Source organism: Kitasatospora sp. NPDC056731, assembly GCF_040687675.1.
Taxonomy (GTDB): Bacteria; Actinomycetota; Actinomycetes; order Streptomycetales; family Streptomycetaceae; genus Kitasatospora.
The window spans coordinates 1-57,671 of sequence record NZ_JBFBNR010000030.1; the positions used below are offsets into that span (position 1 = coordinate 1).

The following is a 57,671-nucleotide window of genomic DNA, read 5'->3' on the forward strand; positions in this document are numbered from 1 at the left end:
CCCATCCGCATATCGCATACCTACGGCATAGCGCGCAAATGACCGTCAGTCAGCTACACGAACAGGCCAATCACCCCGAAGCGCCGAAGTCAGTAACGTCATGCGGCGCCTGGTCGGGACCGCTGCTGCCCCTCAGCTGCCCGGCATGCGTGTGGAAGCGGGCATGGGCTACGAACTCTGGCGGCTGCGGCACCTTCCGACGGGAGCCCAGATGTATGTCAGTGAGCGCGACGTACTTCCACCTGAGCAGCAGCGAGGCCGACTCCGGGCCTTTCCGAGTCGGCAACTTGGGTTGGGCGACCCGCTTACTGCTGACGAGTCAGGCATGCTTGCGGCGGTTCCGGAGACTGGTCCCGCGATGAAGCGACTCCTGGCGGGGCTCTGTGTCCGCATGTCGCTTCGAGATCCTGGCAGGACATTTGATCTCGGATGCTGGTTTGCAGATCCACTTGATCGGACACCAGAGCGGGCTCGATGGAGTGCATCCTGTCGACTATGGGGGTCTGGGTCTAGGTGGGATCTTGAATGGTTTGGGTGTCCTTTCCCGGAGGATGTGGTTGCTGCTTTGACGCATCCCGTTGCTGGGATCAGCGGCGCGGAAGCGGTGCGCGTGTCGAAGTACAGCTGGGTGGTTCGGCTCGACGATGCCGAGCTTCACCTGCACGATCGAGAGGTATGAGGCGGTTCGGGAGATAGGCGCGCTGGTGACTCAGCAGGCGTTGAGTCACCGCTCGCGCCATACTTGATCATGTGACTAGGCAATCAGCGCGCGAATCGATGGTGCTTCGCACAGGCGAATCAGTTGTCGTCGGGCGCTTCGCTGCGGGTGACTCCATCGAGGAACTGACCAGCCTGCTGCACCGTGCCTACGCTGATCACGCTGTGGCTGGCCGGGTTTTCTTCGCCTCTTACCAGTCCTTTCAGGACACCGCGCATCGTCTCGGAAAGGGCGAGTGCTGGGTGGCCCTGCGCGGGAATCAGTTAGTGGGCACCGTGACCGTGGCTGTTCCGTTCGAGGTGCCACAGGGGTACCCGGCCCCGGCGGGGGCCGGTGCGTTCTGGCAGTTGGCAGTGGACCCATCGCTGCGGGGAACGGGGCTGGGGCAGCGGCTGCTGGTGCTGGCAGAGGAGCGGGTTGCTGCCCTGGGCGCGGCGCAGATCGTGATCGACACGTCGGCCGAGGCGGTCGAGCTGCTGGGCTGGTACTGCCGGCGGGGGTATCGGCCGGTCGGGACGTGGCGATGGGATGTGACGAACTACGAGAGCGTGGTGCTCGCGAAGGAGCTGTCGGCGGGCTGACGTAGATCTGGCAACGGCTTCTGGGGGAGTCCCCAAATTGGGGACTCCCCCAGAAGCCGTTGCGGGAGTTACTCGCCGAGAGTGCGTGCCGCCTCCTGGGCGGCGAGGGCGAGCGCTTCGTCGAGGGCGTCGAGTTGGCGTCCGCCAGCGCTGGCGATGGGGCCCTTGCCGCCGGCTCCGCCGCCTACGGCGCGTGCCGCCGCAGCGAGGATCTGGCTGGCCTGGGTGCCGGTGGCCTGCAGGTCGCGGGTGATGGCAGCGGCGAGAAGGGCCTTGTTGTCGTGCTCGGTGCCGAGGACGACGATGGCGGGGGCGTTGCCCAGGAGGTCGGCGGCGATGGCGGCGAGAGTACGGAGCTCGTCCGGCCCGAGGTCGGTGACCTTCTCGGTGACGATCCTGCTGCCGCGGCCTGCGAGCTGCTGGGCGCGGCTGCGCAGTTCGGCGTCGCGGAGGCGGCCGAGTTCCTGCTGGGCGGTGGTGAGCGCGTCGAGGCGCTTGCGGAGCGTGTCCGGCGCGTCCTGTGGGCGGGTGCCGAGCAGGCCGGAGAGTTCTTCGAGCAAGCGCCGCTCGGTGTCGTAGTAGGTGAGGGCGTCGCGGCCGGTGAGGGCTTCGATGCGGCGCAGGTTGGAGCCGATGGAGGCTTCGCCGAGGATGCGGACGGGGCCGGCGTTGGAGCCGTGGGCGACGTGGGTGCCTCCGCACAGTTCGCGGGAGAAGCCGCCGATGTCGACGATGCGGACGTGGTCGCCGTACTTCTCGCCGAACAGTGCGATCGCTCCGGCCGCCTCGGCCTCGGACCGGGTGGCGTGCCAGATCCGCACCTTGGGGTCATCGAGGAGGTGGTCGTTGACCATGGTCTCGATGGCGGCGAGCTGGGTGCGGTCGACGGCGGAGAAGTGGGCGAAGTCGAAGCGCAGGCGGCCCGCGTCGACCAGCGAGCCGTGCTGGCGGGCGTGGTCGCCCAGGGTGTGGCGCAGCATGGCGTGCAGCACGTGGGTGGCCGAGTGCGAGCGGGCGACGGCCTCGCGGCGCAGGCCGTTGACCAGCGCTTCGGCCTGCTCGCCGGAGCGGACCTCGCCTTCGAGGACCCGCACGGTGTGGACGTGGAAGCCCTCCAACCCGGGCTTGGTGTCCAGCACCTCCAGACGCGCGCCGCTGGCTGTGCTGATGGTGCCGGTGTCGCCGACCTGGCCTCCGGACTCGGCGTAGAACGGGCTGCGGTCCAGGACCAGTTCGACGGTGCTGCCCTGGTCGGCGCCGGGCACCACGGTGCCGTCGGCGATCAGGCCGAGGACGGTTCCTTCGGCGGCGATGTCGTCGTAGCCGACGAACTCGGTGCGGCCGTGGCGGGCGGACAGCTCGCGGTAGGCGTCCTGGCGGCGCAGGGCGTTGGCGGTCTTGGTCTTGCCGCCGGCCTTGGCGCGCTTCTGCTGCTCGGCGAGCAGGGCGGCGAACCGGTCCTCGTCGACAATGAGTCCGGCGTCGCGGGCGGCCTCCACGGTCAGCTCGATCGGGAAGCCGTAGGTGTCGTGCAGCTCGAAGGCGGTGTCGCCGGTCAGCACGGTGGGGTTGCGGGTGAGGGCGGCGTTCAGCAGGCGGGTGCCCTGGGCGAGGGTGCGGGTGAACGACTCCTCCTCGGCGGTGACGACCTGCTCGATGAGGGCGGCTTGGTCGGAGAGTTCGGTCCAGACGTCGCCGAGGTTGGCAATCACGCTGCTGGTGATCGGCGCGAGGATGTCCTGGTCGATGCCGAGCAGGCGGGCGTGGCGGATCGCGCGGCGCATGAGGCGTCGCAGGATGTAGCCGCGTCCGTCTTTGGCGGGCAGGACGCCGTCGGCGATGAGGAAGGCGATGGAGCGGGCGTGCTCGGTGACGACCTGGAAGGAGACCTTCTCCTCGCCGGTGCCGGGGTAGTCGCGGCCTGCGAGTTCCTGGACCGTCTTGAGGGTGGGCAGGAGCAGGTCGGTGGTGCAGACGTTCTCGACACCTTGGAGGATCGTAGCGAGGCGGTCGAGGCCGAGGCCGGTGTCGATGCTCTGCTGGGCGAGGTCGCCGAGGATCGGGAAGTTGCCCTTCTTGTCGCCCTCGCCGCGCTGGGACTGCATGAAGACGAGGTTCCAGATCTCCATGAAGCGCTCGCCGTCGACGGCGGGGCCGCCTTCGGGGCCGAAGGTGGGGCCTCGGTCGTAGTGAAGCTCGGAGGAGGGGCCGCAGGGGCCGGGGACGCCCATGGACCAGAAGTTGTCGTCCATGCCCAGGCGTTGGATGCGCTCGGCAGGGACGCCGATCTTGCGCCAAAGCTGCTCGGCCTCGTCGTCGTCCTGGTAGACGGTGACCCAGAGCCGGTCCTTCTCCAAGTTGTAGCCCTGGGTGAGAAGTTCCCAAGCGTAGGCGATGGCGTCAGCCTTGAAGTAGTCGCCGAAGGAAAAGTTGCCGAGCATCTCGAAGAAGGTGGCGTGCCGGTTGGTGCGGCCGACGTTGTCGATGTCGGAGGTCCGGGCGCACTTCTGGAGGCTGGTGGCGCGGGGGTACTCCGGGGTGACCTCGCCCAGGAAGTAGGGCTTGAACTGGTTCATGCCGGCGTTGGTCAGCAGCAGGGTCGGATCGGAGGGGATGAGCGGGCTGGACGGGACCTCGCGATGTCTGCGGGAGGCGAAGTAGTCCAGGAAGGTGGATCGGATCTGCGTCGAGCGCATGGCGGTATGGCCTCACGGAAGAGTCGTGGAGGGTGGGGGGAGATCACACGCCGAGCCGGGCCGAGAACAGGGACTGAGAGGTTCTCAGTTCTCCAGCTCGACGCAGATAGCTCGCGCCCCCACGGTGTAGACCATGACTCCAGATCCGTTGCTCACTGATGGTGCAGCGCACGTGACCGAATCTTCTGTGCGCCGCACCATCGAGCGTAGCTGATCTGGCGTCAAGATCGCTCGCTGTCGGCGTCGGATGACCCCGCCTGCAGCAGGGCGAGCAGCACGTCGGTGAGCTCGGCGGGGTCGAGCAGGACGAGGTCAGCTCCGAAGCTTGCGAGTGCCTGGGGATCGGTGAAGCCCCAGCCCGCACCCAGGGAGGTGACGCCCGCCGCTCTGGCGGCGTGGATGTCCGCGTCCATGTCCCCGACGAAGACGGCGGCGTTGGGTGGAACGCCGAGTCGGTCGAGGGCGAGGTGCAGTCCGTCGGGTGCGGGCTTGGGCGTCGCATCCTCGTAGCAGACGACGGTGTCCATCAAGTCAAGGATGTCCATCGGCAGCAGCCATCCCAGCCGGCGGTGGTCCCGCCGGGTGACGATGCCGGTGGCCAGGCCCTCGGCCCGGAGCACTTTCAAGGTATCCGCGACGTGCGGGAAGACGACGGCGTCGAGGCTGGCCGTGGAGGTGGCCGCATCCCAACCATCCTCGTTGATCGCTCCGTACAGACCCAGCTCGGCGAGCACCTGCGCTCGCGGGGTGGTCGCGGCCCACAACGGGAAGTCCGCGACGCTGACGCGGCGGCCGAGTGCGGAGGTCGCGAACCCTGCCAGGGCGGCGAGTTGGGCGGACTTGCTGTCGACGAGGACGCCGTCGACGTCGAAGAGCGCGGCTCGTCTCACGCTGCATCTCCGTTCCTGGGCGACAGGTCGGCCTGGGTGAGCAGGCTGTGCAGGGTGACCCGCTGGGCGCCCAACAGCGTGCGTCCGCCGAGCGGGCGCTCCAGTACGCACAGAGCATCGGCGACGGGGGCTCCGGCGATCCGCAGGATGCGGGCCATGTGGAGCAGTTGGCCGCCGGAGCGGACGACGTCGTCGACGAGGACGGTGCGTCGGCCGTCGATGGCGGCGCCTTCGATCTGGCGGTGGGAGCCGTAGCCCTTGGGCTGGCGGCGCAGGAAGACGGCGGGCAGGCCGGTGGCGGCGGACAGGGCGACGACGAGGGGGACGCCGCCGAGTTCGATGCCGGCTAGGACCTGGGCGTTGTCGGGGACGAGAGTGGTCATGGCGGCGGCAACGTCGCGCAGGAGTGTCGGGTCGGCGGCGAGACGGTACTCGTCGAAGTAGGCGTCGAGTTGGGTGCCGTCGGCGAGCTTGAACGGGGCGTTGACGTATGCGGTTTCGGTGAGCCTGGCGGCGAGGCCGGCCAGCGGTGTGTTGGTGGTCATGTCCCTCCGATCGGGGCTGTGGCGTGGGCGGTGAGGTGGGCGCGGAAAGCGTCTGCGGACTCGGCGGCGGCGAGGAAGCCGAGCGGTCGGGTGGACGTCTCGAAGAGCCACTTCTGCTCGCGCAGGAAAGCGAGTAGGCGAAGGGCGGTCGGCCCGGCGAGGTACACCGGCACGGGCCGGACGGTGGTCGCGTAGTAGAGGGCGGCGGTCAGCTCGTGCAGGGTGCCGACGCCGCCGCCCATCGCGACGACCAAGTCGGCGTGTTCCAGGTAGTGGTTGAGGCGGGCGCCGAGGTCGGGCAGGTGGACCGACGAGGTGGCGTGCGGGTTGAACGCTCCCCACTCGTCGTGCTTGCCGATCAGCGTGACCGCGGTGACGGCGGCTCCCTGGGAGGAGGCCCCGCGGGCGGCGGCCTCCATCAGCCCGTTGTAGCCGCCGTGGAGAAGGGAGTACCCGGCTTGGGCCAGGGCTCGGCCGATCTCCTCGGCCAGCTTCTCTTCCTCTTCGGAGGCGGGAACGACGCCTCCGAAGAAGACGGCGGTGAGGCCCTCTCGGGCCCGGCTGGTCGCCGGGCCCGAGAGGTGGAGCGCGTTCACACCAGCTCCAGGTAGGTGCGGTAGGCGGCGACGGCGTCGCGCAGTCCGTCGAGCGCTTCCGGGCAGGTGCGGTTCACCAGGGCGAGCATCCGCTCGATCGCCGAGTCGACGTCTGCGGCCAGCGGGATCGCCGGCCCGCTGATCGCCGCGTCCAGGGCGCCCAGGCAGGCCCGGCCGATCGGGGTGACGGCGATCTCCTCGCGCAGCTGGTACCAGCCCCAGTACCGGGAGGTCGGCGCGAGGGCGGTCTTGATGAGGTCCTTCGTCGCGGTGTGCAGCCGGTGCCACTCGGCGTAGGCGACGAACCGCTGGCCGCGCTTGATGCGCTTGTGGAGCAGTACGGCCAGCACCAGGTGCTCGATCAGCAGCTCGGTGCACGAGCGCGGCCGGGCGAGGAACTCGACGGCGAAGCGCTCGGCCAGCGCGACCTCCTCCGGTGCGGCGGGTGCGGGCCGGCGGTTGAGGAGCGTGGCGGTGGCGACCGCCGCCTGCAGGTGGGGGATGCGGGAGGCGGGCGCGAGGTAGAGGTCGATCTGGTGCAGCCTGCCCTCGTCCGGGATGAGGAAGACCGTCCCGACGCCGCCGAGGTCGGCGACGATCGTGTCGCGCCAGCCGGGCAGCAGGGCGCCGGCCTCGATGGCCATCAGGTCGTCCAATGCCTCGACGAAGGCGGGCAGCTGGGCGTCGTCGACGCCGACGACGAAATCGACGTCGGAGAGGCGGTCGGCAGTGCCGTGGGCCAGTGAGCCGCGGACCATCAGGTGGGTGACGGCCGGGGAGGTGGCCAGGATGTAGGCGAGCTTCGCCAGGAGCGGGAGCTGGGTCGGGCGGTTGGCCTGGGTGAGCTCGGCCAGTTGCAGGGTGGGCATGCGCGTCCTCCGTTCGGATTCCGGCGGGGATGGACAGTGCGGATGAGCGAGATGGTTAGGGCGTGAGGGCGAGGAGGCGCCGCTTGGCCACCGTCCAGCGCGTCGCGGCCTCCATGTCGCCGAGCGAGGTGTGCAGTTCGGCGATCAGGTCGTAGACCGTGCCCTCGGGCAGGGCGTAGGCGTAGAACAGCCGCAGCAGCATGCGTTCGGCCGCATCGCTGTAGCCCAGCGCTGCCATGCCGCGGGCGGCTTCCAGCCGTTCGGCGAGGGTCGTTTCGTCAGGAGTGGGCAGCGGTTCCGCAGCTGCCGGGTGGAGGGACGGGCGCCGTGCGAGCCGCCGGTAGACGTCGTCGGCGTACACGTCGGCGATCAGGTGGATGCGGTCGGGGCCGAGCAGGTTGCACACCCCGTGCGCGTAGGTCGGCGTCAGCCGCCAGATCCGGCCGCCGGTCATGTGCACCTTCGTGCCGCCGGTGACCAGGAACGCGGAGGAGTTGGTGTGCAGCGGGATGTGCAGCCGGTGCCGCTCGACCTGGTCGAGTTCGTCGTAGTCACGGTGTTCCCAGAGGAAGGCGTTGGCCTCCAGTCGGGCCAGGCGCACCCACATGTAGTTCAGGCCCAGTTCGGTCAGCAGCGCGGCGGTGGCGGGCATCTGTCCGAGGAGCTCGGTCGGTTGGGCGGTGCAGTCGCCGATCGTCACGTCGCCGGCGTCGCCGGAGGCGTTCATGAGCGAGGTCGTCCACCAGCCGCCGGACTGGTAGGCGCTGTACTCCGCCTTCCAGGGGGCCCGCGCGGTCAGGGCCTCGTGGCGAATCCGTTCGAGCTGTGCGGGATCCACCGCGTCCAGTTGGGCGATCTGCCCGGCCAGGGTGGTCAAGGTGTTGTCCATCAGTTCCCTCCCGTTGCCAGCCTGCCGCTCGGCAGGCAGGGTCCACGTGGTGCTCGCCGTGGGTGTTCTCGGGGGCTGCTGGTCTCAGCAGCTGATCTCACGCTTCGCTGTCAGAAGTGCACGGAAAGCGAAGGAGTGCTCAGGATGGCGGCGCGTCGAGGGGCTTCGATACGACGCTGCTGCCGTCTTCTGGCCGCCGTCGTTCGCGGGCGGAGCGAGAGGCTTGCGTCGTCGCGCGTCATGACCACCGTCATGAGCACCGCCATCTCGGCCGGGAGGCGCCTGAAGGGGTTTCCTGCCGAGCTGCCAGGGCTATCGTCAGAACAGACGAACGGGGATCGGAGAGGATCTGCTGTGGCTCAAGATCCAACGCTGTTAAGGGTGTTGACGCTACAGCGGCACTGGCAGGTGCACGAGACCTTCCGGCTCCGGTTCGAAGCGACGGCCAACCGGCTGGCGCAGGAGGACGACGACCCTCGATTGGAGGGGCTGTCGGTCTCCAAGCGTCAGTTCGAACGCTGGTACGGCGGCGCGGTCAAGACACGGCCGTATCCGGACCTGTGCCGGGTTCTTGAGGCCATGTTCGGAGTCAGCGTCGATCTTCTCCTGGCGCCTGCCCCGGAGAAATCGAGTCCGGAAGCCGTCGCGCCCTCGTTCTTCGTCCCACCACCACGGCCGGCCCCCGTCCTCCTCTCGTCCGAGCAGGCGCACGTGCTGCCTGCTGGTGGCCCGTTCAGCATCGAGACCCGCCTCGACGCGGGCACCAGGGAATTGGAAAGGCAGGTTGTGATGGCAGCTCGTCGTGCGCTTCGATTCACCGCGATGGCGGAAGGCAGCGGTGTCGGCCCGGAGACGCTGGGGCAGATCCATGACGAGGTGCGGCGGCTTACCGCCGCCTATCCCCGGCTCGCCCTCCCCACCCTCCTCGGTGACCTAGTCGAGGTCCAGGACCTCACCTTCCGGTTGCTGGAGCACGGCAGGGTCAAGCCCCTGCAGGCCCGCGACCTGTACCTCCTCGCCGGGATCACCTCGGGAATGCTCGCGAAAGCCAGCCACGACCTGGGCAACCCGAGCGCCGCGATGATGCAGGCCCGCACCGCCTACGTGTGCGCCGACAACGCTGACCACCACGCGATGCGCGCCTGGATCCGCTCCCTGCAGTCGCTCATCGCCTACTGGGCCGGCCGCCCCGGCGAAGCCGCCGACTACGCCGCGCTCGGACAGTCCGCTGCCGACAGCGTTCGTGGAACTACGAGCGTGTGGCTCGCCTGTTTGTCCGCTCGCGCGAACGCCCTGCTCGGCGACGCCGAGGCCACGCGTGCTGCCATCCAGCGAGCGGAGGACGCCCGCTCGTCGGTCCAGCTCGACGACCTCGACGGCTTCGGCGGCATCATGACCTTCCTGGTGCCCCGACAGCTCTACTACGTCGCTGAGGCCACCGTGCACCTGGGCGAGGACCCCGCGCTCGGCGAGAGGCAGTCGGAGGCTGCCGTCGCCGCGTACCGCGACGCCTCCGAGGACGAGTGGGCCTTCGGCGACGAGGCCGGCGCCCAGACCGATCTCGCGCTCGCCCGCATCGCCCGCGGCGAGTTCGAGGGCGCGGCCGAGGCTGTCCGCCCGGTGCTCGATCTCCCCGTCGAGCAACGGAACTTCGGTATCACCAGCAGTGCTCAGCGCGTCCACAACGCTTTGCAAGCCGACGGCCGCCGAGGTGGCGGAGCGGTCATCAACCTGCGCGAGGAGATCGAAGCCTTCACCGCCACCCCGACGTCGGTCCTCATCCGGTGACCACGCCGGTAGGCTCCGCAGCCATGACCTCAGTCCACCTGGCCGGCCCTCGCCTGGCACTGCGCGAAGTCGAACCCGGGGATGCCGACGCCCTTCTGGCCATCTACGGCGACCCGGAGGCCACTCGGCATCTCAGCTTCGAGCCGCGCACCCTGGACCAGGTCCAGCTGATCACCGACCGCTCAATCGCGTCGGCGAAGGACAACCCAAGGACGGAGTACTGCCTCGCCGTCACCCGACTCGGCCAGCACGACCTGATCGGCTACGCCCGCCTGGCGACCGAGCCCCAGCAGGCGGCCACCATCGGCTTCGCCCTGCACCCCGCCGTGTGGGGGCGGGGGCTGGGCACGGAGACCGTCCATCTGCTGTGCGCGCTGGCGTTCAACAGGCTTGGCCTGCACCGTGTCTGGGCCGCGCGATCACCGCTCAACGAGGCGTCGGCGCGAACCCTGCTCCGGGCCGGGATGACCGAGGACGGCCGTATCCGCGACCACGTCTTCGTCCGAGGCGCATGGCGCGACTCGATCACCTACTCGATCCTGGAACAGGAGTGGTCGCCGATCGACTGGGTGGAGACCGCCGCTGCCGACGGAAGCTGACCCCGGGGGGAACGTGTGCTTACGGACCTGGCAGTGCCCCACCAGGTGATACCCGGGATCGCCGACTTCGTCCGTGGCGGCCTGCCTGCTCCGGCCGCCACGGACGACGGCAACCACTGGGTCGACGGCTTCTGCTGGCTTTACTGCGGCCAGCAGTGGACACGCGTGCTGTGGATCGGCCCGGCGAGCGTGGCTGGCGCCCAGGCAGCGATGTACGCCTGCGGACCCTGCATCCAGGAACTCCAGGAGCGGGTCTGGCGATCGATCCTCCTCAACGACGAACCGGCCCGGGAAGCGCCACCCGGCGCTCCCGTCGAGGCGGCCTCGCCCCGTGGGCGCCGGGCCGGTCGTCATTGAGGCAGGAGCAAGCTCCTACGTCGGGCGTGAATCCGGTCTCGGTCGGAGAGACGCTGGTCGATCCCCCCGCAGTACGACATCCCTGGCCATGCGAGCCACCAACCCTGTGGGCCACCGTCAGAAGAGGGGGATGTTGTCGGGACCGCTCTCCATACGATCACTCCCGCCAAATCGGGCTGTCACGGCGCCGTCAGGTGCCGTGTCTCGAACCTACGCCGACACGTCCCCACTCGGCGAAGGTTGCGGTGCCTGGCGTCCGCTGCCCTCGTCAAGTTGGCGGAGCAGTCGTACCCCGAAGTGGCGTATTCGTGGGTGATGGCAACCGGCGGACCGTTTCAGCGCCGTAGAAGGCATCGAACCGACACCTCGGCCCTGCTGCGTGCGTGGGTCAGTCGCCCTGTTGGGTCTGGCTCGTGTCGGTTTCGCCTGCGATGAGCCGGGTGATGAGGGTGCGGTTGTCGGGGGTGAGGCCGTCGAGGGTCGCCCTCACTGTCGAAGAAGCCGCCCGTCGCCTCGGCGTTGGCCGGACGACCATGTACGCCTTGGTCGCCTCCGGCGAAGTCCCGTCCGTGACGATCGGTCGTCTCCGCCGAGTGCCCGCCGAGGCGCTCAAGGAGTACGTGGCCGCCCGTACGCAGGCGCCCGTTTCGACTGTCGCGCTCGCGGCCTGAGGGGGAGCGAATGGCGAACACCCGGAAGCCCAACGGCGACTCCTCTATCTACGAGGGCAGCGACGGGCGCTGGCACGGCCGCGTCACGGTCGGCGTCAAGGACGACGGCACTCCCGACCGCCGCCACGTCAGCGCCAAGACCCGCACCGAGGTCACGGCCAAGGTCCGCAAGCTGGAGAAGCTGCGCGACAGCGGCACCGTGCCCAAGGCCGGCCAGAAGTGGACGGTCGGCAAGTGGCTGACCCACTGGATCACCGAGATCGTCCCTGGCACCGTCGGCGAGAACACGTACGCCGGATACGAGGTCGCCGTCTGCGTGCACCTCGTCCCTGGCCTCGGCGCCCACCGACTGGACAAGTTGGAACCCGAGCACCTGGAGCGCTTCTACAAGAAGATGCAGGCCGCCGGCAGCGCCGCTGGCACCGCCCACCAGGCCCACCGCACCATTCGTATCGCCCTCGGCGAGGCCCTGCGGCGCGACCACCTCACCCGCAACGTGGCCACGATCGCCAAGGCCCCGAAGCTCGAAGAGGAGGAGGTCGAGCCGTTCGAGATCGAGGAGGTCCAGGCGCTCATGGAGACGGCGCGCAAGCGCCGCAACTCCGCCCGCTGGCTCTTCGCGCTTGCTCTTGGTCTGCGGCAGGGCGAGGTGCTCGGGCTCCAGTGGAAGGACATCGACTTCGCCCGCGACGTCGCCTGGGTCAAGCGCGGCCGGCTGCGGCCCAAGTACCGGCACGGCTGTGGCGACCGCTGCGGACGCAAGCCGGGCTTCTGCCTGCAGAAGGAGCCGATCCGCCGCGAGACCAAGGACACCAAGTCCCGGGCCGGGCGACGCGCGGTGCCACTGCCTGAGCAACTCGTCGTGATCCTCCGGCAGCACAAGGAGGAGCAGGACCGCGAGCGGGCCCTCGCCCGGGACCTCTGGGTGGAGAAGGGATACGTCTTTACCTCGGAGACCGGCGAGCCGCTCAACCCCAGCACCGACTACCACCACTGGAAGCGGCTCCTGCGCGAGGCCAGTATCCGCGACGGCCGCCTCCACGACGCCCGCCACACTGCCTCGACGGTCCTCCTCCTGCTCGGTGTGCCGGAGCGGATCGTCATGGCGATCATGGGTTGGTCGTCGACCTCGATGGCCCAGCGCTATCAGCACGTCACCGAGCCGATGCTGAACGATGTCGGCAGGAAGATCGGCGCGGCCCTGTGGGGCCAGCCGAGCCCGGACTGTCTGGGGCGCGACGGCTGATCTCGGGCTATGTCGGCCCCGCCATCATGGCGGGGCCGACATAGCCAGGACCGTTTGTCGGAGGCGGTCCCTACGCTGGCTGCTGTGACCGACATCCTCACCTTGACGTTCTCAGCGGCTGCTGTGCTGGTCAGCGTCGTGGCCGTTTTCTACAGTCGCAGCCAGACGCGGGTGGCCAACCAACAGCTTCAACTGGCACAGCAGATCCGTAGAGGTGCCGCCGAGCCGTACGTGCTGGTGGACATCGTTCCGTAGGTCGGGGGCTCGGGCCTGTTGATGTTCCGCATTGAGAACGCCGGGTCCACGTTGGTCCGTGACGTACGGCTGGCCATCTCTCCGCCACTACAGGGAGGGGAATCGGAGGCGTGGGATCAGAGGTTGGCCCGCGTCGTCGCGCGAACGATTCCTCTGCTACCTCCTGGCCGGCGTATTGAGTGGCACTTCGCCTTTGGGGGGAGGTTGTTCGCCAGCCCGGATCTGCCGCGGCAGTACACCGTGACGGTCAATGCCACAGGCCCCTTCGGGGCAACGGCGCCTCTGACCTACACCATCGACCTGGATGCCATCGATGCATCCGCGCTTGAGAGGGGAACGATCGAGGCGAGCCTGGCGAAGATCGCCGACCAGGCGCAGACCCTGAAGGACATCCCTCACGCCATCGGCTCTGTTGCGAAGGCGCTGAAAGCTTCCCCGGTCAGTGGGGAGCAGAGGCTGGCACGACCTGAAGGCACCAGCGCGCAGCAAGGGCCGCCTACAGAGCAGGAGTGAAAGGCCGGCTGTCCTAACGGGCTGAGGCGAGGACCAGGCCGAGAACGCGCGGTCGAGGATCAGCTCTCAGGCCACGAAGCGCGAATGAGACCAAAACTGAGACCAGAGCACGACGAAGGCCCCGACCGCTGGGCGGTCGGGGCCTTCGTTATGGCTGGTCAGCCATGGCGGAGGATACGAGATTCGAACTCGTGAGGGGGTGCTCCCCACACGCTTTCCACGCGTGTGGGGGGTGGGGTCAGGGGGTGGGGCGGAGGGTGGCGGTGGTGGTGCGGGCTAGCCAGACGCCTAGGAGGGCTTGGAGGAGGCTGATCAGGAGGGTGGCGGTGATCATCAGGGAGGCGAGGGGTGGGAGGCCGGCGAGGGCGGCGAGGGTGCGGGCGGTGCCGGCTACGGCTTCGCCGGTGGCGGTGCGCCAGAGGAGGGGGGCGGCCCAGCCGGCGAGGGCGGCTGTGGTGGCGGTGAGGACGGCGGTGCGGGCTCGTTGGCCGCGTAGGGCGGTGGTGGTGCCGAGGGCGAGGCCGCAGAGGAAGGGGAGGTGCCAGAGGGACCAGAGGGAGCCGAGGGCTATGACGGTGGTGGCGAGGAGAGTGGGGAGGAGGAGGGGGAGGAAGGGGGAGGGGGAGGGGTGTTGTTGCGTCATGGTGGTCAGGCTCCCGGTCGCAGGGTCCACACCTTGGTGGAGGCGGGTTGGTCGGCGGCCATCAGGAGCGGCGGGTTTCGGCCCTCCCACCAGTACGGGATGAAGTTCCGGTACCAGGGTGAGGCCGGGTTCTCGCTCTGGCCGCCGGGGTAGACGGCCTGCGCGGTGGCGGTGTCCGGGCTCTTCCAGTCGACGACCATGCGCCAGCTCGGGCCGAAGGTGGAGTTCATGCCGCCGTCGGCCGCGTTGACGGTCCAGCGGTCGCCCTCGGCGGGCTTGGGGCCGTAGCCGAGGGCTTCGGCGCCGGTGAGGGAGGGGATCTGCCGGGTGTGGACGCGGTCCCAGGTCCAGGTGGCGGGGTCGTTGCCGAGGTCCTGGGACAGTTCGGAGACGGCCTGGGTGAATGCTGTGCGCATGGCGTCCGTCGCGGTGCGGGTCGGGCCGCCGGGGGAGGTGAAGGCCGGGTTGGTCGGGTCGTGCAGGGTCCAGGCTTCGAGGTTCTCGTCGAGGCTGGGCAGTGCGCTGGAGACCTTGAGGTACAGGCGGTCGCGTTCGACCGGCACCTTGGCGTGGTCCCACCAGGGCTGGAAGGTGGTCTCCAGGTAGTCGTTCCAGAAGGTCCACCAGATCGGGCCGCCGGCGACGCCGGGTTTCATGGTGTGGTCCCAGCGGTTCAGGACGTCGAGGGCGGCCTGTTGGCGGGGGTCGAGCTGCTGGTCGGCCAGGGCGGTCTTCAGGTGCGGCAGGATGACGGTGGCGAGGTAGTCCGTGACGTCGTTCTGCAGCGTGGTGAAGTCCGCGCTGGTCATCGCCTGGTGGCTCTCCAGGTACTGGTAGATCCGGTTGGCCCGGTAGCCGTTGTCGAAGGCGTTGAGCGTGGTGCCGATGTAGTACGGGTAGTCGGCGGAGACGGGGCGCTGGTTGGCCGTCGCGACCACGTGGTTCGGCGGGTTGTGGACCTGCGGGGTGGCGTCGAAGGGGATGGCGCCGACCACGTCGTATTCGCCGGTGCCGGGCATCGGGAACCAGGGGTTGCCGCCCTTGGTGAGGGGGAAGTACCCGGCGGCGACCACGCCGATGTTGCCGCCGCCGTCGGCGTAGGCGAAGTTGAGTGTGGGGGCGTGCCAGTCGGCGAGCGCGGTGCGGAACTCCTGGTAGTCGCGGGCCTTGTTGACGGAGAGCAGGACGGCCAGGTCGGGGGAGGGGATGTTGCCCATCCAGCTGACCGAGGTGGTCTGTCCGGCCCGGGTCAGGACCGGCCCGTGCACGGTGAGGTCGACGGCGAGGTGTTCGGTGTCGCCGCCCCGGACCGGGATGGTGTACTCCACCCGCTGCATCGGGTGCCACGCGTTGTTCCAGAAGTACTGGCCGGGGTGGTCGGGGCTGGTCTGCTCGCTGTAGAAGACCGTCGACTGGTTCTGCCCGTCCGTCAGGGACCAGGAGATGTTGGCGTTGCGGCCGATCAGCACGCCGGGCATGCCGGCCATGCTGGCGCCGGTGACATTGGTCTCCGGCGAGGACAGCGCGATCTGGTACCAGTACGAGGGCAGGGTCATCGGCAGGTGCGGGTCGCCGGCGAGCATCGCGTTGCCGCCCGCCACGGCCGGGCCGTTCGCCGCCCAGGCGTTGCTGTCCGGGAAGGTGTGGACCTGGGTGGCCGGGAGTGCGCGGATGGTGTCCAGCAGGGCGTGGGCCGCGGTCGCCTCCCCGGCGGGGTCGGGCTTCCCGGTGGGGGCGACGGGCGCGGGGCGGGGCTCCGACCGGTTGGCGGCGGCTTGGCCGTCGGGCCCGGCGGTGTTGACGTTCGCGGGCAGCGGCGCGATGCCGAGGTCGCGGTACGGCCCGACGTCGTACGGCCGCTGGTCGTTGGGCGCGTGGACCGGGAACCAGTCCATGGTGCGCTCCTCGCCGAGGGACTCCCGGAAGATCGCGTAGTCCAGCGGGGTGCTGGTGAAGTCCATGCTCTGGGTGAGGAGTTCCTGGATGACCAGGCTGTCGACCGGCGTCCAGTCGGCCGGGTAGACCCCGGTGAGGGAGAAGATCGCCGGCCACTGCCCGTTGTGGCGCAGCTCGGAGATCCAGGCGTTGATTCCCCGGGTGTAGCTGGTGAGGGCGCGGCCCGCCGGGCTGTCGGGTGGGGTGGCGGCCCAGGTGGCCTCGGCGGTGCGCAGGAGTCCCATCTGGAGTTCGAAGCGGTCGGACTCGACGCTCCCGGGCCCGTTGAGTTCGGCCAGGCGTCCGCGCCCGGCGCGCCGCTCCAGGTCGAGCTGGGCGAGCCGGAAGCGGGCGTGCAGGTAGCCCTGGGCCTGGAACAGGTCGGTGTCGGAGGCGGCCTTGACGGCGGGGACGCCGTTGTCGTCGAAGGCGACCGTCACCGGCGCGTTCAGGCCCGCCAGGGTGAGGGTCTCGGTGTGCGGGAGTTCGGCGCCGGCGGCGGAGTCCCACGCCCCAGCCCCGGGGACGAGGGCGGTGCCGAGGGCCGGGATGGGCCCGATGCCCAGCGCGAGCAGCGCGAGGACCAGGGCGGAGACTACGGCTGCCACCGCCGCGTGGGTGGCTGTGCGTATGCGCCGCGGCAAGTTGACTCCAGGGGTGCGAGGTTGGGCGGGTGCGGTGGGGCAGGGGCGGGGCGAGGGCGGGGCGAGGGGGCCCGGGGTCGAGGCGGGGGCTCAGGGCGCCGTCAGGACCAGAAGTCGGCCATCGTGCGGTGGATGCCCTCGACGGTGGCCCGGAGCTCGGGGTGTCCGGGGGCGGAGCCGTAGACCGTGCCGATCAGCCACTCGGTGCCGGCCCGCCAGTCGGCCCGCCAGGACGGGTCGATCCGGGCGTCCACCAGGTCCACCCCGGGGAGGTGCTGGAGGCCGTCGAGCACCTGGGCGGGGCCGGGGGCGAGGCCGTCGGCGGGCGGGGAGAGGAAGTACTGGAACGCCACCTTCGGGCAGCCCGCGCCCAGGGCGAGCACCGGCTCGGGCGGGTCGAACGCGCCGAGTGCCAGCCGGAGGGCGAGGACGAGCAGGTCCGTCCCGGCCGAGCGCTTGAGGACGTCCGAGACGTGCCCGCCCAGGCGGCCGTTGACCTCGATCAGCCGCGGCCCGTCGGGGGTGAACTTGATCTCGGTGTGGGTGACGCCCTCGCGGATGCCGAGCGCCCGCAGCGCGCGCTGCTCCAGGGCCACGACCTCGTCGGCCAGGCCGGCGGGGAGCAGGGCCGGGGTGAAGTAGCCGGTCTCCCGGAACGGGGGAGCCAGTGGCAGCTTGCCGGTGACCGCGACGGTGCGGATCTCGCCGTCGCGGATCGCGGACTCGATCGAGACGTAGTCGCCCCAGAACTCCCCCACCACGGTGGGGTCGCTGACCAGGTACTCCTCCAGTACGAACACCGCCGGGCTTGCCACACCCTCGGTGAACTCGGCGTACCGGTCGGCCAGTTCGGCGGCGCTGCGGACCAGGCAGGTGTCCACGCTGCCGGCCCCCGAGCGGGGCTTGAGGACGGCGGGCAGCCCGGTCGCGGCGAGGGCCGGGCCGAGGTCGGCGGCGGAGTGGACCGTCCGGCAGGCGGTGGCCTGCACGCCCGCCGCCGCCAGGGCCTCGCGCTGGCGGAACTTGTCGACCAGGACCTCGACGGTGGCCCGGTCGTGGAACGGCAGGCCGCACCGCGCGGCCACGGCGGCCGCCGTCCGGAGCAGGTGGTCACTGAAGGTGATCACTCCGGCGGCGCCGAACTCGGCGGCCCGGTCGCAGAGTTGCTCCTCGGTCAGGCCGGCCGTGTCCACCACGGTGGCCGACTTCGGCAGCTGGGCCAGGTCGGCGGCCACCTTCGGGTCGCCGAGGTCGCCGAGGAAGACCGCCGTGCACAGCCGCCGCCCGGCGGTCAGGACCCCGCGCGCGGTGGCCGAGCCCCGGCCGTAGACGACCAGCAGCACCGGGGGAGAAAGGGACGCCGGGGACGAAGGGGGCGCCGGGTTCGAGCCGCCCATGTCAGCGCTCCTGCGGCTGGTTCGGGCTGAACGCCGCGCGCTCGGCGGCGACGGAGCGGTGCTCCCAGGCCTCCCGGTCGCGCAGGTAGAGCGGCCGGTCGGCGACGATGGCCCGGGTCTCGGCCGAGCCCGCCGAGAGCCGCCACCGCACCGAGCCGGTGACGGGCGCCGAGCAGACCTCGATGAACGCCTGGCTGGCCCGGCGCAGTTCGCCGAACCAGCGGCCCTCCAGCGCCTCGCGGACCCACAGCTGCTCCTGGTTCAGCTTCTCCCGCAGCAGCTCGGCGGAGAGGGTGGCCGTCTCCAGGTGGCGGCGCGAGCGCAGCAGCAGCCAGGCGGCGGGCATCTCGCGGATCTCCAGCACCTTCGGCCCGTGGCCCAGGTGTTCGAGCCCGCTGTACCGGCCGAGGCCGTGCGCGCCGACCAGGTGGTTGAGGGTGTCGATCAGCTCGGTCAGCGGCAGCCGCCGGCCGTCCACCGCGACCGGACGGCCGGCCTCGAAGGCGACCTCGACGGCCTCCGGGGCCTCGGCGGGGCGCAGCGCGCTCCACTGGTAGAGCCGCTCGGGCACGGCGTGGTCCTCGGGGTCGTCGAGGATCCCGGACTCGAACTCCCGGCACCACAGGTTGGAGTCGCCGCTGACCAGCCGCTCGCTCAGCTGCTCCAGGCCGGCTTCCTTGAGCTCGCGCATCTTCTGGTCCCGGTCCACCGGGTCCAGGTCGTACGGGCTGCCGTAGCGCCCGGCGAAGCCGAGCAGTTCGAGGGCGCCGTTGAGCCGGCGCAGGGTGTTCTGGGAGCGGTTGGCGGTGTGCAGCACGGTGGTGGCGCCGAGTTCGCGGGCGGTGTCGACGGCGACCTTGGCGATCAGCGGGCGGCTGAGCGAGGAGCTGACCGGGTGGGTGTCGAGGTAGACGGCGTGCGCGGCGATGGCCGGGCGGACGTAGTCCTCGGCGAACTCCTGCCGGCCGTCGACCAGGTGCAGCCGGATGCCGAGCCGGTCGGCGATGCGCTGCTTGTGCTCGCTGCTCTCGTCCTCGCCGAGATCGACGCTGACGGCGTGGACGTTGCGGGCGCCGGCCCGGGCCAGGCGGTGCAGCAGGTAGCTGCTGTCCAGCCCGCCGCTGAACAGGGTGACGACGGGGGCCGACGGATCGCGGGCGATCGCGTCGAGCTCGCCGAAGGAACGGACGACCTGGGGAGTCACCGCGATCCCTCCGTTCCCTGCTCGGCCAGGGCGGCGGTGAAGGCCGTCACCGTGGGCTCGTCGTACATCAGGTGCATCGGGACCTCGACGCCGAGCAGCGTCTCCAGCCTGCGGGTGGCGCGGACCACCTTGAAGGAGTCCCCGCCGATCTCGAAGAAGTCGTCGTCCGGGCCGATGGCGGGCAGTCCGAGGACCTCGCACCAGACCGTGGAGACGGTGGCGGCCACGCCGTCGCCGGGCGGTGCTTGCGGTTTGTCGGTGACGGTGGGCAGGACGGCCCCGGCCCGTTCGGTCAGCAGGGCGCGGTCCAGCTTGCCGTTGGCGGTCAGCGGCATCGAGTCGACGGCGGCCAGCGATGCCGGGACCATGTACGAGGGCAGGGCGCCGCGCAGCGTCTCGCGCACGGCGGCGGTGGCGCTCGCGGGCTCGGCGCCGGGGGCGAGCACCAGGAAGCCGACCAGCCGGGCGTCGCTGCCGCGGCCGTGGGCCACTACGGCGGCCTGCCGGACCTCGGGCACCCGCAGGGCGGCGGACTCGATCTCGCCCAGTTCGATCCGGTAGCCGCGGATCTTCACCTGGAGGTCGACCCGGCCCAGGAACTCCAGGCCGCCCACCGGGTGGGTACGGACGAGGTCGCCCGAGCGGTAGAGCGGGCCGGGGCCGTCGCCGAGGTGGTCCGGGACGAAGCGCTCCGCGGTGAGCTCGGGCCGGTTGAGGTAGCCGAGGGCGAGGCCCTCGCCGCCGATGTAGAGCTCGCCGGGCTCGCCGTCCGGTACGGGCTTGCCGTCCTCGTCGAGGATCCACAGGGTGGTGTCCTCGATGGCCGGGCCGATGTAGACGGTGTCCAGGCCGGGGTCGCGCGGGGGCACCCAGGCGGTGCAGTAGATGGTGCACTCGCTCGGCCCGTAGAGGTTGGTGAGCGGCGCGGTGGACTGGGCGTGGAAGCGGCGGACCAGTTCGGGCGCGAGCGGCTCGCCGCCGGTGAGGACGCGCCGCAGGCCGTCGAAGCGCTCCTCGGGCCCGCGGGCCAGCAGGAACAGCTCCAGCAGCGAGACCACGCAGTAGAAGATGGTGATGTCGGCCGCGCGGATGGTCTCGGCGAGGTAGTCGGCGTCGCGCTGGCGGCCGGGGGCGGCGATGACGATGGTGGTGCCGGTGATCAGCGGCCAGTACACCTCGATCAGGAACATGTCGAAGCTGCACGCGGTGTGGTGCAGCATCCGGTCGTCCGGGCCGAGTCCGTGGCTGCGCTGGAGCGCCCGCAGGCGGGTGGTCACCGCGCGGTGCGGGATCAGCGAGGCCTTGGGCCGGCCGGTGGAGCCGGAGGTGTAGATGACGACCGCGGGCTGCTCGGCGAGGTCGGCCGCCGGCTCGAACGGGACGGCCGGGCGGGCCGCCGTGCACTCGTCGACGGTGACGACCTCGGTGCCCGGCAACTCGGGGAAGCGGGAGCGCAGTTCGGGGGTGGTGATCAGCAGCCGGGGCGTGCAGTCGGCCAGCATGTCGAGGGTGCGGGCGACCGGGTCGTTGACGTCGAAGGCGACCTGGGCGGCGCCGGCCAGGATCACCCCGGCCACGGCGACCACGAAGTCGGCCGAGCGCTCCAGGTAGACCGCGACCCGCTCGCCCGGGCGCACCCCCCGCTCGCGCAGCAGCGAGGCGACCCGCACGGTGCGGTCCCTGAGCTCGCCCGCGAGCAGGACCCGGTCGCCGTCGACCACGGCGGGCTGCGCCGGATCGGCCTCCCAGCGGGAGAGCAGCAGGGTGTCGAGCCGTCGTTCGCCGTCGTCGAGAATCGTGGCCGTAGAGCTAGCCATGGAGGTTGTGTCCAATCGGTGTGGTCGGTGCAGGGGCGTCCCGGCGGCCGGGGCCGGCCGGGACGCCGGTTGGTTCACTGGTCGGCGTCGGAGCCCGAAGCGTCGGCGTCGGCGTCGGCGTCGGCGGCCAGGGCGGGGCCGATGGCCGCGGTGAGGTCGCGGACCGTGGAGGAGTCGAAGAGCAGCTCGATGTCGAGCGAGCAGCCGAGTTCCGCCTCCAGCCGGGAGACCAGTCGCAGGGCGCGCAGCGAGTCGCCGCCCAGCTCGAAGAAGTCGTCGTCCAAGCCGACCTCGGGCAGGGCCAGGACCTCGCGGAACAGCCGGGCCACCAGCGCCTCGTGGTCCGCCGTGCCGCTCGGCCCGCCGCTCGGCGCGGCCTCGTCGGCGAACCCGGCCGGGGTGGGCAGGGCGAGCAGGTCGGTCTTGCCGGCCGGGGTGAGCGGCAGTTCGGCGAGGACGGTGACCGCCTCGGGGACCATGTACGAGGGCAGCGAGCGCCGCAGCCCGGTCTGGACGCCGGGGGCGTCGAGCGCGGCGCCCCGGTCGGCGGGCACCACCCAGGCGACCAGGCGGCCCTCCCGGACGGCGACCGCGGCGGCCGCCACCTCGGGCAGGGCCAGCAGGACCTGCTCGATCTCGCCGGGCTCGATCCGGTAGCCGCGCAGCTTGAGCTGGCGGTCCATCCGGCCGAGCAGTTCGATCCGCCCGTCGGGCAGGCGGCGGGCGTGGTCGCCGGTGCGGTACATCCGGCCGCCCGTGAACGGGTCGGTGACGAACCGCTCGGCCGTCAGCTCGGGCCGCTGCCAGTAGCCCTGGGCGACGCCGTCGCCGCCGATGCACAGTTCGCCGACGCAGCCGACCGGCAGCAGTTCGCCGTCCACGGTGTCCAGCACGTGCAGCACGGTGTTGGCGATCGGGCGGCCGACGGTGACCCGGGTGGTGTCGGCGGTGATCCGCTCGACGCTGGAGTACACGGTGGTCTCGGTCGGCCCGTACATGTTCCACACCGACTCGCCGCGCTCGGCCAGCGGCGCCGCCAGGTCCGCGGGGAAGGCCTCGCCGCAGCTGTAGAGCCGGGGCCGGCCGGCGCCCTGCCAGTCGGAGTCCAGCAGCGCCCGGTAGCGGGACGGGGTGGCCTGGAGCGCGGTGATGCCGTGCTCGACGCTGTAGCGGTCGAGTTCGCGGCCGCTCAGCCCGAGCGCCTGGCCGCCCACGTGCACCGTCGCGCCGACGGCGAGCGGCACCAGCAGCTCGGCCAGCGAGGTGTCGAAGCTGAGCGTGGTGAGGGCGAGGAAGCGGGTGTCGCCGTCGAGGCCGGGGTGACGGCGGGCCAGGCTGTCCACCAGGTTCGCCAGCGCCCGGTGGCCGACGGCGACGCCCTTGGGGCGGCCGGTGGAGCCGGAGGTGAACATCAGGTAGGCGAGGCCGTCCGGGGCGGCGCCCGGCAGCTGGGCGGAGGTCTCCTGGAGCGTGAGGTCCAGGGAGGCCAGGTCGACGGCGGCGCCGTCCCAGCCGGCCAGCGCGGGCGCGCCGGTCGCGTCGGTGAGCACCACGGCCGGGGCCGCGTCCGCCAGGACGAGGCCGATCCGCTCCACCGGGTGGGCCGGGTCGAGCGGGACGAACGCGGCCCCGGCCCGGGCGACGGCCAGCATCGCGGTCACCAGGTCGGCGCTGCGGCCCAGGCAGACGCCCACCCGGTCCCCGGGCCGCACGCCGCGCGCGGCCAGCTGCCGGGCCAGGGCGTCGGCCCGCCGGTCGAGCTCGCGGTAGCTGTACCGGGTCTGCTGGTCGACCACCGCCGGGTGGTCCGGGCGGCTGCGGACCGCGTCGTCGATCAGCCCGGACAGCAGGGCCGACGGCTCGCCGCGGTCGATCTCGCTGCCGTTCCAGGTGTCGAGCTGGCGGGCGCGGGCCGCCTCGGGGACGGCCAGCAGCTCGCGGACCGGGCGGCCGGGCCGCGCGGCGATGCGGGTCAGCACCGCGACGACGTGGTCGAGCAGCGCGGCGGTCTCCTCCGGGGTGATCCGCCCGGCGTCCACCACCGCCTGGAGCTGCATCTCGGCGGCGGCCCGCACGACCAGGGTGACCGGGTAGTTGGTCCGGGTCTCGTAGCGGACGTCGCTGACCGTGACGGCGCCGTGGGAGAGCACCGCCTCGGTGCGGTCCGGGTAGTTCTCGACCACCACGACGGTGTCGAACAGTGGCACGCCGGGCGCGGTGTCGGCCCAGCGCTGGATGTCGGTCAGCGGGGTGTGCTGGTGGTCCAGCAGCGGGTGGCGGGTCGTGGCGTGGCGGGCGAGCCAGTCGTCGCCGGGCAGCTCCCGGTCGATCCGCACCCGTACCGGGACGGTGTTGATGAACATCCCGAGCATCTGGTCCGCCCGGTCCAGGTCGACGGGGCGGCCCGAGACGGTCACGCCGACCACCACGTCGTCGCGGCCGGAGTAGCGCGCGACCGTCCCGGCCCAGGCGGCCTCGACCAGGCTGCTGAGCGTGGTGGCCTTGCCGGCGGCCAGCCGCCGCAGCGCGGTGACGGTCTCGGCGGGCAGCTCGGCGCGCACCGTGCGGAAGTCGCCGGACGGCTTGGCGCCCGGGCGCACACCCGGCAGGCTCAGCGTCGCCGGCTCGCGGTAGCCCGCCAGGTAGCCGGTCCAGAACGCGCGGTCGCGCTCGGCCTCCTGACGGCCCAGCCAGGCGATGTACTCGCGGAAGGCGGGCGGCGCGGGCGCCTCGGCGGCGTCACCGGACAGTCCGGCGGTGACCTCGGCCAGCAGCAGCGCGGCGGACCAGCCGTCCAGCAGCAGGTGGTGGTACGTCCACACCACCAGGTGCTCGTCGGGCAGGCGCAGCACCAGCAGCCGCATCAGCGGCGGCCGGGCCAGGTCGAAGCGCTCGCGGGCGCGCTGCTCCAGCTCCTCGGCGACGGCGCGCTCCCGGGCCGGCTCGTCCAGCCCGGACAGGTCGCGGAACTCGATCGGCAGGTCCGCCTTGGGCAGCACCACCTGGTGCGGGGTGCGGATCCGCTCGCGGACGAAGGCCGTGCGCAGCACCGGGTGCCGGGCGATCGCCCGCTGCCAGGCGGCGCCCAGCTCGGCCAGGTCCAGTTCGCCGCGCACCCGGAAGGTGGTCAGCTCGACGTACAGGCCGTGCTCGGGGGAGGTGGTGCTGTGGAAGAGCATCCCCTCCTGGGTCGGCGAGAGCGGGTAGATGTCCTCGATGTCGTTCACTTGGTGTCCTCTCCTGACCGGAACAGGGCGAATACCCGGGCCAGGTCGTCTTCGCTGAGGTCCGCGTCCGAGAACGCCTCGCCCGACCCCTTCGCGGGGGCCGGATCGGGCTCGGTGGGAGCGGTGGGCGGGGCGGGGGCGTCGGACGCGGGTGCGGCGGCGGGCGCGCGGTCCGCGCGCAGCCGGGCGGCGAGCTGTCCGACGGTGGGGTGGGCGAAGAGGTCGCCGGGGGAGACGGTCAGGCCCTGCCGCTGGAGTTCGGCGGTGATCTGGACGATCAGCAGGGAGTCGCCGCCGAGTTCGAAGATGCTGTCCTCGGGGCCGATCCGGGGGACGCCCAGCAGCCGGGACCAGACCGCGGTGATCTGCTCCTCCAGCCCCTCGGGGCCGGTCGCCGGGGCGGCCTGCGGCGCGGGCGGCGCGGCCTGCGATGCGGGCGGGACGGGCGTGGCCGGCCCGGCCGCGCGGGGGCTGACCAGCACGTGCGGGAGGTGACGGTTGGCCAGGATCCGGTCGAAGGCCAGCAGGCCCTCCCGGGTCGGGATGCCGCCCTGCTCGGGCCCGGCGGCTGCGGCGTGCCCCGCGTCCGGGCCAGGAGCGTTCGGGCCGGGGGCGGCCGGGGCCGGGCGCAGCACGAAGCCCTCGACGAGCACGGCCGCAGTGCCGTCCGGCCCGGCGACGACCACGTCGACGACCAGCGTGTCGCCCGCCCCGGCGTCACCGGAGCGGCGGTCGACCCGCACCACGGCCTCGGGGCCGAGCGGGCCGAGCACCACCAGGCGGCGGTAGGCGACCGGCAGGTGGCTGCCGGTGCGGGCGGTGACGGCGCCGGTGGCGGTGTCCAGCAGCGCGGGGTGCAGCGGGTGCGCGGCCAGGTCGCCGTGGAACGCCTCGGGCAGGCGCAGCCGCAGCATCGCCTCGCCGCTGCCGTCCTCGCGGACCTCGGTGACGCTCTCCCAGCGCGGCCCGGTGCGCAGGCCGCTGGCGCCGCCGGGCTGCTCCCTGGCGGCGGAGGGCACTGTGACCTGCGGCACCGGGGCGCAGCGGGCCGCGAGGCCGTCGAGGTCCAGGCGCTCGGGGGAGTCGCCCCCGTACGGTGCGATCCGGCCCTGGGCGTGCGGCCTGGACGGCACGGCGGTGGAGTGCACCTCCCACAGGTGCCCGCCGTCGGGCGCCGGACGCAGCCGCAGGGTGACCTCGGGTGGGGCGTCGGCGGGCATCCGCAGCGGGTGGGTGAAGACCGCGTCCAGCTCGACCGGCCCGTCCCCGACCGCCAACCGGTGCCCGGCGACGGCGAGTTCGAGCAGCGCGGTGCCGGGCAGGACGGGGACGTCGCCGATCCGGTGCTCCTCGGCCGGCCAGATGCTCTGCTCGGTGCGGCGCAGCCGCAGCTCCACCGTCCCGTCCGGCTCCGCCCGGCGGGCGTCGAACAGGGCGTGGTCGAGCACCTCGCCGCCGTCGAGCCAGTCGCGCCGGCCGGACCGCAGCGCCATGCCGGTCTGCGACCACCGGTCCCAGCCGATCGACACGGCGGCCCGGGAGCCGGCGGCGAAGCTGTCCAGGAAGGCGTTGGCGCCGGTGTAGTCGGCCTGGCCGACCGCGCCGGTGACCGCCAGCACCGAGGAGCAGAGCACCAGTACCGGCCGGTCCACGGCCGTCAGCCGCTCCAGCAGGACGGTGCCGAGTACCTTGGGGGCGAGCACCCGCGCCATCTCCCCGGCGCTGCGCAGCGCGGTGACGCCGCCGCCGGGCACCCCGGCGGCGTGGACCACCCCGGCGATCGGGCCGTACGCGGCCCGGACCCGGTCGAGCGCGGCGCCGAGCGCGGCCTCGTCGGTGACGTCCGCCTGGACGAGGCAGAGTCGGGCGCCGTGCGCCGTCAGCCCGGCGAGGGCCTCGGCCAGCTCCGGCGGGCAGCTCGCGGCGGGCGCCGCGCCCTCGGGGCGCAGGCTCCGCCAGCCGGCGCCGTCGGGGACGGCGCGGCGGGTGAGCAGGACGAGCGTCCGGTCGGCGTCCTCGGCGAGGTGGCCGGCCACGGCCAGACCGATCCCGCCCAGGCCGCCGGTGACCAGCCACACGCCGGACGGCGCGGCGGGCTGCGGCCCGGCCGGGTCGGTGAGGACGGGCCGCTCCGGAGCCGGCACCAGGTGCGCCCGGCCGCGGACGGCGGTCAGCGGCGCCGCGGCGTGCCCGGCGCGCAGCTGCGCCACCACGGTCTGCGCCGCCAGGGCCAGTTCCTCGGGCTCCCGGGTCGGGCAGTCCAGGTCGAGGGCCTGGACGGTGACGCCGGGCAGCTCCTGCGGCAGCACCCGCACCGCACCCAGCCCGGCGGCGGCCTGCGGGGTGCGGGCGGGCTGCCCGTGCACCCCGTGGGCGGCATCGGTGACCAGCAGCATCCGCAGCGGCCGGCCGGGGAACGCCTCGCCCAGGGCCCGGGCCAGCTGGACCGGGACGGTGAGGGCGCGCAGCGCGCCGTCGGCCGCCTCGCCCGGGGTGGCCCGGTGCAGCGGCGGGGTGTCCAGGGCCCAGCAGGAGAGGACGGCGTCCGGTGCGGTGCCGCGCGCGGCCAGGGCGGCGGCCAGCGCGGGGAAGGCGGCGGGGTCGTCGGCGTCGAGCGTGAAGGGGGTGTCGAGCGTGAGCCCGGTGGGCGCCCCGGCCCCTGCGCGGACCAGGCTGACCTTGGCACCGGCGGCGGCGAGCTCTCCGGCGACGGCCTCGGCGAGGCCGGACTCGTCGGCGAGCAGGAGCACCGACGACGGGAGCGGCCCGGTGCCGGACGGCGGCAGGGCCTGCGTCCAGGACACGACGTGCAGCCAGTCGTCCACGCCGCTCGCACCGTCGGAAACCTGCGCGGGCTCGGCGGAGCCCGGGAGGGTGACGGCGGTGGGCTCGGCGGCGGTGGGCTCGAACCAGTGCCGGGTGGGCTCGAACGGGTAGCCCGGCAGCGAGACGTGCCGGCGCCCGGCCCGCTCGCCGAGGGCGGACCAGTCGACCTCAGCGCCCCGCTCCCACAGCCGGGCCAGCGCGGTGAGCCGGGCCGGCGGCTGGTCCGGGGCGGGCGCGGCGCCGCCGAGAGCGGGCAGCGCGGGGCGCCCGGCGCCCAGGGTCCGTACGGCGAAGCCGCTCAGGCCCCGGCCGGGGCCGAGCTCCAGCAGCGGGCCGTCGCCCGGCAGCGCGGCGAGCGCGTCGGCGAAGCGGACGGTGTGCCGCAGCTGGCGCGCCCAGTACTGCGGCGACGCGGCCTCCTCGGCGGTGAGCTCACGCCCGGTCAGGCCGGAGACGAGCGGCACGGCGGGCGCCTGGACGGGCACGGTGGCGACCAGCCGGGCGAACTCCTCCAGCAGCGGTTCGGCGTCCCGGGAGTGGAAGGCGTGCCGCACGGCCAGCTGCCGGGCGGCCACGCCGCGCGCGGCCAGCCGCTCGGCGAGCCGCGCCACCGCCTCGGGGGCGCCGGCCACCACGCAGCGGTCGGGCGCGTTGACGGCGGCCAGCTCCGGCCCGGCCGGGTCGTCCAGCAGGGCGCGCAGCTCCGGCTCGGGCAGCGGGACGCTCAGCATCGCGCCGGGCGCCATGGTGCCCATCAGCCGGCCGCGTTCGGCCACCAGCCGGGCGGCGCCGGGCAGGTCGAAGACCCCGGCGGCGCAGGCGGCCGCGAACTCGCCGACGCTGTGCCCGGCGACTGCGACCGGCCGGATGCCGAGCCCCGTCCACCACGCGGTGAGCGCGTACTCCACCGCGAACAAGGCCGGCTGGGCGGTCTCGGTCCGGTCGAACAGGTCCGGGTGGGCCGGGTCGAGCAGCAGCTCGCGCAGCGGCGCCGTGGTCCACGGCCGCAGGGCCTCCAGGCAGCGGTCGAGCGCGGCGCGGAAGAGCGGCTCGGCGCGGTACGGCTCGGCCGCCATGCCGGGGTGGCCGGCCCCCTGCCCGGGGTAGAGGAAGGCGACCTTCTGACCGGTCGCGACGGCCTGGACGGCCTGGACGGCCTGGGTGGCGGGGGACGCCTCGCCCGAACGCCCGGACAGGACGGCGCGCCGCCACGGGTGCTGGCGCCGCCTGGTCTGGAGGGTGAACGCGGCGTCGCCCGCGTCGGGCGCACCGGGGCCGGCCAGCGCCGCGCCGATCCGCTCGGCGGCCCGGTCGAGCGCCCGCTCGCTGCGGGCGGACAACGGCAGCAGCTCCCACCGCGCGGGCTCGGCGGCGGGCGCGGCGGGCAGCGGCGGCGCGTCCTGGAGGATCAGGTGGGCGTTGGTGCCGCCGATGCCGAAGGAGCTGACGCCCGCGATCCGGGCGCCGTCGCGGCCGGACCACGGCTCGGCCTCGGTCAGCACCCGGAACAGGCCCGGGGCCAGCTCGGGGCTGGGGCTCTCGAAGTGCACGGTCGGCAGCAGCGTGCGGTGCTGGAGCGCGAGCACCGTCTTGATCAGCCCGGCCATCCCGGCGCAGGTGTCCAGGTGGCCGACGTTCGACTTGACCGCGCCGAGTACCCGGCGGGAGTCCGGGGCGTCCGCGAACACCCGGCCCAGCGCGGCAAGTTCGATCCGGTCGCCGAGCGCGGTGCCGGTGCCGTGCGCCTCGATGCAGGAGACCTCGCCGGGCGTGACGCCGGCCACGGACTGGGCCGCCGAGACGACCCGGACCTGTCCGTCCAGGCTCGGCGCGGTGAAGCCGACCTTGCGGTTCCCGTCGTTGTTGACCGCCGAGCCGAGCAGCACGGCCCGCACGGTGTCGCCGTCGGCGACCGCGTCGGCCAGCCGCTTCAGCACCACCACGCCGACGCCGCTGCCGAAGACCGTGCCGGTCGCGTCGGCGTCGAAGGGGCGGCAGTGCCCGTCGGCGGAGAGGATCCCGCCCTCGGCGTGCAGGTAGCCGAGCCCCTGGCCGATCCCGGCGGAGACGGCGCCGGCCAGCGCCACGTCGCACTCGCCGCTGAGCAGCGCCTCGGCGGCCAGGTGGACCGCGAGCAGGGCGGAGGAGCAGGCGCTCTGCACGCTCAGGCTCGGGCCGGTCAGGCCCAGCCGGTAGGAGGTCTGGGTGGCGAGGTAGTCCTTGTCCCCGGCGGCCAGCCACTGGACGTCGGCCCGGTCGGCCAGGTGGGCCGCGTTGGGCAGCAGGTGGTGCGTCAGGTAGGAGTTGAAGCCGGCCGAGGCGTAGACGCCCACGCCGCCCTCGACGCCGTCGGTCAGCTGCCCGGCGTCCTCCAGCGCGGTGACCGCGCACTGCAGGAACAGCCGGTGCTGGGGGTCCATCAGCTCGGCGTCGCGGGGCGGGATGCCGAAGTACTCGGCATCGAACTCCGCGAGGCCCTCCAGTACGCCGCCTGCCCCGACGAACCGGGGGTCGGCCAGCCGTTCGGCGGGGACGCCCAGGGCCGCCAGCTCCTCGGGGCTCCGGAAGGTGACGCTCTCGCGGCCCGCGACCAGGTTGGCCCAGAAGGCCCCGGCGTCGGGAGCTCCGGGGAACCGGCAGGCGAGGCCGGTCACGGCGATCGCGTCCGGCAGGTCCGACGGTGCGGCGGCCGGGCCCCCGGGGGCGTGGGTGGTCATCGGGCTTTCTCCTCATGGGTGGTGATGCGACGCGGCTCGCGGGGGTCCGGCGGCCGACACCCGGCACGGGGTGCGGAGTGTCGGCCGCCGGCCGTCGGGGTCAGCCGGTCGGGCCGGTGCCGGAGCCGCCTCGGCGGGCGGCGCGGCGCCGTTCGTGGTGCTGCCGGCGGTCGCCGCCGGCGGGCTGTGCGGTGTCGGATGCAGCGGTGCCGGGTGCGGCGGTGTCCGAGGCGGGCTCGGGTGCCGGTGCCGCTGGTGCAGCCGGTACCGCCTGCGGCGCCGGGGCGGCGGCCGGCCGGTCCAGCAGCTCGGCCAGGTGACGGATGGTCGGACGGTCGAACATCTCGACCACCGAGAGCTCCTGCCCGAAGTCCTCGGCGATCCGCCGCTGGACCCGGACCAGGTGGATGGAGTTGGCACCGGCCTCGAAGAAGTTGGTGTCGACGCCGACCTCCGCCCCGTCCATCACCTCCCGCCACAGCTCGGTGAGCCGCTCCATCGCGCCGAGCGCGCCCGGCCGGTGCGCCGCCGGTGAAGCCGGTGCCGCCGCGACGGCGGGGGCGGGGACGGCGGAGACGACGGCGGGGGCGGGGGCGGGCACCGCGGCGCCCAGCCGGGCGAGCGCCGCCCGGTCGACCTTGCCGTTGGCGGACAGCGGCAGCGCCTCGACCGCCCGCACCCGCTGCGGAACCATGTAGCCGGGCAGCCGCTCGGCGAGCGCGTCGCGCAGCGCGGCCGTCCAGTCGGTGCCGGAGCCGGGCTCCTCGGCGACCGCGTTCAGCGGCCGGCCGCCGACGAGCGTGTGCAACACGCGCTGGCCGTCCTCCAGCCGCAGCGCCTCGCGCAGCGGCTCCGGGAAGACGTCGCCGATCGGGCAGAGCGCCACCGCGCAGTCGGCGGCGCGGTGGCGCAGCAGCTGCGCCATCGCCCCGGCCTCCAACAGGCAGAAGCGGTCGGCGAGTTCGCCGTACACCGGGGCGATCGCGGCGGTCCGGGAGACCAGGAAGACGGCGAAGCCGGCCTGGTCGAGCAGCGGCCCGTTGGCCTCGCTGTAGAGCGCCCGGTCCAGGGCCCGGGCCGAGCCCGGTGCGCCGTCGAGGGCGACCAGCGCCGGCCCGGCCGGGTCGACGTAGTAGGTGCCGGCCGGCAGGCCCGCCACCTTGCCGGGGGCGACGGCCAGGTAGGTCTGCACCGGGTACAGGCCGCCGGCCGAGCCGTAGGCGTACCGGGGCACGCCGTCCTCGTCCTGGCGGGCGAGCACGGTCAGCAGCGCGTGCAGGTCGGCCAGCCGCACGGGGGCGTCGGCGAATCCGGTGGCGGCGCCGCGCAGGGCGGCGGCCCGGCGCAGGTCCAGGGTGTCGGTCGGCAGGGCGAAGGGCAGCACCTCGCGGCCCGCCAGGTCGGCGCGGCGGCCGGGCTGGCGCAGGCGCGCCTCCAGCCGGCGGACCCGCTCGGCGTCCAGGGCCGGGGCCGGCGCGGGGGCGGGGGCGGCGGGCTGCGGCCGGGCGGCCTCGCGGACCACGAAGGCCGCGAGTCGGGCGCCGAGCCCGTTGCCCTCGACCAGCGCCGCCGCCTCCCGGACGCCGTCCATCCGGACCAGCGCCGACTCGATCTCGCCCAGCTCGATGCGCATGCCGCGCACCTTGACCTGGCAGTCCTCCCGGCCGAGGAACTCCAGCTCGCCGTCGGGCAGCAGCCGGGCGAGGTCGCCGGTGCGGTACAGGCGCTCCCCGGTGACCGGGTGGGTCGGGAACGCCCGGGCGGTGAGCTCGGGGGCGTTGCGGTACCCGACGGCCAGGCCCGCGCCGGTGATGAACAGGGCGCCGGCGACGCCGACCGGGCGCGGCCGGAAGGCCTCGTCCAGGACGACCATGCCCTGGTTCCGCATCGGCCGCCCGTACGGGATGCTCGGGCGGCCCGGCTCGACCGCGCCGATCGGGTGCAGCACGGACCAGATCGACGCCTCGGTGGCGCCGCCCAGGCTGATCACCTCGGCCTTGGGCGACAGCGCGCGGACGTGGTCGGGCATGCCGACGGGGATCCAGTCGCCGCTGAGCATGACCAGGCGCAGCGACTCCAGGTCGGCGGCCGGGTTGCCGCCGGCGTACGCGAGCAGCATCTCCATCAGCGCGGGGACGGAGTTCCAGACGGTGACGCCGTGCTCGGCGACCAGCCGGGACCAGCGCGCGGGGTCGCGCTCCTCCCCGGGCCCGACCAGCACCAGCGCGGCGCCGGCGGCGAGGGTGCCGAACAGGTCGTACACCGAGAGGTCGAAGCCGAGCGAGGAGAGGCCCAGCACGCGGTCGGCGGGGCCGACCCGGAAGCGGTCGTTGACGTCCACCACGGTGTTGAGCGCGCCGCGGTGGTCGATCATCACGCCCTTGGGGTCACCGGTGGAGCCCGAGGTGTAGATGACGTACGCGAGGTCCGCCGGGGTGGTGGGCGCCGGGGCCGGCTCGGTGTCGGCCGGGGTGGCCAGCGCCTGGTCGAAGCCCAGCAGGGTGACGCCGGCCGGCACCGCGCCGGCCGCGTCCCAGGACTCCCGGGCGAGCAGCGCGGTGGCGCCGGCGTGTTCGAGCGAGCGGGCGACGCGGGCGGCCGGCAGTCCGGCGTCCAGCGGCAGGTAGGCGCCGCCGGCCCGGATCACGCCGATCGCGGCCGCGACCTGCTCCCAGCCCCGGTCGGCGCGCACGCCGACCAGGTCGCCGGGGCCGACACCGGCGCCGCGCAGCGCGTGGGCCACGGCGGCGGAGGCACGCTCCAGCTCGCCGTAGGTCACGGTGCCGGTGGCGGAGACCACGGCGGTCCGCTCGGGGGCGGTGCGTGCCTGGGCGAGGAACGGCTCGTGCAGCAGCCCGTCGGGCCGCGGGCCGTCCGTGGCGTTGAGCGCGCGGTAGGCCTCGGCGTGGGCGGCGGGCAGGGCGGCCAGGTGAAGGTCCGTCCAGGCGTCGGGCCGCTCGGCGAGGGCGGTGAGCAGGCCGGTGTAGGCCTCGAACATCGCGTCGAGCAGGCCCTCGGGGAAGAGCTCCTCGACGGCGTCCCAGGTCAGCCGCAGCCGGCCCTCGTCCTCGGAGATCTGGTGGTCCAGCCAGACCTGGGGGGTCTGGGTGATGGTGTGGGCGACCTTGGCGCCGAGCTCCCGCAGGACCCGGCTGCCGCCGACCTCGCCGGCGCCGAGCTCGCTGGTGAAGACGACCGGCATGGCGGCGTCGGCCACCCCGCGCCGGCGGGCCAGGTCGCCGCCGACCCGCACGCCGCTGACCAGCTGGTGGTCCAGGTCCTCCCAGAGCCGGTCCTGGAGGCGGCGGGCCCGGTCGGCGAAGGAACCGGCCGTGGCGCCGTCCACCTCGAACAGGCTGAGCGCGGTGAAGTCGCCGACCATGGCGGCCAGGTCGGGGTGCTCGCCGACGCGGTTGAACAGGGTGAGGTTGAGGGTGAAGCGGTCGGCCGCCGCCCAGGTGCCGAGCACGGTGGCGTAGGCGGCCAGGGCGAGCGCCGAGGGCGTGACCCGGCCGGCGGCGGCCCGGCTCTTCAGCCGCTCCCACAGCTCGGCCGGCAGGTGCGCCTCGCGGCGGTGGAACCTGGTCTGCGTCAGCTCCTCGGGGCGCCGCGCCAGCGGCAGCGCGGGGGCGGGCGGCAGGGTCTCCAGGCGGCCGTGCCAGTAGTCGAGGTCGCGCTGCAGCGCGGGGCCCTCGCGGCGGGTCTGCTCGGCCAGCACGTAGTCGCGGAACGAGAGCTCCATCGGGCGCGGGTCGAGCGAGCCCTGGTAGATCGCCAGCAGCTCGCGCAGCAGGATCTGCACGCTGCCGCCGTCGGCGATCAGGGTGTCGATGCTCAGGTGCAGCCGGGCGTCGGTGCCCTCGGTCCGGCTGGCGTGCAGCTCGAACAGCGGCCAGGTGTCGGCGGGCAGCACCTGGTGCGACATCCGGGCGCGGGTCCCGGCGAGGGCGTCGGCCCGCTCGGGCTCCGGCAGCCCGCGCAGGTCCTCGACGGCCAGCTGGTAGGCGGGCACCTCGGGCAGGATGCGCTGGGTGCCGTCCTCGGCGAAGACCAGGCGCAGCGCGTCGTGCCGCCGCACCAGGGCCTGCCAGGCGTCCTGGAGGCGCAGCGGGTCGACGTCGGCGACGTCCACTTCGAGGTAGAGGTGGCAGGCGACGTCGCCGCCGACGGCGCCGCTGCGGCCGATCCAGTACGCGCGCTGCACGTCCGTCAGCGGGAAGGGCTCGTGGCGGCGGGCCGGGTCGGGCAGCAGCTCGACCGGTTCGGCGGGCGCCTCGGTGGCCCCGCCGGCGCCCAGCGCGTCCACGGCCCGGGCGAGGGCGGCGACGGTCGGCGAGTCGAACAGGGTGCGCAGCGGCAGCTGGACGTCCAGGTCGCGGCGGATCCCGGCGACCATGCGGGCGGCCAGCAGGGAGTGGCCGCCGAGCTCGAAGAAGTCCTCCTCGGTGCCGACCTCGTCGAGGGTCAGGGCCTCGCGCCAGATCGCGGCGATCCGCTCCTCGGTCGGCGTGGCGGGCGCGGTGCGGTCGCGGCCGGCGGCGGGGACGGTCTCGGGGGCGGGCAGCGCCGCGCGGTCGACCTTGCCGTTGCTCGTGAGCGGCAGCGCGTCGAGCGGGATGAACCGGGACGGGATCAGGAAGCCCGGCAGCTGCCCGGCCAGGGCGGCCCGCAGCTCGGCCGGGGCGGGCGGCGCGGCCGGGTCCTCGGGCACCAGGTAGGCGGCCAGGGCGGCCCGGGCGGTGCCCAGGCCGTAGGCGGTGACCACGCACTGGCGGATGCCGGGCAGCGCGGTGAGCGCGGCCTCCACCTCGCCGGTCTCGATCCGGAAGCCGCGGATCTTGACCTGGTGGTCGTTGCGGGAGAGGTACTGGAGGCGGCCGTCGGGCAGGGTGCGGACGAGGTCGCCGGTGCGGTACAGCCGGGCGGCCGACTCACGGCTTGCCGTCTCGGGGTCGGTCGTCTCGGGGCCGGCCGACTCGGGGTCGGCGACGAAGCGTTCGTCGGTGAGCCGGGGCAGCCCGAGGTAGCCGGCCGTCACCCCGGCGCCGCCGATCAGGAGTTCGCCCGGCACGCCGACGGGCACGCGGCGCCCGTACGGGTCGAGGACGCGCACGGTGGTGCCGGCGATCGGGCCGCCGATGGTGACCAGGCCCTCGGCCGGGTCGACCTCGGAGGTGGTGGACCAGACGGTCGTCTCGGTCGGCCCGTACATGTTGCGGATCGGGCCGCCGAGGTGTTCGGCCAGCCGGCGCACCAGCTCGGCGTCGAGGGCCTCGCCGCCGAGCAGCAGCTGCCGCAGGCCGCGCAGGGCCTGCGGGTCGGCCTCGTCGAGCAGGGTGCGGGCCCGCGAGGGGGTGCACTGCAGGTGGGTGACGCCGTGGGCGCGCACCAGCGCCGTCAGCTCGGTGTCGGCCGCGACCGCGAGGGCGGCCGGGGCGGGGGCCGGTGCGGCGGCCGCGGTGCGGCGCAGCTCGGCCAGCCGGGGCAGGGCGGCCAGCGCGACGTCGGTGTCGACGCCGAAGTCGACCAGGCAGCCGATCTCGTCCACGCCGGCGGCGGCCAGCCGGTGCACCAGCGGCAGGCACTCCTCGGCGGTGCCGATCAGCGAGCTGTGGCCCAGGTAGCGGGCGCAGGCGTGGTCGAGCAGGGCCTCCTGGTCCTCCGGGGTGAAGTCGCTGCTGCGCACGTCCATGCCGAGGCTGCGGGCCAGGTTCTCGATCAGGCCGACCGAGCTGCGCAGGTAGTCGCGGAACGGCTGCCAGGCGTGCGCCCGGACGTCGGCGTCGTCGGTGCCGACGTAGCTGTGCAGCATCAGGGTCACGTGCGGCTCGCCCGGGTGGCCGGCCTCGTGCCAGGCCTCCCGGTAGAGGGCGATCTTCTCGCCGAGTTCCTCGACGCTCTGGCCCAGCAGGTGGGTCAGCAGCCGGGCGCCGACCCGGCCGGCCGTGCGGCAGGTCTCGGGGTTGCCCGAGGAGGTGAGCCAGTACGGCAGCTCGGCCTGGACGGGGCGGGGCAGCACCTGGACGTCGACGGTGCGGCCGCCGGGCCCCTCGAAGGGGAGCCGCTCGCCGCGCCACAGCCGGCGCACCTGCTCGATGCCGCTGACGGTGAGCGCCTGGCGGTCCTGGTAGGCGTCCTTGGCGAGGACGAAGTCGTCCGCGTGCCAGCCCGAGGCGAAGGACAGCCCGACCCGCCCGCCGGACAGGTTGTCGACGACCGACCACTCCTCGGCGACCCGGACGGGGTGGTGCAGCGGCAGCACCACGCTGCCGGCCCGGATCCCGATCCGCTCGGTGGCCTGGGCGATCGCGGCGGCCAGCACCGAGGGGGCCGGGAACGGCCCGCCGAAGGCGTGGAAGTGCCGCTCGGGCAGCCAGACGGCCGAGAAGCCGTTGGTGTCGGCGAAGCGGGCGCCGTCCAGCAGCAGCCGGTACTGGTCGGGGCCGGGTTCGGCGCCGGCGGTGTCGCTGGCGAAGTAGAAGAGGCTGAACTCGGGGACGGCCGGGGCGTCTTGCGAGGCCGCGGCGTTCCGAGTGGAGGGGGCCGGGGCGGGGGCCGCCGTGCCGGGGTCGGGGTTGACCACGACACGGTGGCCCCGGCTGAGCGTCCAGAGCAGTTCCAGGACGGAGATGTCGAAGGAGACGCTGGTGACGGCCAGCCAGGTGGCGGGCTCCCCGTCGTCCGCCAGTACGCGGTCCATCGCCGCCAGGAAGGCGGTGAGGTTGCGGCGCAGCACGACGACGCCCTTGGGGCGGCCGGTCGAGCCGGAGGTGTGGATGACGTACGCGGGGGCGTCCGGGTCCAAAGGAACAGGCGCGGGCGGGGCGGACTCGGCCGGGGCGTCGAGGTCGAGCAGTGGGGCGCCGGCGGGCGCGGCGTCCTGGGTCGCGGCGTGCACCACGACCACGGCGGGCTCGGCGTCCTCGACCACGTGGCGCAGCCGGGCCGCCGGGTAGTCCGGGTCGAGCGGCAGGTAGGCGGCGCCGGCCCGGAGCACGGCGAGCATGGCGGCGGGCAGGTCGGTGCCGCGGCGCAGGCACAGGCCGACCCGGTCGCCGGGGCGCACCCCGGCGGCCTGGAGTCGGGCGAGCAACTCGTCGACCCGGGCGTCCAGTTGGGCGAAGGTGAGGGCCTGGTCCGGGCGGCCGCCGGGCAGCACGGCCTCGGCGTCCGGGCGGGTGCGCACGGCCTCGGCGAAGGCCGTCACGACGTCCGGCGCGTCCTCGGGCAGCGCCGGGCCGTCGCCGGCCACGGCCAGCAGGGCCTGCTCGACGGGGGTGAGCGCGAGCAGGTCGGAGAGCCGCAGGCCGGGGTCGGCGGCGCCGCGGGCGAGCACCCGCTGAAGGGCCTCCGTCAGCGTGCGCACGGTGTCGTCGTCGAACAGGTCGCCGCTGAACTCGCAGACGCCTGCCGTGAGTTCGCCGTCGCGGGCGAGTTCCAGGCTCAGGTCGGTGCGACACAGGCCGTTGTCCAGCTCGACCAGCTCGACCGTGACGCCGGGCAGGGCGATGTCGGGGGCGGGGACGTTGCGGTAGCCGAACTGCACCTGGTAGAGCGGGGCGTGGCTGAGGTCGCGGTCCGGGCGCAGCTCGCGGACCAGGCGCTCGAAGGGCACCTGGGTGTGGGCCAGCGCGCCGAGCGAGGTCTCCCGCACCCGGTCGAGCAGTTCGCCGAAGGACGGGTCGCCGGAGAGGTCCGAGCGCAGCACCAGGCTGTTGACGAACATGCCGACGAGTCCGGCGAGTTCGGGCCGGTCGCGGCCCGCGGTGGGCACGCCGACGACGACGTCCTGCTGGCCGGAGTGGCGCATCAGGACGGCCTGCCAGGCGGCCAGCGTGACCATGAACGGGGTGGCCCGGGCCGCCCGGGCCGCGGCCTCCACGGCCTCGGTGGTGGCGGCGTCCAGGGTGAAGTGCACCCGGCCGCCCCGGTGGCTGGGCACGGCCGGCCGGGGCCGGTCGGTGGTCAGCTCCAGGACGTGCGGGGCGCCCTCCAGCCGCTCGCGCCAGTAGCCGAGCGGCTCGGCCAGCGCGGTGTCGGTGAGCTCGCGGCGCTGCCACTGCGCCCAGTCGGCGTACTGCACGGCGAGCGGCTCGGGGGCCGGGCCGCCCTCGCGGAAGGCCCGGTAGCGGGCGCAGAGCTCCTCCACCAGCACCGCGCGGGACCAGGCGTCGCCGACCAGGTGGTGGTTGACCACGACCAGCAGGGCGCGTTCGGGCGCGGAGCGGATCAGCAGGGCGCGCAGCAGCGGGCCGTGCTCCAGGTCGAACGGCAGGGCCGCCTCCCGCTCGGCCAGCGCGCGCTCCTCGGCCTCGCTCCAGCCGCCCTCGCCGTCGGCCGGCTCGGCCACCCGCAGCACCGGGGCGGTGCGCTCCAGCACCCGCTGCACCGGGCCGTCCTGGCCGGCGGCGATGACGGTGCGCAGCGCCTCGTGCCGCTCCACCAGGCCGTCCAGCGCGGCCTCCAGCGCGGCGACGTCCAGCGGGCCGCTCAGGCGCAGGCCCACGTACTCGTTGAACACCCCGAGCCCGGGGGTGAGCTGCTCCAGGAACCAGAGCCGCTCCTGGCCGAAGGACAGCGGCGCCGGCAGCGCCGGGTCGCGCGGCGGCACGGCCGGGGCCGTGGCGGCGGGGCCGGCCGTGGTGGCCGGGGCGGTGCCTGCGCGGCCCCGGGCGCGCGCCTCGAAGGCGGCGCGCTGCTCGGGGGTGAGCCGGGCGAGGCGGTCCTCGCGGCGGCCTGCGGGGTTGGTCACTGGTTCTCCAGGTCGGCGAGGATGCGGTCTTCGATCTCGGTGGCGAGGTCGGCGACGCGGCCGCCCTCGAAGAAGACCCGGGCGGGGACGTCGACCTCGAACTCGGCCCGCAGCCGGGCCGCGATCTGGGCGGCCAGCAGCGAGTGGCCGCCGAGCTCCAGGAAGTCGTCGTCCACCCCGACCCGGTCGAGGCCGAGCAGTTCGGCGTAGATCTCGGCCAGGCGCTCCTCGGTCGGGGTGGCCGGGGCGGTGTACGGCGTGGCGAGCTCGGGGCGGGGCAGGGCCGCCGTCCGGGGTGCCTCGGCGGCCGGGGCGGCGGAGGTGCGCAGCGTGCCGTCCGCGATCGCGGCGCCGGCCCGGGCCACCACGGCCCGTCCGGGCGGGCCCTCCAGCAGGGCGGCGAAGGCGCGGGCGCCCTGCTCGGGGGTGAGCGCGCCGGCCAGCATGTCGGCCTGGAAGGCCCGCAGGGCCTCGGGGACCTCGGCCCGGCTGGCCATGCCGACGCCGGCCCACATGTCCCAGTCGACCGCCACCGCGTGGCGCTCGCCGCGCGCGGCCTCGGCCTCCGCGACGGCGGCGAGGTAGGCGTTGGCGGCCGCGTAGTCGGCCTGGCCGTAGGTCGGGATCAGGGTGGCGAGCGAGGAGCAGAGCACCAGCACCTCGGCCTCCCCGGGCCGCAGCGCGGCGAGCAGGTGGCGCAGGCCGGCGGTCTTGGGGGCGAGGACGGTGCGCATGCTGTCGTCGGAGCGCAGCTCGACGGAGCCGCCGCCGGGCACGCCGGCCGCGTGGACGACGCCGTCGATCCGGCCGAAGGCCGCACGGGCCTGCTCCAGCGCCCGGTCCAGCGCTGCGGCGTCGGTGACGTCGGCCTGGACGGCCAGCACCTCGGCGCCGCTCTCGCGCACCGCGGCGAGCGTGGCCTCGTCGGCGGCGCCGCGGCCGAGCAGGACGAGCCGGGCGGCGCCGGCCCGGGCCAGGGCCCGGGCGAGGGTCAGGCCGATCCCGCCGAGGCCGCCGGTGAGCAGCCAGGTGCTGCCGGCGCGCACCCGGGCCGGGGCGGTCGGGACGGGGCGCTCGGCGGGCTCGACGGTGCGGGTGAGCAGGGCGCCCTCGCGCAGGGCGAGCAGCCGGGCCGGGCCGGTGAGCACGGCGCGCACCACCGCGTCGGCGGCGGCCTCGTCGAGCGCGGCGCCGACGGCGAGGTCGACCTGGGTGCAGCGCAGGTTGCGGTACTCCTCGCCGAGCACCTGGACCGGGCCGCTGAGCAGGGCGGCGGCGGGCCGGGGCTGCTCGCCGGGGGCGGCCGGGAAGGCCCCGGCGGTCACGACGCCGAGCCGGACCTCGTTCAGCACGCTCTCGGCGGACATCGCCCGGGCGAGGTGGACCAGGCCGAAGTAGCCGGCGGTCTCGTCCGGCGTCTCGTCCAGGCCCCAGGCGTACAGGACGGCGGTGGGCGTGCGGACCAGGCCGCGCAGGTCGGCCAGCAGCTTCGCGTACTGGGCCGGGTCGGCGGGGTCGAGCTCGTAGACGCCGCGGCGCACCCGGCGGTAGGCCGGGCCGGGCTGGACGGTGGTGACGATCTGGCCGCGGGCCGTCAGCAGCTCGACCAGGGGCTGGGCGGCGCCGGCTCGGTCCAGCAGGACCAGCCAGGTCTGGCGGCGGCCGGCCAGCGGGTCGTCCCCGGCGCTCTCGGCGAGCGGGCGCCAGTTGACGGTCGCGTGGACGGCGTCGAGGTCCGCGGCGGGCAGCGCGGTGGCGGGCGCCCGGCCGGGGACGGCGGGCTCGATCCAGTGCGGGAGCCGCTCGAAGGGGTAGCCGGGCAGGTCGGCGGGGCGGGCGCCGGCGTCGACGGGCTCCCAGTCGACGGCGGCGCCGTGCGCCCACAGGCTGCCGAGCGCGAGGACGGCGCTGCCGGGTTCGTCCTCGGCGCCGCGCCGCCCGCGGGTGGGCAGCGGCGGCAGGGCGAGCCGCGGCCCGGCGCTGCCCTCGGCGGCCGCGCGGGCCAGGTCGGTCAGCACGCTGCCGGGGCCGGTCTCCACCAGCACCATCCGCTCGTCGAGCGCCGCCAGGCGGGTCAGCCCGTCGTGGAAGCGCACCGGGGAGAGCATCTGGCGCACCCAGTAGCCGGGGTCGGTGGCCTGCTCCGGGGTGATCCAGTCGCCGGTGAGGTTGGACAGGAACGGCACGGTGGGCTCGTGCAGCGTGACCTTGGCGAGCTCGGCCGCGAACTGCTCGGCGGCGGGCGCGCACAGGGCGCTGTGGAACGCCCGCTCCACCGGCAGGCGCAGGGCGCGCAGGCCCCGCTCGCCCAGCTCGGCGGCGGCCCGCTCGACGGCCTCGGCGGTGCCGGACAGCACCGAGGCGCCCGGTCCGTTGACGGCGGCGAGGTCCAGGCCGTGCGCGGCGGCGAGGTCGGCCGCGGCCGCCTCGTCCAGCGGGACGGCCAGCATCGCGCCGGGCGCGGTCTGCTCCATCAGCCGGCCGCGGGCGGCGACCAGGGCGAGCGCCTCGGGCAGGTCGAGGACGCCGGAGAGCAGCGCCGCGGTGTACTCGCCGAGGCTGTGGCCCAGCAGCGCCGCCGGGCGCACGCCCCAGTGCCGCCACAGTGCGGCCGTGGCGTGGCCGACCGCCAGGACGGCGGGCTGGGTGACGGAGCTGCGGCGCAGCAGGTCGGCGTCGCCGCCGCGCAGCAGCTCGACCAGGTCGAGGCCCAGGTGCGGGCGCAGCAGGTCGGCGGCCTCGTCCAGGGCGGCGCGGAACACCGGGTGCGCCCGGTGCAGGCCCAGGGCCATGCCCGGGTACTGGGCGCCCTGGCCGGGCAGCAGGAAGGCGACGGGGGCTGCGCCCTGCCCGGCGCGGGCCCGGACCGACTCCCGGCGGCCGGCGCCGCGCAGCGCGGCCACGGCGGCGGCGGTGTCGTCGGCGACCACGACGCGGCGCTGGACCAGCTGGCGCCGACCGGTGCGCAGGGTGCGGGCGACGTCGGCCAGCGGGCGGTCCGGGTGGGCGGCGAGGTCGTCGGCGAGCCGCTCGGCGGCGGCGTCCAGCGCGGCGGCGGTGCGGGCCGACAGCGGCAGGGCGACGGGGACGGCGCCCGGTGCGGCGGCCTCGCGCGGGGCCGGCTCGGGGGCCTGCTCCAGGACCACGTGCGCGTTGGTGCCGCCGATGCCGAAGGCGCTGACGGCGGCCCGGCGCGGGCCGTCGGCGACCGGCCAGTCGGTGAGGCCGGCCGGGACGAAGAACGGGCTGTCGGCGAGGCCGAGTTCGGGGTTGACGGCCTCGGCGTGCAGGCTCGCCGGGATGCGGCCGCCGCGCACCGTCAGGATGGCCTTGATCAGGCCGGTGACGCCGGCGGCGGTGTCCAGGTGGCCGAGGTTGGACTTGACCGAGCCCAGGCCGCACCAGCCGGTGGCGGACCTGTCGTCGGCGTCCTGCTCGGCGCGGAAGGCGGCGGTGAGCGCCTCGACCTCGATCGGGTCGCCGATCGGGGTGCCGGTGCCGTGCGCCTCGACGTAGCCGATGCTGTCCGGGGCGACGCCCGCGACGGACAGCGCCTCGCGGATCACGGCGGTCTGGCCGGCGACCCCGGGGGCGGTGTAACCCGCCTTGTTCGCACCGTCGTTGTTGACGGCCGAGCCGAGGATGACGGCGTGCACCCGGTCGCCGTCGGCGAGCGCGTCGGCGAGGCGCTTGAGCACCACGACGCCCGCGCCGTTGCCGAAGACCGTGCCGGCCGCCTCGGCGCCGAAGGGCCGGCAGTGCCCGTCCGGCGACTCGATGCCGCCGGGCACCGGCAGGTAGCCGGAGCGGTGCGGCACGGTGACGGTGACGCCGCCGGCGAGCGCGAGGTCGCACTCCTCGGACAGCAGGCTCTGCACCGCGAGGTGCACCGCGACCAGCGAGGTCGAGCAGGCGGTCTGCACGCTGACCGCCGGGCCGCGCAGGTTGAGCTTGTACGCGGCGCGGGGGGCCAGCTGGTCGGGCTGGTTGCCCTGGAAGAGCATCGGCACGCCGAGGGAGTCCCGCAGGTCGGTGCGCGGCAGCAGGTTGTGGATCAGGTAGGTGCTCAGCAGCGACCCGGCGTAGACCGCGATCGGCCCGGGCGCCCGGTCGGGGTCGCAGCCGGCGTCCTCCAGCGCCTCCCAGGCGCATTCGAGGAAGATCCGCTGCTGCGGGTCGATGACCGAGGCCTCCAGCGCGTTGTAGCCGAACAGCTGGGAGTCGAAGCCGGCGACGTCCGCCAGCACGCCCTTGGCGGCCACGTACCCGGGCCTGCCGGCCTCGCCGTCCGGCACCCCGGCGGCCCGCAGCTCCTCGGGGCCGAACCGGCTGATCGCCTCGGTGCCGGAGGCCAGCAGCTCCCACAGCGCGTCGACGGAATCGGCTCCGGGGAAGCGGCCCGCGAGGCCGACGACGGCGACCCGGCCGTCGGTCTCGGCCTCGTCGGGAATGACCGGCTGTGCGTTCAAGGTGTTCTCCGTGGGTGAGGTGGGCTCCGCACGCGGCGGGGCGGGCAGGACCGGGTACGCGGCCGGGGCTCAGACCGCCATGGGGTTCAGGACTGCCGTGGGGATCAGGGCCGCCGGGCGGCTCAGACCGCCATGAGGTAGCGCTGGAAACGGGGCATCAGGAACTCCAGGGCCCGGACCTCGACGGGCGTCAGCTCCGGGTGCCAGACGTCCCAGAGCAGGACGGCGCGCTGCTGGGTGCCCTTGTTCCAGGCCTCGTGGATGAAGCTGTCGTCGAAGAGGATCACCTTGCCCTCCTCCCAGCCCCGCTCGTCGTCGCCGACCTTGATGGCGCAGCCGGGCGGCACGATCAGCGGCAGGTGCGCGGTCAGCAGCAGGTTCACGCCGCCGGTGTGCGGGGTGATGTGCACGCCGGGGTTGAGGATGGTGAACATGCCGTCGCGCGGCCCGTGCGGGCTCGCCGAGACGGCGGCGTGGGTCTCGGGGCAGCGCTCCAGGACCTCGTCCCGCCAGCTGCCGTTGCGGTACAGCTGGTAGGTGTCCCAGCCCTGCCAGCCGAGCTCCTTGGTGTACAGGTCCTCGTACGGGGCGAAGCGGGCCTGCTCGGCGCGCAGCTCCAGGAACTCGGCCTTGATCCGGTCGTACGCCTCCTCCAGCCGGGCCACCCAGGGCAGTTCGGCGGTGTCGTGCCAGGGCAGGGCGCTGATCCCGGGGAAGAACAGCCGGGTCGGCTCCTGGTCGTCGTGCAGGTACTCCGGGGCCTGCTCGCCGGTGAGGATGCGCAGGCACTCCTCGACCCGCTCCAGCCCCTCGGTGCCGAGGATGCCGTGCAGCTCCGTCATCACGCCCTGAACGTCCATGTCAGTCCCTCCCTGTCGGTGCGGTCCGGGTCGTCGGCCCGGCCGGTGTGTGCTGGTCGGCGGCCGGGCCCTCGGCCCGGTCCCGGGCCTCGCGGCGGGCCCTGGCGCGGGCCCGGACGGCGCTCTGGCGGCGTTCGCCGCGCGGTTCGGCGGTCTCGGCGGCGGCCCGGCCGTCCGGGGCGGCGCCCTCGGTGAGGCCGGCCGCGAACTCGGCGATGGTGGGCCGGCCGAAGATGTCCACCAGCCGGACCGGCCGCTCCAGGCGGCGGGCCAGCTCCAGCTGGAGCCGGGCGGCCAGCAGCGAGTCGCCGCCGGCCTCGAAGAAGTTGGTGTGCCGGCCGACCGGGCCGCCGCCCAGCAACTGGCGCCAGGCGTCGGCGACGAGCTGCTCGACCCCGGCCAGCGGGGCGGCGTCGGCGGGCCGGGCGGCGGCCCCGGGCAGCGGCAGCCGGGCCCGGTCCCGCTTGTTGGTGCGCGTCCTGGGCAGCGCGTCCAGCAGCAGCACGGTGTCCGGCACGACCGCCGCCGGGAGCCGCTCGGCCAGGTGCGCGCGCAGCTCGGCGCCGGTGACCCCGGGCGCGGCGACCGCGTAGCCGACCAGCCGGCGGGCACCGCCCTGGCCGTGCGCGGCGGCGGCCGCCTCGCGGACCCCGGGGTGCAGCTCCAGCAGCGCCTCGATCTCCTCCAGCTCGATCCGGTTGCCGCGGATCTTCAGCTGGCTGCCGATCCGGCCGACGAACGCCAGCTCGCCGTCCGGGAGGCGGCGGCCCAGGTCCCCGGTGCGGTACAGCCGGCCGCCGGCCTGCCAGGGGTCGGCGACGTACGCCCGGGCGCTCTCCTCGGGCCTGCGGTGGTACGAGCCGGCCAGGAAGTCGCTGCGCAGGTGGATCTCGCCGACCACCCCGACCGGGCAGAGCCGGCCCTGGCGGTCCAGGACCACGGCCTCGCGGCCCGGGATCGGGCTGCCGATCGGCACCCCGGCCGGGAACTCCTCGCCCGGCGCCAGCTCGCGGTGCGTCGCCAGCACGCACTCGGTGGGCCCGTAGAGGTTGTGCAGCCGCGGCCGGTCGGGGCGGTGCGCCCAGGCGGCGGCCAGCGCCACCGGGAGCACCTCGCCGGCCATCAGCACGTGGGCGAGGTCCGGCAGGTGCGAGCCGGTGGCGTCCAGCGCCTCGGTGACCAGCTGGAAGAAGGCCGGGACGGTCTGGATCTGGGTGATCCGCTCGGCCCGCAGCCACCCGGCCACCGCGAGCGGGTCGCGGCGCAGCCCCTGCGGCGGCAGGCAGAGCACCGCGCCCGAGCAGAGCGCGGCGAACACCTCGGTGTACGCGGCGTCGTAGGTGAACGGGGCCCACTGGGCGATCCGGCTGTCCGGCCGGATGCCGAAGTGCTCGCGCTGCCAGTGGGCGAACTGGGCGAGCGCCGCGTGCGGCAGGGCGATGCCCTTGGGCGTGCCGGTGGAGCCGGAGGTGTAGACCAGGCAGAGTGGGTCGCCGGGGCCGGCGGGGGAGGCGGCCGGGGCGGGGCCCGCGGGCTCGTCGGCGGCCGGCACCCGCGGGTCGACGACCTCGACCGGGATCCCGGCGAAGTGCCCGTCACCCTCGCGCAGTTCGGGGTGAAGGGCGAGCGTGCTCTCGGCGGCCAGCAGGCACACCGGTTCGGCGTCGGCCAGCAGCGCGGTCAGGCGGGCGGCCGGGTCGGCCGGGTCGAGCACCGCGAAGGCGGCCCCGGTCTTGGCGACGCCGAGGATCGCGGCGCTCTGCACCGGGCCGGCGGGCAGCAGCACCGAGACGAACCGGCCGGGGGCCGCGCCGCGCTCCAGCAGCCGGGCCGCGATCCGGTCGCTCCAGGCGTCGAGCTGCCGGTAGCCGACCGTCACGCCCTCGGCCCGGATCGCGGGGGCGTCCGGACGGGCCGCGGCCCGGGCCCGGAACAGCTCGGACACCGACACGGCGTGCTCGGCGCGCGCCTCGCCCGCGGGGCGGGCCGGGCGCGGGGCGGGCAGCGCGGGGTCGGTGAGCTCGACGGCGTCGAGGGGGGCCTGCGGCGAGGCCAGGGCGGCGCGCAGCAGGGCGTGGAAGTGCCGGGCGAAGCGGTCCGCGAACTGCGGTCCGAAGCGGTCCGTGGCGTACTCCAGGGCGCCGGCGATCCGGTCGGCGCGCTCGTCCAGGGCCAGGGTCAGGTCGTACTTGGCCGCCCCGGTGGGGACCTGGCGCAGCACGCCGGCGGTCGCGCCCAGCCGGACGTCGGCCGGCGGCGCGTCCTGGAACACCAGCGAGGCCTGGACCAGGGTCGGCCGGCCCGGCTCGCGGGGCAGGCCGAGGCCGGCCACCAGCCGGTCGAAGGCGACCAGCGGACGGCCGAGGTCGCCCGCCAGCGCCCGCCCGGTGCGGGCGGCGAGTTCGGCGAAGGACGGCGCCCCGGCCAGGTCCACGCGCACCGGCAGGGTGTTGGCCAACGAGCCGACCAGCGACTCCAGTTCGGGCCGGTCGCGGTTGGCGACGGGCACGCCCACCAGGACGTCGTCGCTGCCCGCGTAGCGGCCCAGCAGCGCCGCGTACACGGCGAGCAGCAGGGTGAAGGGCGTGGTGCGCAGCCGGGCGGCGCCCTCGCGCAGCGCGGCCGTCAGCTCCGGGTCGAGCGCCACCGGCAGGGTCTCGCCGGCTCCCGTCGGCCGCGTCCGGGTCGGTGCGTCGGCGGGCAGGTCGAGCACCCCGGGGTGCCCGTCGAGCCGCTTCAGCCAGTACTCCAGGTGCTCCTGACGCAGCGTCAGGCCAGCCTCGTCGGCGCAGTCGGCCGCGTAGCCGGCGAAGTCCAGGTCGAGCGCGGGCGGCGGCTCGGCCAGCCCGAGGCGGGCGGCGTACAGCGCGGCCAGCTCGCGCACGGCCACGCCGATCGACCAGCCGTCGACCGCGAGGTGGTGCGCGGTGCACAGCAGCACCGAGCGCTCGGGGCCGGTGCGCACCAGGGTGAGCCGCAGCGGCGGCTCGCCGGCCAGGTCGAACGGGCGCACGGCCTCCGCCCGGGCCAGCTCGGGCACCTCCTCGGGCGCCGCGTCCAGGACGGTCAGGGCCGGTGCGGCGGGCGGCGTGAGGACCAGCACCGGGCCGTCCTCGCGCAGCTCGCAGCGGGCGGCGAGCACCGGGTGCCGGGCGGTCAGGTCGGCGAGCGCCCCGGTCAGGGCCGCCTCGTGCACCGGGCCGGTCAGGTCGAGCGCGGCGGGCAGGTGGTAGGCGGGCGAGTCGGGGGCCAGGCGGTGCAGCAGCCACAGCTGGCGCTGCTGGTCGGTCATCGGGACGGCGTCCGGGGCCGGCCCCGCCGTCCGGGCGGCGGGCGCCGGGGCGGCGGGCCGCACCCGCGCCAGGGCGGCGGGGGTGGGGTCGGTGTAGAAGTCGGCGAGCGAGGGCGCGGCGCCGAAGCGGGCCCGGACCCGGCCGAGCAGCCGGGTCGCGGCGATGGAGTTGCCGCCGGCGGCGAAGAAGTCGTCGGTGGTGCCGACCCGCTCGGGCGGCAGGCCCAGGACCTCCGCCCAGAGCGCGACGGCGGCCTGCTCGGCCTCGGTGACGGGCGCGGCCCGTCGGGCGGCGGTGAGCTCCCCGGCGCGCAGCAGCAGCGCCGGCCGGTCCACCTTGCCGCTGGTGTTGAGCGGCAGCGCGGGCAGCGGGGCGATCACCCCTGGGACGGCGGCGGCGGGCAGCCGCTCGCGCAGGTGGCGGCGCAGCCGGTCGGGCAGTTCGTCGTCCTCGGTGCGGGCGGTGACGAAGGCGACCAGCCGGGGCCCGGCGGGCTGCCCCCGGTCCACGACCACCGCCGCCTGGCGGACCTCGGGGTGGGCGGCGAGCAGGGACTCCACCTCGCCGACCTCGATGCGGTGGCCGAGGATCTTCACCTGCTGGTCGGCCCGGCCGAGCACGACGATCCGGCCGTCCGGCAGGTGGCGGGCCAGGTCGCCGGTGCGGTAGACGGTGCCGCCGGCCGGGTCGACCGGGTCGGCCACGAAGGCGGCGGCGGTCAGCTCCGGGCGGTTGCGGTACCCGGCGCTCACGCCGGCCCCGCCGATCACCAGCTCGCCGACGGCGCCGCGCGGCACCGGCCGCAGCCGCCGGTCCAGGACGTAGCAGACGGTGCCGGCCACCGGGCGCCCCACCGTGACGCCCTCGCCGGGCAGCACCCGCCCGACGGTGGACCAGATGGTCGTCTCGGTCGGCCCGTACAGGTTCCACAGCCCGGCGCAGCGCGCCAGCAGCCGCTGCGCGAGGTCGGCGTCCAGGGCCTCCCCGCCGCACAGCGCCCGCAGCCCGGGCCGGCCCGCCCAGCCGCCGTCCAGCAGCCCGCGCCAGAGCGAGGGGGTGGCCTGCATGACGGTGGCGCCGCTGCGCTCCAGCAGCGCGCCCAGCGCCTCGGCGTCGCGGACGCTCTCGCGCGGGGCGACCACGACCCGGCCGCCGGCCAGCAGCGGGGCGAACAGCTCCAGGACGGAGATGTCGAAGGTGATCGAGGTGACGGCGAGCAGGGTGTCGTCGGCGCGCAGGCCCGGCTCGGCGCGGACCACGCTGTGCAGCAGGTTGGCGACGCAGCCGTGCGGCACCGCCACGCCCTTGGGCAGCCCGGTGGAGCCCGAGGTGTACATCAGGTACGCGAGGTCCTCGGGCCCGGCGCCGGGCAGCGGCTCGCCCGCCCCGGAGTCGGAGGCGTCCGGGCCCTCGTCGAGCAGCGCGGCCGGGTCGGCGGCGGGCAGCCCCTCGGCGGGGTCGCCGATCAGCAGGCGGGCGCCGCTGTCGGCGAGCACGTGCTCGGCCCGCGCGGCGGGCATGGCCTCGTCCAGCGGGACGAGGACGGCCCCGGCCCGCCAGATGCCGACGATCAGCGGCACCAGCTGCGCGCCGCGCTCGACGCGCAGGGCCACCCGGTCGCCGGGCGCCACGCCGTGCCGGGCCACCAGCCGACGGGCGACCCGGTCGGCGGCCGCGTCGGCCGCGGCCCGGCCGAAGGCGCGGCCGGGCGACTCGACGGCCGGTGCGGCGCCGTCCTGCCGGGCGAGTTCGCGCAGTGCCTCGGGCACGGTGGCCCAGGCGCGCTCGGCGTCGGGCGCCCGGTTGAAGTCGACCAGGACGCGCCGGCGCCGCTCTTCGGAGAGCACTGGAAGCTCGGCCAGCGGCCGGTCCGGGTCGGCCGCGGCGGCCTCCAGCAGGCACAGCAGCGAGTCCGCGAAGTCGGCGGCCGTCTCGGGGGCGAGCAGCGCCGTGCGGTACTCCAGCGTCGCGTCCAGCGCGCCCGAGGGGCGCGGGCGCAGGAAGAACGTCAGGTCGTACTTGGCCGTGCCGCTGTGCGAGGGCGCCGGGGCGGTGGTGACGCCGGGCAGCTCCAGGGTGGTGGTGGGGCCGCTGTGGAAGGAGTACATCAGCTGGAACAGCGGCGTGCGCCCGCCCGCGGCGCGGCCGAGCCGCTCCAGGACCAGGTCGAAGGGGGTGTCGCGGTGGCGCAGGTCGGCCTTCAGGTTCTGGCGGGTACGGGCCAGGGCCTGCCGGAAGCTCGGCTCGCCGCCGAGGTCGCTGCGGTGGGCGACGAGGTTGAGCAGCGGTCCGACGACGCCGGCGAGGGCGGTGCGGCCGCGGGTCGCCACCGGCATGCCGACCACCAGGTCGTCCTGGCCCGTCCAGCGGGCGGCGGTGGCGCAGAAGGCGGTGAGCAGCACGGTGGACAGGCTGGCGAGTTCGCCCCGGCCGAAGGCGCTGAGCCGGGCGGTCAGTTCGGCGGGGACGGTGAAGTGGTGCAGCGCGCCGGCCGCCGGGTCGCCGCCGGGGCCGACGTCGGACGGCAGGTCGGCGGTGTGCAGTTCGCCGCCCAGCCGGGTCTGCCAGTGGTCGATTCCGCTGGCGTGGCTGGTGTCGCCGCCCTCGCCGGCCTCGGCGCGCTGCCAGGCGGCGAAGTCGCCGAAGTCGGGTCCGCCAGCGGGGACGGGGGCCGGCGCCTCGCCGCCGAGTTCGGTGGCGTAGCAGGCGGCCAGTGACTCCAGGAAGACGCCGAAGCCCCAGGCGTCGACCACGATGTGGTGGGCGGTGAACAGCAGCAGCGAGCGGCCCCCGCCCAGCAGGAACAGCTGGGTGCGCATCAGCGGGGGCCGGGCCAGGTCGAAGGGCACGGCCACGGCGCGGGCGGTGAGCTCGGCGAGCCGCTCCGCGCGCTCGCCCTCGGGGACGCCGGTCAGGTCGACGGTCTCGACGGCCGGGCGGACCAGGTCGGCGAACAGCTGCCACGGCTCGCCCGCCCCGTCGGCGGCGACGGCGCAGCGCACCACCTCGTGCCGCCGGGCGACGGCGGCCAGCGCCCGTTCCAGGGCGGCCACGTCCAGCGGGCCGCTGACGTGGAAGGCGGCGCTCTCGTTGTGCAGGGCGGTGCCGGGCAGCACCTGCTCGGCCCGCCAGATGGAGCGCTGGGCGTAGGACAGCGGCGCGCGGGCGCGGTCGCCGCGCAGCGGCAGGGAGGTGTCGCGGCTCATCGGCGGCCGCCCTCCGGCGAGGCGTCCGCGCGGCCGGCGGCGACGGCCGCGGCCAGCCCGGCGACGGTCGGGTCGCCGACGTACACCCGCAGCGGCACCTCGACGCCGAAGCGGGTGCGCAGCCCGTCCAGCAGGCGGGCGATGCCCAGCGAGTCCCCGCCGAGCAGGGCGAAGTCGTCGTGCCGGCCGACGGCGGGCACGTGCAGCAGCTCGCGCCACAGTTCGGCGATGCCGGCCTCCAGGCCGTCCAGCGGCTGTTCGCCGGTGCGCCCGGCCAGGGCGGCGGCAGGGCTGGGCAGCGCCCGCCGGTCGGCCTTGCCGCTGAGGGTGCGCGGGATCGCGGCGAGCCGCAGGTACAGGGCGGGGCGGGCGGCGGCGGGCAGGCCCTCGGCGGCGTGCGCGCGCAGCTCCTCGTCGGTGGCGCCGTCGGCGACCAGGTAGGCGCAGAGCACCGGTTCGCCGTCGGTCTCCTCGACCAGGGCGGCGCAGACGTCCGCCACCGCGGGGTGGCGGCGCAGCAGGTCCTCGATCTCGCCGAGTTCGACCCGGGCGCCGTTCACCTTGACCTGCTGGTCGCGGCGGCCCAGGACCTCCAGGGTGCCGTCGGCGCCCAGCCGGCCGAGGTCGCCGGTGCGGTACCGGTCCGGTGCGACGAAGCCGCCGGCCGTGTCGCCCAGGTAGCCGCGCAGCGGGAACGGGGTGCGGATCTCGATCTCGCCGATCGCGTCCACCACCGGGCGTCCGCCGAACAGCACCGCGATCTCGACGCCGGGCATCGGGTGGCCGGCCGGGACGGTCTCGGCCTCGGCGTCCTCGGCGGTGAGCCGGCGGAAGACCTTGGTCATGGTGGTCTCGGACGGCCCGTAGAGGTTGACCAGTTCCTTGTCGCCCCCGAACAGGGCCCGCCACCAGGCGATGTCGGCGGGGCGGACCGGCTCCCCGGCCATCAGCACGCTGCGCAGCCGCGGCAGGGAGTCGGCGGCCAGCCCGGCGGCGCGCAGGGTGCGGAACACGGTGGGCACGCAGTGCAGCAGGTCGACCTGCTGCTCGGTCAGCCAGTGGGCCAGGGCCGCGCCGACGGGGATGGCGCCGGGCGCGGGGAGCACGGCGGTGCCGCCGGCGCACAGCGGGACGAGGGCGTCGCGCAGGAAGGCGTCGAAGCCGGGGGAGGTGAGCATGGAGATCCGGGTGCCCGGGGCGATGCCGAACTCGGCGATCTCCCAGTCCAGGAAGTGCGCGACGGCCTCGAAGCTGCCCCGGATGCCCTTGGGGCGGCCGGTGGTGCCCGAGGTGAAGTAGACGTAGCCGGCGTCGGGGCCGCTGATGCCGGTCCAGTCGTCGGCGGCCCAGGGCAGCGGGGTGATCGACTCGGCGGTGAGCAGCGGCAGTTCGCCCTGTCCGGCGACGGCCAGGTGCTGCCCGCCGGTGGTCGGGCCGTGTCCGGCGGCGGCCAGCGCGGAGCGGCCGGCGGCGTCGGCGAGCACGGTGCCCGGCCGGAGGTCCTCCAGCAGGGCCGTCCAGCGGGCGGCGGGCTGGCGGGTGTCCACCGGGGCGAACGGGCGGCCGGTGGCGGCGCAGGCGAGGATCGCCGCGACCACCGGGACGGGGTCCGCGCAGGCGACCAGGACGGGGCCGGTGCCGGTGGCGAGGCGGTCGCGCAGGCCGGCGGCCAGCTTGGCCAGCTCCTGGTGGCTCCAGACCCGCTCGGCGGTGGCGAGGGCGGGGGCGGCGGCTCGGCGCTCGACCTGGTCGGCCCAGCGGTCGAGGATGCTCGTGTGGCTCACAACTCTCCGTTCATGATCCGGTGGGCCACGACCGTCAGCGGGTCGAGGGAGGGCAGGGCCTCGCTCAGACCGGCGTCCTCGATCGCCCTGGTGACCAGGTGCAGCTCGGTGCAGGCGGCGACGAAGGACCGCACGCCGTAGCGGGGCAGGGTCTCGCGCAGGAAGTCGATGGTGCGGGCCGGGTCCTCGCCGCGCTTGAGGCGGTGGATCTCCCGGTGCAGTGCCTCCTGGTCCGGCGGGCGCAGGGCCACCAGCTGCCGGGCGGCCCGGGCCCCGGCGGTGCCCGAGGTGAGGATGCCGGCCCGGGCGGTGCCGGAGGAGCAGAGCAGCAGGTGCGGTTCGCCGGTCGCGGCCAGTTCCTCGTGCACCACGTCGACCAGTGAGACGCAGCGCGCCGCGAGGTCGGCCGGCAGGTCGCCGAGCACGTGGTGGGCGGTGATGCAGGCGACCACCACGCGTTCCGCGCCGGCGGCCAGCAGGCCGCGCAGCGAGGACTCCACGGCGCGGCGCAGCTCGTCGAGTTCGCCGCTGCCGATGGCCTCGGTGCGGTCCACCACGGCCGGGTCGGACCAGAGCAGCACCCGCGGGGTGTCCTGCTCGGGGTGGAGCCGGCAGGCCCGGTAGACGGTGCGCAGCAGTTCGACGGAGGCCAGCGGCCCCATGCCGCCGACCACCCCGACCAGCGGGTGGCGCGGGCGGGTGCCGGGGCCGGCGATCGGCCCGGCGGCTGTGGCGGTCATCCCAGGCACGGCAGATCGAACTCCTCGACGAAGAGGGCGAAGGTCGCGACGAGCATCAGGTAGTCGGTGTCCAGGTGGGCGTGCACCTGCTGGCCGTCACCGCGCTGACGCTGCGTCAGGGCGGCGACGGTGTCCGGGTTGAAGTAGCCCTGGCGGCGGACGGTCGCGGGGGAGACCAGCTCCTCGAACCAGTCGGCGCCGGTGCTCAGCAGGTGGCTGCTGGTCTGGCCGCGGAAGCCGTACTTCTGCCGGCTGAGCACCTCGCCGGGCACCAGGCCCTCGGCCGCCCGGCGCAGCACGGCCTTCTCCCGGCCGTGGGCGAGCATCAACTCCGGTGGCAGCGTGGTGGCGTGGTCGACCACCGCGTTCGCCAGGAAGGGGAAGCGCAGCTCGACGCCGTTGGCCAGGGCCATCCGGTCGCCGTGGTCGCCGAGCAGGTGGTCGGCGAGCCGCAGGTGGTAGTCGAGGTAGGAGCGCTGGTGCAGCGGGTGGCGCCCGGCCAGCCGCTCGGGGTCGACGAGGCGCTGGTTGGTGACGGAGAACTCGTCCAGTCCGTAGGCCAGGTCCTCGGCGTACAGCTCGCGGCGGAACTCCTGGGCGGGCAGCTGGTCCTGCTCGTAGCCGAGGTCGACGCCCCACATCCGTTCGCGGATCTCGCGCTCCAGCCGGGCGTCCAGGCCGGTGAGCCGGCTGCCGCCGAGCCCGGTGGCGTCGAAGCGGTAGCCGGGGTAGCCGCCGAACAGCTCGTCGGCGCCCTCGCCGCTGAGCGCGCCGACCGTCCCGGCGGCGCGGACGGCCTCGGACAGCGCCAGCGAGCAGACGTTGTACGACTCGCGCACGGGTGCCTCGGCGTGGCGCACCATCGCGGTGATCCGCTCGGCCACCTCGTGCTCGCCGACCGGGACTTCGTGGTGATCGGTGCCCAGCTTGGCGGCGACCAGCCGCTGGTGCGGGCCCTCGTCGAAGTCGCGGCCGGGGAAGGTGACGGAGAAGCTGGGCCAGGCGTGGCCGGGCCGGGCCCGGGCCATCAGGGCGCCGATCAGACTGGAGTCGAGGCCGCCGCTGAGGTACATGCCGATCGGCACGTCGGCGAGCAGCCGGCTGCGCACGGCCTCGTCGAGCAGGTCGGCGGTGCGGTGGGCGTACCGGTCCAGCTCCCGGTCCAGGGCCTCGGGGGCCACCGGGTCGAGGTCGGCGGCGAGCGGGAAGTCGAGGTCCCAGTACCGTTCGGTGCGCACGCCGGAGCGGTCGGCGATCAGCCGCTCGCCGGGGCGCAGGGCGCTGATGCCCTCGAACATGGTGCGCGGGCTGACCAGTCCGGGCAGCGTCAGCACCTGGTCGAGGCCGCGCAGGTCGACCCGGGCGCTGACGGCCGGGTGGCGCAGGATCGCCTTGATCTCGGAGGCGAAGATCAGCTGGCCGTCGGCGACGGTGTAGAAGAGCGGGACGATGCCGGCCCGGTCGCGGGCGAGCAGCAGCCGCTGCGCGCCGGCGTCGTGCAGCGCGAAGCCGAACTGGCCGTCCAGGTGGGCCGTCAGGTCCTCGCCGTACTCGCGGTACAGGTGGACCAGCACCTCGGTGTCGCTCTCGGTGCGGAACCGGTGGCCGCGGCGGCTCAGCGCGGTGCGCAGCTCGCGGTGGTTGTAGATCTCGCCGTTGCAGACCGAGACCAGGGTGCCGTCCTCGGTGCGGTGCGGCTGGTTGCCGCCGGCGAGGTCGTTCAGGGCCAGCCGGCGAAAGCCCAGGCACAGGCCGTCCGTGGCGTAGTGGCCGTCGTCGTCGGGGCCGCGGTGCACCAGGCACGCCGTCATCTCCCGGACCACGGCGGCATCGGCCGGGCGACCGCCGCCCAGGACGAATACGCCGGTTATTCCGCACATTCTGTCCGCCCTCTCCCGTCGTGCGTTCGGAACTCGTCGTCGGAACTTGTCGTCGGAACTCGCCGATCGAAATACTCTGGAAATATCCGAAAGAAACCCGGACGAAGAGCACCGTAACAGAGCTCGGTGTTCCGGGAAAGACTCAAGATCCTTATGCGCCAACCGACTATTTCAGGGCACAACTGAGCTGCGGCATCGCCTGGTTGGATCTTCTCAGGGCATGCCGGAATACGGGCTGGACCAACCCGTGAATTACCGCATAAAGTCGTGCGGGAGGCCTGTTCAGGCTTCGCGTAATTGACTGGGAAAGAAAAAGGAGCAGCGATGACCGGTTCGTCCGCCGTACAGCACGACGAGGTGGCCCGATGGACGCCGTGGCACCGGGACGCCGCGCCGAACGGGCGGTCCGGGCCCGTACGCGTCTACTGCCTGCCGCACGCCGGCGGCTCCGCGAGCGCCTACCTGCCGTGGGCCCGGTCCGGCGAGCAGCCGGGCCTGACGATCGTTCCGGTGGAACTGGCGGGCCGGGGCACCCGCCTCGCCGAGCAGCCGTCGGCCGTCATGGACGAGGTGGTCGACGGCCTGCTCGCCCTGCTGGCGAGCCGCCCGGCGGACGAACCGTTCATCCTCTTCGGCCACAGCATGGGCGCCCGGATCGCCTACGAGACGACCCGCCGACTCGCCGCCGAGGCGCGGCCGCTGCCGCTGTCCCTCGTGGTCTCCGGCGGCCGGGCCCCCGGCACCCCGGACGTCACCCGGCTGCATGGACTCACCGACGACGAGCTCCTGGAGCGCATCGTCGGCCTCGGCGGGACCCCGGCCGAGGTGCTGGAGTTCGCCGACCTGATGCAGATGATCCTGCCGGTGCTCCGGGCGGACGTCACCCTGCTGGGCGAGTACAACGACCGGGTCCGGCCGACCGTGCTGCCCTGCCCGGTGCTGGCGCTCGGCGGCGCCGACGACCTGATGGCCGGACCGGAGTGGATCACCGGCTGGCGGTCCACCACGGCGGCCGGCTTCCGCCACCGCATCCTGCCGGGCGACCACTTCTTCCTGCACCAGCAGCGGGCCGAGGTGCTCGCGGAGCTCGCGGCGCAGGCCCGGGCGTGCCTGGACACCGCGGACGGCCCCCAGGAGGGCCGGGCGCCGGGCGCCTGACCCCGGCCGCCCGGTTCCGTACGACGGGGCCGGGCGGCGGGTGGCGGTCCGTCCGGAACGCTCCGGACGGACCGTCATCGCCGGCCCTCGTCGGCCCGTCGCAGGACGGCGGCGACGACCCGGGCGATCTCGTCGATCGGCCCGGCGTCGGCGAGGTCCAGGTGCCGGGCGGCGAGCGGGTGGTTGGCCACCGGCCCGGTGGCGTGGGCCGACCAGACGGCCACCGTGTCCTGCGGCCGGTGGTCGCCGGTCGCGGTGAAGGTGGTCAGCGGCGCGTCGAGCACCCCCGGCGTCCACGCCGCCATCAGCGCGGCGTGGTAACGGCAGGAGTCCAGGAACACCGCCAGCTCGTCCTCGTCGCGCGGCGCGGCCTCGCGCAGCGCCACGGCCAGCCGGTCGAGCAGCTCCGCGGGCTTGGGCCGCCACTGCTGCGCCAGGACGGCCGCCACCTCGGCGGCGGGCGCGCCCGTCGCCGTCAGCAGCTCGGCCAGCACGGCGGTGTCGGTGACCTCCCCGGCGTCCGGCGGCGCCGGGTGGCTGTCCAGCAGCGCGACCAGGTCGACCTGCTCGCCCTGCTCGCGCAGCAGCACGCCGATCTGGTGCGCGACCAGCCCGCCGAAGGACCAGCCGAGCACCCGGTAGGGGCCGTGCGGCTGGACGGCGCGCATCCGCGCCAGGTACTCCCGCGCCAGGCCGTCCACGTCGGCCGGCCGCTCCCCGCCGCCGACCGGGCCGATGCCCTGGAAGGCGTAGACCGGCTGGTCCGGGTCGAGCCCGCGCAGCAGGCCGATGAAGCCGAGGCCGTCGCCCGTCACCGGGTGGACGCAGAACAGCGGCGCCCGGCCGCCCGCGGCCCGCAGCGCCAGCAGAGGTTCGAAGGGGGCGTCGGCGCGCCCGGGCCGCCGCCCGGTCAGCCGCTGCGCCAGCGCGGCCGGGGTCGGCGCCTCGAACAGCGCCTTCACGGGCAGGTCGACGCCGAACTCCGCGTGGATGCGCTCGACCAGCCGGATCAGCAGCAGCGAGTGGCCGCCGAGCAGGAAGAAGTCGTCCTCCGGGCCGACCGCGGGCACGCCCAGCAGCTCGGCGAAGACCGCGACCAGCGTGCGTTCGGCCGGCGTGCGCGGCTCCCGGGCCCGGCTCTCGACGTGGGTCTGCGGCTCGGGCAGCGCCCGGCGGTCCAGCTTGCCGTTGGCCGTCACCGGCAGCGCGCCGAGCAGCACGTAGGCGGTGGGCACCATGAACTCGGGCAGGTGGCCGCGCAGGTGGGCGCGCAGCGCGGCGGCCGTGGGCGGCTGCGCGGCGCCGTCCGGCACCACGTAGGCGACCAGCCGGGCGGTGCCGGCCCGGTCCTCGCGCACGGTGACGGCGCAGGCCGTGACCGCCGGGTGCTCGCCGAGCCGGGTCTCGATCTCGCCGAGCTCGATCCGGTGGCCGCGCAGCTTCACCTGGCTGTCCACCCGGCCCAGGTACTCCACCACGCCGTCGGGGCGGTGGCGGGCCAGGTCGCCCGTGCGGTACATCCGGGTGCCCGGCGCGCCGTGCGGGTCCGCGACGAAGCGCTCGGCGGTGAGCGCCGAGCGGCCGAGGTAGCCGTACGCGAGCTGCTCGCCGGTCAGGTAGAGCTCGCCCGGCACGCCCGGCGGGACGGGGTTGAGGGCGGTGTCCAGCACGTAGCCGCCGGAGTTCCAGACCGGCCGCCCGATCGGCACCGGGTGTGCCTGCTCGTCCGCCGGGCCGCACTCCCAGGCCGTCACCTCCACGGTGGCCTCGGTGGGCCCGTAGAGGTTGTCCAGCCGGACGCCCGGGAGCACCTGCCGGAACCGGCGCACGGTGGCCGCGGGCAGCGCCTCGCCGCTGGCCACCACCAGGCGCAGCCCGGTGCACTCGGCGGCCCGCGGGTGCTGGA

30 protein-coding genes (1 of these 30 running past the window's edge) are annotated in these 57,671 nt (G+C 74.7%); 9 read left to right on the plus strand and 21 right to left on the minus strand.

Translation table 11 applies throughout. The features are described 5' to 3' along the window. Positions 1 to 777 precede the first annotated feature (777 nt). Positions 778 to 1,299, plus strand: a complete 522-nt coding sequence (locus AB0R04_RS26790; RefSeq protein ID WP_363375546.1) for a GNAT family N-acetyltransferase — start codon at positions 778 to 780, stop codon at positions 1,297 to 1,299. Between the two features lie 68 nt (positions 1,300 to 1,367). Here the strand turns inward: AB0R04_RS26790 and alaS are convergent, their stop codons facing one another. From alaS to AB0R04_RS26820, 6 genes are all read right to left on the minus strand, one after another. After that, positions 1,368 to 3,995 carry an alanine--tRNA ligase gene (gene alaS / locus AB0R04_RS26795; RefSeq protein ID WP_363375549.1) on the minus strand — a complete coding sequence of 876 codons (2,628 nt, stop codon included), beginning with the start codon at positions 3,993 to 3,995 and terminating at the stop codon, positions 1,368 to 1,370. A 221-nt stretch (positions 3,996 to 4,216) separates the two neighbouring features. Beyond that, positions 4,217 to 4,885: an HAD family hydrolase gene (locus AB0R04_RS26800; RefSeq protein ID WP_363375552.1), complete on the minus strand. Its 669-nt coding sequence runs from the start codon at positions 4,883 to 4,885 to the stop codon at positions 4,217 to 4,219. Then, positions 4,882 to 5,430, minus strand: a complete 549-nt coding sequence (locus tag AB0R04_RS26805) for a phosphoribosyltransferase family protein (RefSeq protein ID WP_363375554.1) — start codon at positions 5,428 to 5,430, stop codon at positions 4,882 to 4,884. Before AB0R04_RS26805 ends, AB0R04_RS26800 begins: the two co-directional genes overlap by 4 nt. After that, entirely contained in the window at positions 5,427 to 6,026 is a 600-nt protein-coding gene (locus AB0R04_RS26810; protein WP_363375557.1) for an LOG family protein, read from the minus strand. Before AB0R04_RS26810 ends, AB0R04_RS26805 begins: the two co-directional genes overlap by 4 nt. After that, a complete protein-coding gene (locus tag AB0R04_RS26815; protein ID WP_363375560.1) occupies positions 6,023 to 6,895 on the minus strand; it encodes a hypothetical protein in 873 nt (290 codons plus the stop codon). Before AB0R04_RS26815 ends, AB0R04_RS26810 begins: the two co-directional genes overlap by 4 nt. Positions 6,896 to 6,950: 55 nt before the next feature. Continuing rightward, entirely contained in the window at positions 6,951 to 7,784 is an 834-nt protein-coding gene (locus AB0R04_RS26820) for an aspartyl/asparaginyl beta-hydroxylase domain-containing protein (protein ID WP_363375562.1), read from the minus strand. A gap of 381 nt (positions 7,785 to 8,165) precedes the next feature. Between AB0R04_RS26820 and AB0R04_RS26825 the strand changes: the two genes are divergently transcribed. The 7 genes from AB0R04_RS26825 to AB0R04_RS26855 all read left to right on the plus strand — a co-directional run bounded on the left by AB0R04_RS26825 (position 8,166) and on the right by AB0R04_RS26855 (position 13,213). Further along, on the plus strand, positions 8,166 to 9,572 hold the full coding sequence (locus AB0R04_RS26825) for a hypothetical protein (RefSeq protein WP_363375564.1): 1,407 nt from the start codon (positions 8,166 to 8,168) through the stop codon (positions 9,570 to 9,572). 23 nt (positions 9,573 to 9,595) lie between these two features. Beyond that, positions 9,596 to 10,171, plus strand: coding sequence for a GNAT family protein (locus tag AB0R04_RS26830; RefSeq protein WP_363375566.1), 576 nt, complete (start codon positions 9,596 to 9,598; stop codon positions 10,169 to 10,171). Between the two features lie 33 nt (positions 10,172 to 10,204). After that, positions 10,205 to 10,528 carry a hypothetical protein gene (locus tag AB0R04_RS26835; RefSeq protein ID WP_363375569.1) on the plus strand — a complete coding sequence of 108 codons (324 nt, stop codon included), beginning with the start codon at positions 10,205 to 10,207 and terminating at the stop codon, positions 10,526 to 10,528. 431 nt (positions 10,529 to 10,959) lie between these two features. Next, positions 10,960 to 11,199: a helix-turn-helix domain-containing protein gene (locus tag AB0R04_RS26840; protein WP_363375572.1), complete on the plus strand. Its 240-nt coding sequence runs from the start codon at positions 10,960 to 10,962 to the stop codon at positions 11,197 to 11,199. 10 nt (positions 11,200 to 11,209) lie between these two features. Further along, entirely contained in the window at positions 11,210 to 12,445 is a 1,236-nt protein-coding gene (locus AB0R04_RS26845) for a site-specific integrase (protein WP_363375575.1), read from the plus strand. An 84-nt stretch (positions 12,446 to 12,529) separates the two neighbouring features. After that, positions 12,530 to 12,700 (plus strand): hypothetical protein, encoded by a 171-nt coding sequence (locus AB0R04_RS26850; protein ID WP_363375578.1) that lies wholly within the window; start codon positions 12,530 to 12,532, stop codon positions 12,698 to 12,700. Positions 12,701 to 12,823: 123 nt separating this feature from the next. Further along, a complete protein-coding gene (locus tag AB0R04_RS26855) occupies positions 12,824 to 13,213 on the plus strand; it encodes a hypothetical protein (RefSeq protein WP_363375580.1) in 390 nt (129 codons plus the stop codon). Between the two features lie 238 nt (positions 13,214 to 13,451). Here the strand turns inward: AB0R04_RS26855 and AB0R04_RS26860 are convergent, their stop codons facing one another. From AB0R04_RS26860 to asnB, 14 genes are all read right to left on the minus strand, one after another. Beyond that, positions 13,452 to 13,856: a hypothetical protein gene (locus AB0R04_RS26860; protein WP_363375582.1), complete on the minus strand. Its 405-nt coding sequence runs from the start codon at positions 13,854 to 13,856 to the stop codon at positions 13,452 to 13,454. Positions 13,857 to 13,861: 5 nt separating this feature from the next. Further along, positions 13,862 to 16,399 carry a penicillin acylase family protein gene (locus AB0R04_RS26865; protein WP_363375584.1) on the minus strand — a complete coding sequence of 846 codons (2,538 nt, stop codon included), beginning with the start codon at positions 16,397 to 16,399 and terminating at the stop codon, positions 13,862 to 13,864. Positions 16,400 to 16,536: 137 nt separating this feature from the next. Beyond that, positions 16,537 to 17,832: an ATP-grasp domain-containing protein gene (locus AB0R04_RS26870; RefSeq protein ID WP_363375586.1), complete on the minus strand. Its 1,296-nt coding sequence runs from the start codon at positions 17,830 to 17,832 to the stop codon at positions 16,537 to 16,539. Between the two features lies 1 nt (position 17,833). Next, positions 17,834 to 19,036: an argininosuccinate synthase-related protein gene (locus tag AB0R04_RS26875; RefSeq protein ID WP_363375589.1), complete on the minus strand. Its 1,203-nt coding sequence runs from the start codon at positions 19,034 to 19,036 to the stop codon at positions 17,834 to 17,836. Continuing rightward, positions 19,033 to 20,853 carry a non-ribosomal peptide synthetase gene (locus tag AB0R04_RS26880; protein WP_363375591.1) on the minus strand — a complete coding sequence of 607 codons (1,821 nt, stop codon included), beginning with the start codon at positions 20,851 to 20,853 and terminating at the stop codon, positions 19,033 to 19,035. Before AB0R04_RS26880 ends, AB0R04_RS26875 begins: the two co-directional genes overlap by 4 nt. Before the next feature lie 74 nt (positions 20,854 to 20,927). Then, entirely contained in the window at positions 20,928 to 24,080 is a 3,153-nt protein-coding gene (locus AB0R04_RS26885; RefSeq protein ID WP_363375594.1) for an amino acid adenylation domain-containing protein, read from the minus strand. Next, positions 24,077 to 29,623, minus strand: a complete 5,547-nt coding sequence (locus AB0R04_RS26890) for a type I polyketide synthase (RefSeq protein WP_363375596.1) — start codon at positions 29,621 to 29,623, stop codon at positions 24,077 to 24,079. The genes AB0R04_RS26885 and AB0R04_RS26890 overlap by 4 nt, the downstream gene beginning before the upstream one ends. Before the next feature lie 100 nt (positions 29,624 to 29,723). Beyond that, positions 29,724 to 38,375 (minus strand): amino acid adenylation domain-containing protein, encoded by an 8,652-nt coding sequence (locus AB0R04_RS26895; RefSeq protein ID WP_363375599.1) that lies wholly within the window; start codon positions 38,373 to 38,375, stop codon positions 29,724 to 29,726. Further along, positions 38,372 to 42,844 carry an SDR family NAD(P)-dependent oxidoreductase gene (locus tag AB0R04_RS26900; RefSeq protein ID WP_363375602.1) on the minus strand — a complete coding sequence of 1,491 codons (4,473 nt, stop codon included), beginning with the start codon at positions 42,842 to 42,844 and terminating at the stop codon, positions 38,372 to 38,374. Before AB0R04_RS26900 ends, AB0R04_RS26895 begins: the two co-directional genes overlap by 4 nt. Before the next feature lie 122 nt (positions 42,845 to 42,966). Further along, entirely contained in the window at positions 42,967 to 43,704 is a 738-nt protein-coding gene (locus AB0R04_RS26905; protein ID WP_063352428.1) for an aspartyl/asparaginyl beta-hydroxylase domain-containing protein, read from the minus strand. A gap of 1 nt (position 43,705) precedes the next feature. Next, on the minus strand, positions 43,706 to 50,203 hold the full coding sequence (locus tag AB0R04_RS26910; RefSeq protein WP_363375604.1) for an amino acid adenylation domain-containing protein: 6,498 nt from the start codon (positions 50,201 to 50,203) through the stop codon (positions 43,706 to 43,708). After that, positions 50,200 to 51,987: a non-ribosomal peptide synthetase gene (locus tag AB0R04_RS26915; RefSeq protein ID WP_363375606.1), complete on the minus strand. Its 1,788-nt coding sequence runs from the start codon at positions 51,985 to 51,987 to the stop codon at positions 50,200 to 50,202. The genes AB0R04_RS26910 and AB0R04_RS26915 overlap by 4 nt, the downstream gene beginning before the upstream one ends. Continuing rightward, positions 51,984 to 52,727: an aspartate/glutamate racemase family protein gene (locus tag AB0R04_RS26920; RefSeq protein ID WP_363375609.1), complete on the minus strand. Its 744-nt coding sequence runs from the start codon at positions 52,725 to 52,727 to the stop codon at positions 51,984 to 51,986. Before AB0R04_RS26920 ends, AB0R04_RS26915 begins: the two co-directional genes overlap by 4 nt. Beyond that, positions 52,724 to 54,607: an asparagine synthase (glutamine-hydrolyzing) gene (gene asnB / locus AB0R04_RS26925; RefSeq protein ID WP_363375612.1), complete on the minus strand. Its 1,884-nt coding sequence runs from the start codon at positions 54,605 to 54,607 to the stop codon at positions 52,724 to 52,726. The genes AB0R04_RS26920 and asnB overlap by 4 nt, the downstream gene beginning before the upstream one ends. 324 nt (positions 54,608 to 54,931) lie before the next feature. On the opposite strand from asnB, the gene AB0R04_RS26930 reads away from it, so the two are divergent. Beyond that, positions 54,932 to 55,765 (plus strand): alpha/beta fold hydrolase, encoded by an 834-nt coding sequence (locus AB0R04_RS26930; RefSeq protein WP_363375615.1) that lies wholly within the window; start codon positions 54,932 to 54,934, stop codon positions 55,763 to 55,765. Positions 55,766 to 55,839: 74 nt separating this feature from the next. Here the strand turns inward: AB0R04_RS26930 and AB0R04_RS26935 are convergent, their stop codons facing one another. Next, on the minus strand, positions 55,840 to 57,671 hold the 3' portion of the coding sequence (locus tag AB0R04_RS26935) for an amino acid adenylation domain-containing protein (protein WP_363375618.1). It continues 5,374 nt past the right edge of the window; only the last 1,832 of its 7,206 coding nucleotides appear in the window; its start codon lies off the right edge, out of view — the gene reads right to left on this strand; its stop codon occupies positions 55,840 to 55,842.

Bases quoted from the DNA above. Each gene is read 5' to 3' on its own strand.
- AB0R04_RS26820 (WP_363375562.1), bottom strand. From the start codon at position 7,784: ATGGACAACACCTTGACCACCCTGGCCGGGCAGATCGCCCAACTGGAC.
- AB0R04_RS26870 (WP_363375586.1), bottom strand. From the start codon at position 17,832: ATGGGCGGCTCGAACCCGGCGCCCCCTTCGTCCCCGGCGTCCCTTTCT.
- AB0R04_RS26840 (WP_363375572.1), top strand. From the start codon at position 10,960: ATGAGCCGGGTGATGAGGGTGCGGTTGTCGGGGGTGAGGCCGTCGAGG.
- AB0R04_RS26905 (WP_063352428.1), bottom strand. From the start codon at position 43,704: ATGGACGTTCAGGGCGTGATGACGGAGCTGCACGGCATCCTCGGCACC.
- AB0R04_RS26890 (WP_363375596.1), bottom strand. From the start codon at position 29,623: ATGACCACCCACGCCCCCGGGGGCCCGGCCGCCGCACCGTCGGACCTG.
- AB0R04_RS26880 (WP_363375591.1), bottom strand. From the start codon at position 20,853: ATGGCTAGCTCTACGGCCACGATTCTCGACGACGGCGAACGACGGCTC.
- AB0R04_RS26790 (WP_363375546.1), top strand. From the start codon at position 778: ATGGTGCTTCGCACAGGCGAATCAGTTGTCGTCGGGCGCTTCGCTGCG.
- AB0R04_RS26930 (WP_363375615.1), top strand. From the start codon at position 54,932: ATGACCGGTTCGTCCGCCGTACAGCACGACGAGGTGGCCCGATGGACG.
- AB0R04_RS26910 (WP_363375604.1), bottom strand. From the start codon at position 50,203: ATGAGCCGCGACACCTCCCTGCCGCTGCGCGGCGACCGCGCCCGCGCG.
- asnB (WP_363375612.1), bottom strand. From the start codon at position 54,607: ATGTGCGGAATAACCGGCGTATTCGTCCTGGGCGGCGGTCGCCCGGCC.
- alaS (WP_363375549.1), bottom strand. From the start codon at position 3,995: ATGCGCTCGACGCAGATCCGATCCACCTTCCTGGACTACTTCGCCTCC.
- AB0R04_RS26860 (WP_363375582.1), bottom strand. From the start codon at position 13,856: ATGACGCAACAACACCCCTCCCCCTCCCCCTTCCTCCCCCTCCTCCTC.
- AB0R04_RS26815 (WP_363375560.1), bottom strand. From the start codon at position 6,895: ATGCCCACCCTGCAACTGGCCGAGCTCACCCAGGCCAACCGCCCGACC.
- AB0R04_RS26920 (WP_363375609.1), bottom strand. From the start codon at position 52,727: ATGACCGCCACAGCCGCCGGGCCGATCGCCGGCCCCGGCACCCGCCCG.
- AB0R04_RS26845 (WP_363375575.1), top strand. From the start codon at position 11,210: ATGGCGAACACCCGGAAGCCCAACGGCGACTCCTCTATCTACGAGGGC.
- AB0R04_RS26805 (WP_363375554.1), bottom strand. From the start codon at position 5,430: ATGACCACCAACACACCGCTGGCCGGCCTCGCCGCCAGGCTCACCGAA.
- AB0R04_RS26830 (WP_363375566.1), top strand. From the start codon at position 9,596: ATGACCTCAGTCCACCTGGCCGGCCCTCGCCTGGCACTGCGCGAAGTC.